We start from the raw sequence: 55,873 nt of genomic DNA, 5'->3' as shown, positions 1-55,873 counted from the left end.
ACGCTGGGCGAATGGGACACAGAGTTGAAAAAGCCGTCATTCCTGCTGCGGGCCTGGGGACGCGCTTCCTGCCGGCGACGAAGGCCATGCCGAAGGAGATGCTGCCGGTCGTCGACAAGCCGGCGATCCAGTACGTGGTCGAAGAGGCCGTCGCGGCTGGGCTCGACGATGTGCTCATGATCATCGGCCGGAACAAGAACATGATCGCGAACCACTTCGACCGCGTGGCCGAACTGGAGCACAATCTCCTCGCCAAGGGCGACGAGAAGAAGCTCGCCCGCGTCATGGAGTCGACGGACCTCGCCGACATCCACTTCCTGCGCCAGGGCGACCCGAAGGGACTCGGTCACGCCGTCCTCCGGGCGAAGAGCCACGTGGGAGACAACCCCTTCGCCGTCCTCCTCGGAGACGACCTCATCGATGAGCGCGACGAGCTCCTCACGCGCATGCTCGACGAGCAGGAGAGTCGCAACGCCACGATCATCGCGCTCCTCGAGGTCGACCCCGACTCCATCCACCTCTACGGCGCCGCCGCCGTCGAGGCGACGGACGATCCCGACGTCGTTAAGGTCACGGGACTCGTCGAGAAGCCGGCGAAGGAGGACGCTCCGTCCAACCTCGCGATCATCGGCCGCTACGTGCTGAAGCCCGAGGTGTTCGAGGTCCTCGAGAAGACCGAGCCGGGCAAGGGCAACGAGATCCAGCTCACCGACGCATTGCAGGTGCTCGCCGCGGACGACGAGATCGCCGGAGGCGTGTACGGTGTGATCTTCCGCGGCCGTCGCTACGACACGGGCGACCGCCTCGACTACATCAAGGCCATCGTGCAGCTCGCGCTCGACCGTGAGGACCTCGGCGCCGACCTCGGCCCGTGGCTCAAGGACTTCGCGGCCAACCTCGACTGAACGGCCGGCCGGGCTCCGCCCGGCGGAAGGACTGCCATGGCGGCTCCCATTCCCGTCCTTCGCGACGGTGACATCTCCCTGCGCTCGATCCGTCTGCGCGACGCGAAGGTCGTGGAACGCGAACTCATGGAGAACCGACGCTGGTTGCGGAAGTGGGAGGCGACCAACCCCTACGGGCCGCTCAGTGCCTGGGACATGCGGGGCAGCATCCGCTCGCTCCTGGTGCAGGCGCGTCAGGGCACCGGACTTCCTTTCGTCATGGAGCACCAGGGTGAGATCGCCGGTCAGTTGAACGTGTCGGGCATCGTCTACGGCTCGGTCTCGAGCGCGACTCTCGGCTACTGGGTGAGCGAACGCTTCGCGGGATACGGCATCACCCCGACGTCCGTGGCGCTCGCGACCGACCACGTGTTCTTCTCGATGGGACTCCACCGCATGGAGATCTGCATCCGCCCCGAGAACGCGCCGAGCCTCCGCGTGGTCGAGAAGCTCGGCTTCCGCTACGAGGGGCTCCGCCGGCGGTTCATCCACATCAACGGCTCGTGGGCCGATCACTTCTGCTTCGCGCTCGTGCGCGAGGAGGTGCCAGGGGGAGTGCTCGCCCGCTGGAAGGAGGGCCGGGTGCCGGCCGACGCCTGCGTGATCCCTGCGGCCGACCTCGAGGCCGCCGCCCACCCCCTCACCACCTACACCGACTGAGAGGGCTACTCCCGAGCGACGGCGCCACCTGCACCGGGCGCCCTCGGCCCCGAGCTATAGCCCTCAGTCGAGGGCCGTACGCCGCAACACACCCATGCAACCACCAGGGTTCGCGAACCTTCAACCCTTACCTTAGGGACATGGCCGGTGGTGGAGTTCTGAGTGGTGGTGTCGTCTTCGCGATAGCCGCTGCGCTCTGGATGCTCTACCTCATCCCCACGTGGCGCCGCCGCAGCGAGTTCATCGCGACCGAGCGGAACGCCGTCCGGCTGCAGCAGACGCTCCGCATCCTCGCCGAGACCTCCGAGGTGCCGCAGGAGATCCGGGTGGAAGCCACGTCGCGTTCGGTCGCCGAGCAGCAGCGTGTGCTGAAGAAGCACCGACTCGAGCAGGCCGCGATCGCGAAGGCCGAAGCCGAGGCCCTCGCACGGAAGCTCAAGGCCGAGTCCCGCCGGCTCTCCGCCGAAGCAACGGCTGCTGCGCTCGCTCGATCGCGTCGTCGCGCGCGCCTCGCAACGACGATCGTCCTCCTCGCCTCGCTCGTCGTCGCCGGTGTCGGCGGCATGCAGTTCGCCACGGCGGGTACGTGGGGAATCCTCGCCGCGGCCGCGGCATCCTCCGTCTCCTGTATCGCTCTCCTCGGACGCATGGCCCGGGTCACGCGCCGAGTCTCGCGAGTCGCCGTCTCCGCTCCTCTCTCCGCGAGCACTCCGCAGAGCTCGGCCCTCGTCGAGTACGAGGCGGATGTGGTGCCGGATTCCACGTGGACACCGGTGCCGCTGCCGCGTCCGCTCCACCTCTCCCAGGGATCTGCGGCCGCGTCTGCGATCGCCGAGGCCGAGGCGCACGAACGACTGCGTGCTGCGGCCCTCGCCGAGGCGATGGCGCAGCGTGCAGCCGAGCTCGCGCCGCCGATCGCGACGTTGCCGGCACGCGAGGCCCCTGCGGCCACCTCCGCCGCGGCGCCGGCCGCCGTCGAGGACGCTCCCGCCGTCGACTCGCGCTTCGCCCGCATGGGCGTCATCGATGAGGCGGAGATCGCCGCGAACGATCTGGTGCGTCGCCGCCGGATGGCGGGCTGACGCTCTTCCGGATCGCTCCTCGGATGAGACGGCGGGCTCGGGTTCAGTCGCGAGCACGGCTCGCAGCGGCTGTTTCGCCTTCGACAGGCGACCGGGTGGTGGACGGGGTGATTCCATGGTGAATCCCCCTCGTGGTCGCCCTCACCCCTCACATGTCCGGAACGCGGCGCGCTGTCCACGGCGCGGGGACACCGGATGGGGCACCGCAGGGCAGGTTCGGCCGGACCGCGGACGGCCGTCCGGACGGCCGTTTCGATCGTGATAGCCTGTTCAGGCACTTGGGCCTATGGCGCAGTTGGTAGCGCGCTTCGTTCGCAATGAAGAGGTCGGGGGTTCGAATCCCCCTAGGTCCACCACTGTGATGAGTTGCGAATATTCTTCGCGATGACCGCGTCGCGATACGCGCGAAGCAACGCAGAACAGCCCGGCCATCGGCCGGGCTGTTCTGCTCTCCACCTCGATGCGGCGCCGATGCGGCGCGCAGCGATTCATCGTCGGCTCAGGCCGGTGCAACTCCCCAGAACCGATCCTCGCCCACCTGGTCCTCGCTGATGAGCCAGATCTCCGCGATCCGGTCGCCCTCGACGCGGAACACGTCGACGCCGTGCTGATCGAGGTCGTCCGCTCCCTCGCGCCGGGCCGTGAAGCGCACGGTCGTGGCGACGAGGACGCCGCTCTCTGTGGCCGACTCCGTCTCCAGCGAGAAGGTGCCACGGCTGAGTTTCATGAACCGTCCGAGGTGGGCCAGGACAGCCTCGGGGCCGACCACGTCGCCCGAGAGCTGATTCGCGCCGGGCTGATGCCACACGACGTCCGCCGTCAGCGTGGCCGCCAGCGCTTCCATGTCTCCGGACGCCACAGCGGCGCCGTACTTTCCCACCACATCAATCGCCGACATATTCGTCCTCCGGTTCTCGTCGATAGCCTGAGAGTCCAGAGTGCCGAGGCAGCCGCGGTTACTTCAACGTCACCATCGAGGAGGAGCACGTGACCCCTGAATGGACGGTCTTCTCCGCGCAGTGTCCCTCGAGACAGTCCTTGGCGCGGATCGCGAACAAGTGGACGGCCATGGTCGTCATTCTCCTGCACGAGAGGCCCATGCGATTCGGCGAGCTCCATCGCGAGGTGCAGGGAATCGCGAAGAAGGTCCTGAGCGACACCCTCCGCGCGCTCGAGCGTGACGGCATGATCGGGCGATCCGCCCACGGAGACGGGCATGTCCGTTACGACCTGACCGATCTGGGTCGCACCCTCCACGAGCCGCTCAGCGCGTTGCAGAGGTGGGCGGAGTCCCACGTGGAGGACGTGCTCGATGCGCAGGATCGGTTCGACGCCGCGGCCGACGAGCAGATCCTCTCGTCCTGAGGGTGACCGGAGCGACACTCTCCGGCGCCGAACCCGGTGATGGTTGCTCCGCGCGGCCGTCCCGCGTAGAGTCATCGAACCGGTTCACTGTCGAACCGGTTCGACAGTGGTCGGGGACAGCGTTCTCAACCACGTCGGCAGGACGGTGCGACGGCGGTCAACGCGCCTGCGGTGGTGATCCACCGCTTCCTGCCGGGGGTCGCTGCAGTTCCGCGGCACCCGTCGACGGGTGAAGACACAATGCAAGGGAGCACTTGTGAGAATGAAGACCACACTGCCCGGAATCGCGATGATCGGCGCTGTGACCGCGGCGCTGCTCGTCCCCGGGCCCGCGGCGTATGCCGCGGACCACACCCTGGTCGTCGATGCCGGAGCGGTCCTGCGTCCCGTGACGCACGTCGCGGCGGGTGGCCTGTACGGCATCTCCGACGCGTCGACGCCGTCCGCGTCGATCCTGCAGCCGCTCAGCCTGCGGCAGCACACCCAGCCGCCGCCCGGGGTGCAGCAGCTCGGCAACGGCGCCACGACCCCGGCGGGAGACGCCCTCAAGGTCGCGTCGACGGTCATCGCGACGGGTGGTCAGCAGTACATCCGGATGCCCGATATCTACCCGGACTTCCCGTACCGCTGGGTGAGCTGGGACGACTGGCTCCAGAAGGTGAACAAGATGGTGGACGATCGCCTGGCGGCGACGTCGACGACGAACATCAACGGCTGGGAGATCTGGAACGAACCCGACGGGACGTGGGACACCGAGAAGGCCGGCCCCTACAACGACGGCTGGACCCGCACCTACCGGGCGATCCGCGCCAAGGACACCGTGACCCCGATCATCGGACCGGGAACCACCATCTACAACCCCACCTTCATGCGATCCTTCCTCGAGAACGCGAAGGCCACGAACACGCTTCCCGACGTCATCGTGTGGCACGAGCTGTCGCAGGGTTGGCAGAACATCGACGAGCATGTGGCGGACTACCGGGCGCTCGAGCGGAGCCTCGGCATCTCTCCGCGACCGATCTCCATCAATGAGTACGCGTGGCCGGACCAGGTCGATGTTCCGAGCGCCGCCCTCCACTACATCGCGCAGTTCGAACGCACCGGGGTCAACGATGCCGAGCGTGCGTACTGGTTCGAGGCAGGCACGATGAACGGGCTGCTGTACAACGGCCAGCCGACGGCGTCGTACTGGATGTACAAGTGGTACGGCGAGATGGCTGGCAACATGCTGCCGGTCACGGCCGACGGCGACCTGGACGGCATTGCGTCCCTCGACGGCACGAGGAAGATCGCCAACGTCGTCTTCGGCGGCGACTACGGCAACAACACCGTCCGGGTGGATCGGCTCACCGGTTTCGGGAGCACGGTCAAGGTGGTGCTCTCCTCGGTTCCCGGCTCGGGCCGTCAGACGAACGTCTCCGCTCCGACGACCCTGTCGACGCAGACGCTCCCGGTGGTGAACGGCTCCGTGACGATCCCCGTGAGCAACATGGACGCGCGCCAGAGCTATCAGGCCCTCATCACGCCGGTGAACGGTCCGACGACCGCCTACCAGCAGGTGTACGAGGCGGAGAACGCGACCGTCGTGAACGCCCAACGTCGTACCTCGACGTCGGCGTCGAACGGCGGATACGTCGGCGGCATCGACGGCTCGGCGGACATGCGCTCGCAGAGCTTCGTCGACTTCACGGTGAACGTGCCGAGCGCCGGCACGTACTCGCTGGCCATCCGGTACGCGAACGGAACGGGAGCCACCTCCACGCAGGGACTCGCCTACAACGGCGGCGCCTGGTCGACGATCTCCTACCCGCCGACCGGCGCCTGGGGACAGTTCGCCAACTCGGTGACGACCTCGGTCTCCCTGAAGGCCGGATTCAACACCATCCGGCTCGCGAAGGGCTCGCCCTTCTTCGCGGGAGGAACGGGGTTCGCCGAGATCGATTCGATCTCCGTCACGCGCTGACGGGCGCGGTCGTTCGCTAGCCGGGAGGGAGGGTCGCACGCGCGGCCCTCCCTCGTCGGCGCGGAATCCGTTCACCGCCCGTTCGCCTGCTCGCAGCAGACTGGGGGAGTGACGAGCGTCCGAGACCGATCGAGCGACACCGCCGGGGCCGCCCAGGCACCTGAGCGGCGGCCGTTCCGCGCCGACATCCAGGGCCTCCGCGCGCTCGCCGTCGTGCTCGTCGTGGTCAACCACGCCGTCGCCCCGCTCGTCCCCGGCGGCTACGTGGGCGTCGACGTGTTCTTCGTCATCTCCGGCTTCCTCATCAGCGGTCATCTCGTGGAGAGTCTCGAACGCACCGGGCGCATCTCGTTCGTCCGGTTCTATGCCGCCCGCGCTCGACGCATCCTGCCGGCGGCGCTCGTGACCATCGCCGCCACCTCGATCGCGGCGTTCGTGCTCGTCTCGCCCCTCCGGATCGTGCAGATCCTGCAGGACGCGATCGCCTCGGCCCTCTACGTGCCGAACATCGTGTTCGCGATCCGGCAGACGGACTACCTCGCCGGCACGGAGCCGTCGCCGTTCCAGCACTTCTGGTCGCTCGGTGTTGAAGAGCAGTTCTACCTCGTCTGGCCCGTACTGCTTCTCGGCGCCTTCGTGCTCGGTCGGCGGTCGATCCGTGTTCTCCTTTTCGTGATCGGCGTGATCACCGCTGCCTCCCTCCTCGCGAGCATCGTGACCACCCCGGAGTCGCCGTCGCTCGCCTTCTTCTCGCCGTGGACGCGCGCCTGGGAGTTCGGGGTCGGCGCGCTCGTGGCCGGTGGGGCCTCCCTCCTCGGCCGGGTGCCCCCGTGGATCGGACTGGTGCTCGGCTGGGCGGGACTCGGGATGATCGTGGCCGCGGCGACGACCTACACGGCGGACCTCGACTACCCGGGAGCGGCAGCACTGCTGCCGGTCGTGGGGACGGCTCTCGTCATCGCATCCGGCGGCCCTGCCGTCTCGCGCTGGAGCGCCGCACGGCTGCTCGCGCTGCGCCCGATGCAGGTCGTGGGTGCCATCTCGTACTCCCTCTACCTCGTGCACTGGCCGATCCTCGTGCTCGCCCACGAGCGCATCGGTCTCGACGAGCCCCTCCCGGTGCCGCTCGCCGTCGGTCTGGCCGTGGCGTCGGTCCCCGCGGCGTGGATCCTGTATCGCCTCGTCGAGACGCCCCTGCGGTCGACACGATCGAGCGGACGTCGCGTGATGGCCGCCTCCACAGTCGTCTCCCTCGTGCTCGTCGGCGGGCTCGTAAGCGGTAGCGCGGCAGCCGCCCAGATGCCGCTCGCCACGACTCAGACGGTGCCGCGGACCCCGGTCACGGAGATGCCGACGGGGACCGACATCGTCCCCGCGAATCTCTCACCCGACCTCCGCTCGGCCGTCGCCGACACGGGCGCGGTGTACACGGACGGGTGCCAGCAGAACCTCCGCGAGTCCGAGGTGATCTCGTGCGCGTTCGGCGACCTCGAGGCGTCTCGGACGATCGCGCTCTTCGGCGACTCCCACGCCGGCCGCTGGTTCCCGGCCCTCGAGAAGGCCGCTGAGGCCCTCGGCTACCGCCTCGAGACGTACACGAAGTCGGGCTGCCGCACCGAGGAGACGGCCGCGGCATGGTCGGGTTCGAAGAACGAATCCTGCTCCGCGTGGAGGGACGCGGCCGTCGAGGAGCTCGCCGCGAACCCGCCAGACGTGATCCTCCTCGCCAACCACCTCGGTCCCACTCCCGGGCGGGACGCCCAGATCCAGCGCGACGACTGGGTCGACGGGTTGTCCTCCCTCTACGACCGCCTGCCCGCCTCGAGCCTCGTCGTCAGCCTGGCCGATACGCCGGAGTTCGAGAGCTCGCCCGTTGTCTGTCTCTCCTCTCACCTCGACGACGCCGAGGCGTGCGCCATCCCGCGGTCGAAGGCGTTCAATCCGGCCATCCGGGAGGCGCAGCAGATCGTCGCCGACGATCGCGGGGGAGCTGTCGTCGACCTCTCCGATTACTTCTGCAACGCCTCCACCTGCCCAGCCATCATCGGTGCGACGCTCGTCTACTCGGACGAACACCACGTGACGGCCACGTTCTCCCGTTCGCTCGCCCGGGCGCTCGAGGAGCGGCTCGTCCCGGTTCTCGCCGGCGCCGGATGACGAGGGATCGCGCGCGGACGGCCAGTACCGCACTCGCGGCAGGCGTCCTGGTGCTCCTCGCGGGGTGCGCCCCTGAGCCCGCCGCGGACGTCGGAATCCCGTCGACCCGCTACGACGGAGTGCGCCTGGTCCGCGATGTCGGCGTCGGGGGATCCGACGGGGTCCTCCTCGACGTGTGTCTTCCCCAGGACGCGGAACCCGGATCGCCGACGATCCTCTCCGTCCACGGAGGCGGTTGGCGTGGCGGCGACAAAGCCCAGCCGCAGTGGCGCGACGTGTGCGAGTGGCTTGCGAGCGAGGGGTACGTGGTCTTCCAGCCGAACTACAGTCTCGCGCCCGATCACCCGTTTCCCGCGGCGCTCGACGACCTCGAGACGGTGCTCGACTGGATCTCCGGCGACGCGCAGGTGGAGCGTTTCGGGCACGATCCGTCCCGCCTCGGGGCCTTCGGTGATTCCGCGGGCGGCAACCTCGTGGCCCTCCTCGCAACGGACGGCGGGCAGGGGGCGGACGAGCCGATCGACGCCGTCGTCGAGCTGAGCGCCCCGCTCGACCTCACGCGGGAGGGCATCGCCCGGGGCGACCTCGACGCCGGTTTCCAGCGGGTGCAGCTCGACTACCTCGGCTGCGCTTCCTACGACGACTGTCCGGCGGCGCGAGCGGCCTCGCCGATGTACGAGGTGGACTCGTCCGACCCGCCCTTCTTCGTCGTCGCTGCGACGGACGACTTCATCCCCGTGGAGCAGGCCGACGACTTCGTCGGTCTCCTCACCGCCGCGACCGTCGACGTGGAGTACGTCCGGGTCGAGAGCGACGAACACGCTCTCGCGCTCCTCGACGACGACCTGCGAGAGCGGATCGTCGCGTGGCTCGACGAACATCTCGACGACTGATCTGCACCGCGTGTCGGATCAGCCCACGGGGAAGGGTGCGGCAGCGCCCGTGGGCTCCGTCACTGTGAAGCGCGAGATGTCCTCGGACGTCTCGCCGTCGATCGCGAGCTCGGCGAGCACACGACCGATCGTGGGTGTGAACTTGAAGGCGTGCCCCGCGCCGAGGGCGACGATGACGTCGGGGTGCTCGTCGAGCGGGCCGATGATGAAGCGTCGGTTCTCCGTGAGGGCGTACTGACAGGTGACGGTGCGGAGCGGCTCGCCCGCCTGCGGGATGGTCGCGGACACGAAGTCCGTCAGCTGTTCGAGGAGTGCGCGAGACGGGGTGAAGGTCCGGTCCTCCGGCGACATGAGGTTCTCCGACACGTCCCGAGCGGCCTTGATGGTGGGCTCCCCATAGGTGGGGAAGCCGTAGTAGCACTGCACGTCCTCCCAGATCCACACCGGGAACCGCGAGCGATCGAAGACGCCAGGGTCGGTCGGGGCGAAGTAGGTGACCTGCTCCTGCATGACCGTCAGCGGGATCTCCGCACCCAGGGGAGCGAGCAGACGATTGGTCCAGGCGTCGGCCGCGACGACGACCTTCCGAGCGCGCACGTCACCGGTGGAGGTGCGGACGATCACGCCGTCGTGGTCCGGGCTCAGGCTCTCCACGGTGGTGCGGTCGCGGAGGACGGCGCCGAGGGCGCGGGCATGCATCTGCAGCGTCGCCACCGTCCGTGCTGCATGGGCGATGCCCGAGTCCGCGGTGTAGATGGCGCGGACGTTCGCGGGGATCGAGAACTGCGGGAACCGCTCGTGCACCTCGGTGTTCGAGAGCATCTCGAACGGGACGCCCGTCTCGGTGAGGCTCTCGACGAAGTCGTCGATCGAATGGGGCCCGTCGTCGGGGAAGAAGACGATCCCTCCCGTGATGTCGAGGAGGCGCTCGCCGGTGGCCGCCTCAAGATCTGCCCAGTCCCGGTAGGCGGATTGGGCGAGCCGCACGTACTCGGCGGCTCCGTAGGACGTGCGGACGATGCGCGAGGTGTCGTGGGAGGCGCCGCGCACGTGTCCGAGCTCGAACTGCTCGAGACCGACGACGTGCGCCCCCTTCCGCGCGAGGTGGTAGGCGGCGGCGCTTCCGAGCGCGCCCAGGCCGACGACGGCGACGTCGAATGTCTCCATGCGGTGCTATTCCCTTTCAGATGGTGCGGTAGCGGAGCGAGGTGTCAGAGCACCTTCGCGAGGAAGGAGCGGGTGCGCTCGTGGGTCGGGGCCCCGAGGACCTGCGCCGGCGGACCCGATTCGACGACGACACCGCCGTCCATGAAGGTGACCGTGTCGGCGACCTCGCGCGCGAACCCGATCTCGTGGGTCACGACGATCATCGTCATCCCGTCGTCGGCGAGCCCGCGCATGACATCGAGCACCTCACCGACGAGCTCCGGGTCGAGCGCCGAGGTGGGCTCGTCGAAGAGCATGAGCTTCGGCCGCATGGCGAGTGCACGGGCGATGGCGACGCGCTGCTGCTGCCCGCCGGAGAGCGAGCGGGGATACGCGGCGGCCTTGTCGGCGAGGCCCACGACGGAGAGGAGATCGAGCGCCCGTTCCCTCGCCACGCGCGGAGTCTCACGGCGGACACCGACAGGCGCCTCCATGAGGTTCTGGAGGACCGTCATGTGCGGGAAGAGGTTGAACGACTGGAACACCATGCCGATGTCGGCGCGCCTGGTGGCGATCTCCGCGTCTCGCAACTCGTGGAGCCTGTCGCCCTGACGGCGGTACCCGACGAGCTCTCCCGCGACGCTGATCGTGCCGGCGTCGATCTTCTCGAGGTGGTTGATGCATCGCAGGAAGGTGCTCTTGCCGGAGCCCGACGGCCCGAGGAGGCACATCACCTCGCCGGTGCGCACGGTCATGTCGATGCCGCGCACGACACGGTTGCCGCCGTAGGACTTGTGCACCCCGATCGCCTCCACGAGGACGGGCGCCTGATCGATCGTCACGAGTCGTTCCTTCCCGCCGGCTGTGCCGCCGCTCGTGTCGCCGACAGGGTCTCCGTCGGCTCGTCCGCCGAGGGCCGCGCGGCGGCGGTGTGTCTCGGAACGAGACCACGGGATATCGCGCCGAGGAGCGTGCGGTCGGTGCGTCGTGCGTCGCCTCTCGAGAAGTGGCGTTCCAGGTAGTACTGGCCAACGCTCAGCACGGTCGTGAGGAGGAGGTACCAGAGGCTCACGGTGATGAGCAGGGGGATGACCTGGTAGGTGCGGGAGTAGATCGCCTGCGCCTGCCAGAGCAGCTCGGGGATCGCGATGACGCTCACGAGCGATGTGGTCTTGAGCATCGAGATCGTCTCGTTGCCCGTCGGCGGGATGATGACCCGCATCGCCTGCGGCAGGACGATGCGACGGAAGGTCTGCGACCTCTTCATCCCGAGTGCGTGCGCCGCGTCGGTCTGGCCGCTGTCCACCGATTGGAGTCCCGCACGGACGATCTCCGACATGTACGCCCCCTCGTTGAGTCCGAGTCCGAGCACTGCGGCCATGAATGGGGTGATGAGGACGTTCGTGCTCTCGGTGAACAGCGTGGGGCCGAACGGGATGCCGAGCGACACGACGGGGTACAACGCGGCGAGATTGAACCAGAAGATGAGCTGGACGAGAAGGGGAGTGCCACGGAAGAACGCGACGTAGCCCGACGCCGCCGTCGACACCACGACGTTCGAGGACTCGCGGGCGAGCGCCATGAGGACGCCGATGGCGACGCCGAGGACCATCGCGATGACGGTCAGCCACACCGTGGTGACGAGCCCGGCGAGGATCTGCGCGTTCAGGACGTACGAGAACACCAGCTCCCACTGGTAGCGGGGATTCGTGAGGAGTGAGACCGCCACGAGTGCCGCCGCCAGCAGGACGAGCGCCGTGGCGACCCACTGGCCGTAGCGCCGCACCGGGACGACCCGGGGAGCGAAGCTCTGAGATGCGGGCGCCGACGCGATCACCTCTCCCTCCGCGTCATCGTGCGTCATTCGTGAGGATCTCCGACGTCTCGATCGCGCCGCTCGTGACGCCCCACTTCGACAGGATCTCGCCGTAGGTACCGTCGTCGATCAGCACGTTCACGGCTGCGGCGATGGCCGCGGTGAGATCCGAACCCTGAGGGAACGTGAAGCCCCACGTGCTCGGGTCGTAGGTCTCCTGGAGGACCTCGAGCGAACCCTCGGAGCGGTCGGCGACGTAGGAGAGCGGTCCGTAGTCGGACATGCTCGCGTCGGCACGGCCGGAGGTGAGCGCGAGGGTCGCATCCGGCTGGGTCGGGAAGACCGAGATCTCGATCGGCTCCTCGCCGGCCTCCGTGCACTCGTCGTCGAACACGGGCATGTACTCGTCGGCGTAGACGGTGCCCTGTTGGACGGCGATGCGGCGTCCGCACATCGAGTCGAGATCGATCCCGAGAGGGTTGCCCGTCGGCACGATGAGCGAGGTCCCGCCGGAGAAGTACGTCACGTAGTCGACGACCGCGAGCCGTTCGTCGGTGACGCTCATCGCGCCGTTCGCCATGTCGACGCGTTCCGATTGCAGGGAGGGGATCATGGCGTCGAAACCGACGTCCTCGTGCTCCACGTCGACGCCGAGGACGTCTCCGACCGCGAGAAGGAGCTCGATGTCGTTGCCTGTGAGGGTCTCGCCATCGTCGGCGAGGAGGAAATGGGGCGCGTACCCGGGGCCGCCGGCCGCATGGATGACGCCGGCCTCGGCGATGTCGGCCGGGAGGAGGTCCGCCGCCTCCTGGTCGAAGGTCCCGGCGATGAAGTCGGAGCCGATCGTCTCGGCGGGTACCGGTGCGGCGCCGGAGTCCGATGGTGCCACCGAGCTGCACCCGGTGAGGACGACGAGGACGGCGCTGACGGCGGCGCCCACCGCCGCAGCGGACGAGCATCGGGATCGGAGCGGACGAGTGACTGGAGCGGGGACGGTCATGGAGGGTCTCCTCGAGCGAGATGGCGGTGCGACGGGGGATGTGGCGCTGTCTCTTCCGACCGGTCTCGGTTCGCCGGTGGGGTGCGGTCACTCTAGGGAGCGCGTCGTTCGAGCCTGTTACAGTCCTCGTAACCCGCAAATCAACTGCCACAGAATTGCGCGATTTCCGAGGAGGATCCGATGACGTCGTCGGTCGAAGTCGCCTTCCGCGTGCTCCGCATCGTCGCCGAGAGGACCGATCCCACCTCACCGATGGGCACGGGGGCGATCGGACGCGCTCTCGGGTGGAGCGCGAGCAGCGCGTCCCGCTCGTGCGCGGCCCTCGCTCGCGTCGGCCTGCTCGCTCCTGGTGAGGTCTACGGTTCCTACCGTCTCGGCCGCGAGGCCATCCGATTGTCGGGCCGTGCGGCCGCCCGGGTCGCTCTCCCCGTCCGCTATGCGCTGACGATCGCGGCACAGACCACGGGGGAGACGGCCTGCGTGGCCGCACGATCGGGCGACACCCTCCACGTCGTGGCCTCCGTCGGCTCCGAGTGGACGCTCCACGCCGCAGCGGACGTCGGCGAGCCGGTCGCCGATGGGAGCGCGATCGCTCGCGCGAACGCCGGCGAAGTGGGGTCGTCCGCCACCCACCCGCGCATCGTCGAGTCGCGGACGGAGCGCGTCGTCGAAGTCGCCTCAGCCGTCCTCGGTCCCGACGGCGAGTGCGTCGCCGTCGTCGCCGTCCGCCTGCCGCTCAACCGCTCGACGGGGGGTGTTCCTCGCGCCCGTCGCGCCGTCGACGCCGCACGGCGGCGTATCGAGACCATGATCGCGGAGGGCGCAGGGGAGCCTCACCCGCATCCCGTGGCCGTGGCCGTCGGGGGCACCGACGTCGAGTCGCCCACGTCGGCACTCGACGCGGCCGTGCGTGTGCTCGGACATCTGGCGGACGGCCACGACTCGCTCTCCGGAACCGCCCGGTCGGTCGGGCTTCGCACAGAGCGCGTCCAGCGCCTGGTGACCGCTCTGGAACGGGCCGGCGTCGTATCGAGGCGGCTCGAGGGTGATGGCGTGGGCGTCTGCTGGGGCGTCCACGGCTGGCACCGCGCCGCGACGGCGCCGATCCTCACATCGGCGGGACGGCGGCTGGTGGCGCAGACGGCGACGGATGCCGGCGTCTACGGCTTCATCACCGTGCTCAAGGGCATCAGGAGCTTCACCGTGGTCGAGGAGGTCGGTGAGCCGGACGGAGGACTCGTGATGATGCCGTGGCTCGGGCGACCCCACCCCGTGATCGGGTCAGACGGTGGACCGACGCTCGTGATGGAGTTCGAGCCGGCGGACCTCAGCGGTCTGCTCCGCAGGCGGCACTCGGAGCACGACCTCTCGCTCCTCATGGAGCGGATGCGCGTGGTCTCGCGAGACGGCGTCATCTCGATCGATTCTGACGACGACGCCGGTCTGCTCTCGGTGTCGGCACCCGTCCGAGACGCGAGCGGTGCCGTCGCGGCGGCAGCCTGTCTCACGGGGGCGACCGACGCGGCCCGGCCGCGACGGGCCGAGCTCGAGCTCGCGACCCGCGACCTCGCGACCCGCCTGTCGGATCTGCTCGGCGGCTGAATCTCCGGCCGTTCCTTGCCCGTGTCGGTGGACGATGGCATCGTGAGGTCATGGCGATCGAGGTGCGGCCGGCCACGGTGTTCGACGACGTGAAGACGATGGTGGGTCCGAAGCGGCCCGACGCGAACGTCTGCTGGTGCCTCAGCTATCGCATTCCATCGACACTCAACCGGACGCTCGTCGGACCGGAACGCGGCCGTCTCGTCGAGAAGCTCGTCGCCGAGGATCCTCCTCCCGGCGTCCTCGCCTACGACGGCGATGAGGTGGTCGGTTGGGCGGGCGTGCACCCGAGGGCGGACACCACGTTCGACCGCAATCGGAAGATCCCGCGCGTCGACGATCTCGACGTGTGGTCGCTCTGGTGCGTCCGTGTGCGACCGGGCCACCGGGGCCGCGGGATCGCGCATCACCTGCTGGCGGGAGCCGTCGACGTCGCCCGCTCCCACGGCGCCCCGGCGATCGAGGGCTACCCGGTGGACAACGGCGGGAAGAGGGTGGACCTGACGATGGCCTACGTGGGTACGCGAGCGCTCTTCGAAGCCGCCGGCTTCGAGAAGGCAGCCGACACGACGAGCGTCCTGAACGGCTTCCCCCGCGTGCTCATGAGGCTCGCCCTCGACTGACGGGATCCGCCATGGCGATCGATCGGAAGAGGACTCTCGACGCATATCGGGCGAGGTCCGGAGAGTTCCGCCTGCTCGACGTGCCGCCGATGACCTACCTGAGAGTGGAGGGCGCGGGCGACCCGAACACGTCAGAATCGTACGCTGCCGCGCTCGCCGCGCTGTACCCCGTGGCCTACGCCCTCAAGTTCGGCGTGCGCAGCGCCACCGGCGAGGATCACGTGGTCATGCCGCTCGAGGCCCTCTGGTGGGCCGACGACATGGCGTCCTTCACCACGGCCCGTGACAAGGCGCGATGGAACTGGGCCGCGATGATCCTCGTCCCGGACACCGTGTCGCCGACGATGTTCGCCGAAGCGGTCGCGTCCGTGGCGCGGAAGAAGGCCCCAGCGCGCATCGGTGACGTCCGACTGGCGTGCCTCGACGAGGGACAGTGCGTGCAGACCCTTCACGTCGGCTCGTACGACGACGAGGCGCCGACTCTCGCGGCGCTGCACGACCGCTTCCTGCCCGAACACGGGCTCCGACCGACCGGACGCCATCACGAGATCTATCTCAGCGATCCGAGGCGGGTCGAACCGGCGCGATTGCGTACGATCCTGCGACAACCCGTCGCCCCCGCCTGACGGACGCTCGTCAGCCCCGCGCCCACTCCACGAGACGATCCGCCGGCCACGTCGTGATGATGCGGTCGGCGGGTACGCCCACCCGCTCGGCCCGCTCGGCGCCGTAGGCGAGGTAGTCGAGCTGTCCCGGCGCGTGGGCGTCCGTGTCGATACTGAAGAGGCAGCCGGCCTCGAGTGCGAGGGCGATGAGGTCGTCAGGCGGGTCCTGGCGTTCGGGGCGCGAGTTGATCTCGACCGCCACGTCGTTCTGCGCGCACGCGGCGAAGACGGCCTCGGCGTCGAACTCGGATGGCGGTCGCGTCCCGCGGGATCCCTGCACGAGCCGCCCGGTGCAGTGGCCGAGGATGTTCGTCCGCGGCGTGCGGATCGCTCCGAGCATGCGCTCCGTCATGGTCGCGCGGTCGGCGCGCAGCTTCGAATGCACGCTCGCGACGACGATGTCGAGGCGGTCGAGCATCTCGGGCGTCTGGTCGAGCTCGCCCGATTCGAGGATGTCGACCTCGATGCCCGCGAGGAGTCGGACGGGTCCTCCGGCGGCGTTGAGCCCGTCGATCACATCGAGTTGCTCGCTCAGCCTCTCGACGCTGAGGCCGTTCGCGATCGTCAGGTTCGGCGAGTGATCGGTGAGGGCGATGTACTCGCGGCCCAGCATCGCCGCGCCGTGGAGCAGCTGCTCGATCGTGGAGCCGCCGTCGGACCACTCGCTGTGCGCGTGGAGGTCGCCACGGAGGGCCGCGAGGAGCTCGGCTCCGCCCGAGGCGAGCGGCTCGGTGTTGCGCGCGCGGAGGTCGGCGAGGTAGTCGGGGACGTCCCCGACTACGGCTTGCGTGATGACCTCGGCTGTCCGTCCGCCGATGCCCTTCATGTTCCTCAGCCGCCCGGAGGTGGCGCGGTCGGCGAGCTCCTTCTCGGAGAGCGGCCCGATGATCGCGGCGGCCTTGCGGAACGCGGCCACCTTGAACGACGGGGCCGAGGACCGCTCCAGCCAGAACCCGATCTCATTGAGGGCGTCGACGGCGAGCATGGGTCCATTGTGCCCGTCGGTCGGCTCACGTGCTCGGGGTTGTGGCGCCCTGGGGAAGACGATCCGACGGCGCACCGGGGCGGCTGCGGCCGATGTCGGTGGTCGGTTCTACCGTGGAGCCATGGACATCAGGAACTGCCCCGAATGCGGCGAGGACACGATGAGCGCGGGTCTCGCCTCCTGGCCCGGTATCGACGCACCCGTCGAGGTCACCCGCTGCGCGAGCGACGAGTGCGACTGGGTCACCATCGACGACGAACTCGAGGTCGTCGTCGCGCGCCAGCACTCGCTCGCGGCCTGACCTGCCCCAAGGGGCTCAGCCGTCGCTCACGCCGGCAGCGATGCCTCGATGAGTGCCACGATCTGAGGGTCGTCCGGCTCCGTCGAGGGGCGGAAGCGGTGCACGGTGCCATCGGCGGTCACGAGGAACTTCTCGAAGTTCCAGGTCACGCGACCAGCCTTCCCGTTCGCGTCCGGCGTCTTCTTGAGGGCGTCGTAGAGAGGGTGGGCCGAGCGGCCGTTCACCTTCACCTTGTCGAACATCGGGAACGTGACGCCCCACGTCATGGAGCAGTACTCCTTGATCTTCTCGGTGTCCGAGAGTTCCTGCAGGAACTGGTTGCTGGGGAATCCGAGCACCGTGAATCCGCGGTCACCGTAGGTCTTCTGGAGGGCTTCGAGCTTCTCGTACTGCGGAGCGAGTCCGCAGCGCGACGCCACGTTGACGATGAGCTTGACGGGAGCGAACTCCGAAAGCGTCGTGGTTGCTCCGTCGATCGTGGTGATCGGAATGGTGGACAGGTCCTCGGTCATGGTCTGCCTTTCCTGGCGTCCTGGATGAGGGTCACGCTACGCCGACGCGCTGCACGCCCGCTGCACATCGAAGGTGCGGCGGGCGTGCAGCGGGTGGTGCGACGGATCAGGAGACGAGGGACGCCTCGATCGTCGCGATGTCGTCAGCCGAGAGCTCGAGCTCGGCGGCTGCCGCACTGTCGGTGATCGATGCCGGGCGCGACGAGCCGGGGATCGGAACCACGGTGGAGGCGATCGACAGCTCCCACGCGAGCGTCACCTGCTGCGGGCTCACGCCGTGGCGGTCGGCGACCTCGGCGAACGCTGCGTGGTGGTCGGCCAGCTCGGCGGCGTTCGAGATGCCTCCGAGCGGGCTCCACGGCAGGAACGCGAGGCCGAGGGCCGCGCTGTGTTCGAGCTCGGAACGGCTCGACAGGAACCGCGGCGAGAACTGGTTCTGCACCGAGACGAGCTTCCCTCCGAGGATCGAGTGCGCCTCGTCGATCTGCTCGACGGTCGCGTTCGAGATTCCGGCCTGCTCGATGATGCCGTCGTCGAGCAGCTGCACGAGGGCTCCGATCGAGTCGGCGTAGGGCACCTCGGGGTCCGGACGGTGGAACTGGTACAGCCCGATCGCGTCGCCACCGAGGCGCGCGAGCGAGGCCTTGGCCGCCTCGACGAGGTACTCGGGGTGTCCGTTCAGCGTCCACGAGCCGTCGCCGGGCCGCAGGTGGCCGCCCTTGGTGGCGACGAGGATGTGAGAGGTGTCGCGGCCGTAGCTCGCGAGGGCCTCGGCGATGAGCTCCTCGTTGTGTCCCACCTCGCCGGCGTCGCGGTGGTAGGAGTCGGCGGTGTCGATGAAGGTGATGCCGGCGTCGATCGCCGCGTGGATCGTGGCGATGGAGCGCTCGCGGTCGGGGCGTCCCTCGATCGACATGGGCATGCCGCCGAGACCGATGGCGCTGACGGAGCGGTTGCCGATGGTACGGGTTCTCATTGTTCTCCTTCGAAGAGGTCGTGAGCCCGACGATAGCCTCGTCGACCTCGTCGTACCTGGCCCTTTACAGGGCGACGTCGGCGCGCAAGCCGTCAGATGCCGTGTCGGCTGGACGCGAGGGCTCGTCGACCGTCAGAGTAGGAGGGCGCAGAGCGACGGAGCCGATGGAACGGATCGCGTCGCCCCACTCGATCCGGAAGGACCACGATGTCTTACGTCGCCGACCACGCCCGCTACGACGGCTCGATGCAGTACCGACGGACGGGACGATCCGGTCTCGATCTGCCGCTCCTCTCCCTCGGGTTCTGGCACAACTTCGGCGACGACCGGCCCCTCGAAACGCAGCGGGCCATCGTGCGTCGGGCCTTCGACCTCGGCATCACCCACTTCGACCTGGCGAACAACTATGGTCCGCCCTACGGGTCGGCCGAGCGGAACGTCGGCCGCATCCTCGCCGAGGACTTCGCCGCCTACCGCGACGAGCTCGTCATCTCCTCGAAAGCCGGCTGGGACATGTGGCCGGGGCCCTACGGCCAGGGCGGTGGCGGACGAAAGTACATGCTCGCGTCCCTCGACCAGTCGCTCGAACGGCTGGGTCTCGACTATGTCGACATCTTCTACTCCCACCGATTCGACCCCTCGACTCCGCTCGAGGAGACGGCCGCCGCACTCGACACCGCCGTCCGGCAGGGGAAGGCACTGTACGTGGGCATCTCCTCGTACGGCGCGGAGGACACCCGCACGATCGCTGGACTGCTGCGCGAACTCGGGACGCCACTGCTCATCCACCAGCCGTCCTATTCCATGCTGAACCGCTGGATCGAGACGGAGGGGCTCCTCGACGCCGCAGCCGAGGTGGGCGCCGGTGTGATCGGGTTCACCGCGCTCGCGCAGGGGCTCCTGACGCCGAAGTACCTCGACGGCGTGCCGGAGGGCTCGCGTGCCTCGAAGGGGACGTCCTTCGACACGTCCTGGCTCACGGATGAGGTGCTCGCCAACGTGCGCGCCCTCAACGACATCGCCGAGCGTCGGGGTCAGTCGCTCTCGCAGCTCGCCCTCGCGTGGGCTCTCCGCGACGAGCGCGTCACCTCTCTCGTCATCGGGGCCTCGTCGGTCGAGCAGCTCGAGCAGAACGTCGGGGCGCTCGACAACCTGGACTTCACGAGCGACGAACTCACCGAGATCGACCGCTTCGCGACCGATGGTGGCGTGGACCTCTGGAAGGGTGCGCGCGAGGGCACTCTCGGGTCGTGACGGCTCCCGCGCACCGCGGATCCCGTCGTCGCCGTCTCGGTGAGGCGATCGCCGTCCTTCCCGCGAGACTCGTCGGGGCGGTGCTCGGTGTCCTGACTGGCGCTCTCCGCCGCCTCCGGTCTCCTCGCCCGATCCACCGGACCGGCATCGTACTGGAGGGACGGATCGAGTCGACGGGACCTGCGCATCCGGAGGTGGAGCCGAGCGGCATCGCGTGGATCGACGCGACCGCCCCCGGTCGGGTCGAGGCACGGCTGTCGCGAGGCATCGGCGTCCCCGTCCCGGTTCCGGACGTCTGGGGTCTCGCCTTCCGTCAGGCCCTCGACACCGCGCGTCTCGGTGTTCCCGCATCGGGTGACGTCCTCCTCGCGACGGTCGCGGGATCGGGCGGGCTGGGACGCTTCGTCCCCGCCGTGCGGCTCTCGCCCTGGGGTGCGTCGTTCGGCTCCGTCATGCCCTATCGATCCACGCGAGGACCGGTGCTCGTGAGTGCCCGCACCGTCTCCGGCGCCCCGGCGTCGGCGACGACGGTCGGCCAGGCTCGGGAGCTGGGTCGGACGCCGTGGATACTGCAGCTGCTCTGGGCGACGCCGCGTGGACCGTGGCGGGTCTTCGCGACCCTGACCCTCTCAGCCGCCGACGGTGCGGCCGTCGACCGCGCGGATCTGCGATTCGATCCGCTCTCGTCCCCGCCGACGGGTGCCGGAACCTTCGCCTGGACCCGCGCCCTGCGGAAGCGCTCCTACCGGGCTGCCCGTCGCGACTGACGAGTTGCGTCGGCCGTGCCTCGGGCGTCGCGCTCGCGAGCTGTGAGGTAGAGCCGGTGCGCGGTGATGACCACGGCGAGCCACGCCGCTCCGAGGATCCAGGCGGCGAGCACGTCCGTGAACCAGTGGTGTCCGAGGAACACCCGACTGATTCCGATCGTCACGACGAAGACGGCCGCGACTCCGATGGTGAGGACGCGAGCGATGACCGTGGATTGACGCAGGATCAGAAGGTACGCCACGATCCCGGCGACGACCGTCGCGTTCAGCGTGTGGCCGGAGGGGAACGACGGCGAGTACTCGTACGGCGGCACGGCGTCCACCCGGTCGGGTCGCGACCGACCGATCAGCTGCTTGCCCGCGACGGTCATGAGCAGGGATCCGGCACCCGCGGCGACGATGAGGATCACCGGGGTCCACGAACGCCGACGGATGGCCAGGAACAGGAGGAAGGCGATGGCGACGACGGGCATCCCGACCTTGCCGGCGACGTCGGTGTACGCGGTCGCGACGGCGTCGAGCCCGGGGGAGCGCAGCCCGAGGGAAGCGTCGAGGAGTGGTTGATCGAGCAGCGCGACCCCGTCCGTCTCCGTCACGGCCTCGTACACCTCGGACACGATGTAGGTGAGCGTCGACGCGATCACGGCCCCTACGACGAGGAGGAGGATGAGGGTCTTGTTGGGCCCGAGGAGATGACTGATGCGGTGGACGAACGCGGCGACGAACTGCCCGAGAGGTGTGCGCCAGTCGGTCAACTCCTGATTGCCGACGCGTCGGTCGTTCTCCAGTTCGCCGCGGGGGCCGACGTCGTCGGGGTCGGGGGGACCCAGGATCTTCTTCTCGGCCATGTGACTCCTCGGTCTCGCTCGTGCAGATCGACGCTAGCGGTCACACGCGGTCGACGCTCGTCGGTGCGCGGGGATGGCGCTCAGGCTCGAGAGAGGGTAGGCACGCGGCCGCGCATTCGTGCAGATGGTGCTCGCCGTCCGTTCTCGTACCGGAGGATGGAGGGGTGACTGACTCCACCGAACCCACCGGCCGTATCGTTCTCGTCCGCCACGGCGAGACGGAATGGAGCCGATCCGGACGGCACACGGGCACGACCGACCTCCCCCTCACGGACATCGGGGAGCAGCAGGCCGCCCTCCTGCGGAGCGCGCTCGATCCGGCGGACTTCGGCCTCGTGCTCTCGAGTCCGCTCGGTCGCGCCCGACGAACGGCAGAACTCGCCGGATTCGCCGATCCCGTGATCGAGCCCGACCTCACGGAGTGGGATTACGGCGCGTACGAGGGCCGGACCACGGCGGACATCAGTGCGGAGCTCGGCCGGCCGTGGAACCTCTGGAGCGACGGGGTCCCGGCGGGCGCCACCCCCGGGGAGAGTGCGCACGACCTGCGCGGCCGGGCGGACGCCGTGCTCCGGCGGGCCCGCGCCGCGCTGCCGGACGGTGACGTGATCCTCTTCGCGCACGGACACATGCTGCGCGCCATCGCGATCGCCTGGGTGGCCCTCCCGCCCGACGCCGGGTCGATCTTCGCCCTGTCCACATCGACCCTCAGCGAGCTGGGGTTCGAGCACGGCCGGCCGGCGATCCGGAAGTGGAACGCACCGATCGTCCATTGACGACCCGGACGATCGACGGCGGGGACGGAGAAGGACCGTGCGGGGGATCAGGTTCCACACGGTCCGTTTCTCGTCAGAGGATCAGGCGCGTCCCTGCTCGCGACGCATCCGGAACCGGAGGGTGAGCGCGAGCGCGCCGAGTGCCGTCAGGGCGGCGGCCCAGATGGCCATACCGGTCATGCCGGGGTGCGCCCCCGAGTAGGCCAGTCCGTCACCCGGGTTGTCCGAGCCGTCACCGGGGCCGCCGGTACCGTCGCCGGGCGTGCCGGGCGTGCCGGGCGTTCCCGGGGTCGAGGGGCTCGGGCTGGGCGACGGGGATTCGGCGACCGGAACGATCGAGATCTCGTACTCGACCGTGACGTCCGGCTCCTCGCCGTTCGAGACGATCACCTCGAAGGTGTAGTCGCCCGGGGTGGTGGGGGTGCCGGAGATCGTGCCGTCTTCGTCGAGGACGAGGCCGGGCGGGAGGGTCCCGTCGGAGACGACGACGGTGGGGGTCGGTTCACCGTCTGCCGGGACCGTGAACTCGTAGGGGGTACCCACCGTGCCGTCCGGCGGGGTGTCGTCGCCGACGGTCGGGCTCGGGCTCGTGCCGACCTCGCCGTCCTCTCCGCACTCGTCCGGGATGACGATGTCGTTGCTCTGCAGCGTCACCGCGCCGACGCGGGCGAGGAGCCGGCCGTCGATGTCCGCCCCGGTGGTGACCGAGATCGACTGATCGGCGAGGATCGTTCCGACGAAGTCCGAGTCGGTGCCGAGCGTCGCCGAGCTGCCGACCTTCCAGAAGACGTTGCACGAGCTCGCGTCGCCGTTGAAGACGATGTTGCTGGCAGTCGAGGTGATGAGCGTCTCGTCCGACTGGAAGACCCACACGGAGTCGGCGCCGCCCTCGAGGGTCAGGGTTCCCGTCAGGGACAGATTGACGCCGGAGTACACGCCGGGGACGAGCGACTGTCCACCGAGGTTGCCGAGCCCGATGCGGTTCGGGGAGAGTCCGGCGGCCGTGTTGTACGCCGTCGTGAGATCCTGTCGTGCCGTGGCGGCTGCCTCGTTGGCGACGTTGAGTGCTCCCGTGTAGCTTCCGCCGGTGGGGGGACCGGTGAAACCGGTGACCGCACTGCCGGGGCTCAGCCCCACGTCGCCACCGACAGTGGTCGGCCCGGTGTTCGTGATCGTGCTCGAGCCGAGGACGCCGTAGGACGCGGCCGTGCCGAGTCCGATCGGGCCGTCGATCGTCGTGGCCGCGTTCGCCGATGCGGCCGGCACGAGGGCGAGGCCGATGGCCGCGATCCCGAGTGCAGCCGTGAGGCGGAGCGAGCGAGTGGTCGTGGTCGTCGGCATGGCCGTCCTCACAGAAGAGGCGCCCATGGATACCGAGGTGAGATCGCAGAGTGCTGCTCTGATGCTTGTCTATCAGCCAAACCGGCTGCGTCCTATGATTCGGCCGAACGGGGGGTCGACGTCGGGTCGACACGGCCTCCCACGCGCGCACGATAACGTGTCCATGTGAATGGGATGCTCGATCGTATCGGTGAGATCGCAGAGCTCTTCACGTGGCTCGGCCTGCTCATGGGTGTTCTCGTGCTCCTCGTGGCACTCGTCGTGCGACTCCTCGAGGGCCACTGGCTCACGGCGGATGCCGATACGGCCGAGATCGACGGCGACCTCCAGCTGACCTGGATCGCCGACGACGGTGAGGTGTACCGGCGTTTCCTCGAGCCCGACGAACGCGAGACGGTGGGCGCCGCGTCCCGCGTCACGGTGCACTACCGGAAGGGGCGGCCTCTCCGGGCGCATCTCGACAAGCGCACGCACGCATCCCGTGTGTTGCTGCTGCTCGGGACGATCCTCACGGGTGTCGGTGTGATCGCTCTCGTGGTCCAGCTCGTTGTCGTGGTCGGACAGGGCTGAGGGTCGAGTCGTCACAGCGCCTCGCGCGCCATCGCGCAACCCGTCGCGGGAATATCACACACGGGGGCAGAGTTGTCCATCATGACGGCCGACAGAGCGACGGCCGTCCAGGACGGGCCGGAACGTGCCCGCCCGGCACGTCGCGGGGCAGCGCAGCCCGAAGCACCATCGCTGAACCCGGAGAGGAGTGCGCCATGGGGAGAACCATCATTGAATTCGAAGACGAGCACGGAGTCGTGACTCGCTACCGTCGCCACGAGAACGGCAGGGGAAACGTCGCCACGTCGGCGAAGGTGGACCCGTCGACCCTCGTCGAGCCGACGGCCTACGTCGAGTCGGGAGCCCGGGTCGGACGCAGTGTCGTGGTGAGCGGCGGAAGCTGGATCGATCGCGACGCCGTGGTGCTCGACCACGCCATGATCGGCGCGGGCGTGCACGTGGGCGAGGGGGCCGTCATCGGTCGCGGAGCCGAGATCGGGAGCTTCTCGCGCATCGGTGCGGGAGCGACCATCGGCGACTTCGCGCGCCTCGCCAACGACTCCAAGGTGCCGGACGGCTCTGACGTGCCCGCCGGGCGTATCCCGCGGATGCTGCCACGGGCGCGATCCGCCGCCTGAGCGGACTGATCGCCACCCTCGTCGACAGGGCCGTCACGGAATCGTGACGGCCCTGTCGACGTGTTCGAAGACCATGCTCGTCCGCGTGGAGGCGACGAACGGGTGCGCCGACAGGTGCTCGAGCACGAAGTCGCGCACGTGCGCGCTGTCGCGAGCGGCGATGTGCAGGATGAAGTCCTCGGAACCTCCGAGGAAGAACAACTGGAGCACATCGGGCATCCGGCGCATCTCCGCGCTGAACTCCGCCATCCGGTGACGTGCACCCGATCGGACGCTCACACTGATGAGGGCCTGGAGACCGAGACCGAGGGCGGCCGGGTCGACTCGCGCCTCGAAGCCGGTGATGACCCCGCGGTCCACGAGGGACCGGACGCGGGCGAGGCACGTCGACGGTGCGATTCCTGCCAGCTCCGCCAACTGATTGTTGGGCGTCCGCGCATCGCGCTGCAGCTGGCGGACGATGACGGTATCCGTCTCGTCGAGCGGCCACGGCTCTCGGACGCGAACATTGTTCGTCGCCATTGCCCGTCCTCTCCCTCGCGCCGCATCGAGTTCGGCCGCAGTGGCCGACCATGACCGGATGTTCTGAGTTTACGTCCATCGATCGAATCTGTCGGCACAATTGCACGAAACGTGCGAACACCTTCGCCGAGACGAGGAGACACCCATGCGGGTCGGAGTGCCGACGGAGATCAAGAACAACGAGAACCGCGTAGCCGTCACACCGGCCGGGGTTCACGAATTCGTGCGACGGGGGCACGAGGTCCTCGTCCAGGCGGGAGCGGGCGTCGGCTCCTCCCTGTCGGACCAGGACTTCTCGGACGCCGGCGCAACGATCGTGCCCGCCGCTTCCGACGTCTGGGGCCAGGCGGATCTCCTCCTCAAAGTGAAGGAGCCGATCGAGGCCGAGTACGCGTCGATGCGTGCGGACCAGGTGCTCTTCACCTATCTCCACCTCGCGGCGTCGCGGCCGTGCACCGAGGCGATCATCGCGGCACGGACCACCGCGATCGCGTACGAGACCGTGCAGCTCCCGGATCGCAGCCTCCCGCTGCTCTCGCCCATGAGCGAGGTCGCCGGGCGCCTGTCCGCCCTCGTCGGCGCTTATCACCTCATGCGCTCGGCCGGTGGCCGCGGCACGCTCCTCGGAGGCGTGCCCGGCACCCCGAAGGCCTCGGTCGTCGTGATCGGCGGGGGAGTAGCCGGTGAGCACGCCGCCGCCAATGCTCTCGGCATGGGGGCGGACGTCACGATTGTCGACCTCTCGATCCCGCGGCTCCGTGATCTCGAACGACGGTTCCAGGGGGCCGTGCGTACGGCTGTCTCCTCGCACTACGAGATCGCGCGGCTCGTGAGGGACGCGGACCTCGTCGTCGGATCCGTCCTCATTCCGGGCGCCCAGGCACCCAAGCTCGTGACGGACGAGATGGTCGCGTCCATGAAGCCGGGCTCGGTGCTCGTCGACATCGCGATCGACCAGGGCGGATGCTTCGAGGGATCGAGGCCGACGACCCACGATGAGCCCACGTACCGCGTGCACGATTCCATCTACTACTGCGTCGCGAACATGCCGGGGGCCGTGCCGGAGACGTCGACCCGCGCCCTCACGAACGCGACGCTGCCGTATGCGCTGGCGCTCGCCGACAAGGGATGGCGGCGCGCCCTGGCCGAGGACGTCTCGCTCCGACGGGGCCTCAACGCCCACGACGGAGTGGTGACCAACTCCGGGGTCGCCGCCGCTCTCGGTCTCGACGACGTGTCCATCGAGACGATCCTCGACGGTGTCTCCCCGACGCCGGTTCTCGCCTAGCGGGGCGAGGCGGGTTCGGTCACGGCGGGCTCGGTCACGGAGCGGCGGGCTCCTCGGCCGATTCCTGCTCGGACTCGGCGAGGCGACGGCGCACGTCGTCCATGTCGAGGTCCTCGATCGCCGTGACGAGCTGCTCGAGCGCTGCCGGCGGGAGGGCCCCGGCTTGTGAGAAGACGAGGATGCCGTCGCGGAAGCCCATGAGGGTGGGGATCGAGCTGATCCCGGCCGCACCGGCCAAGCGCTGCTCCGCCTCCGTGTCGACCTTGCCGAAGACGACCTCCGGGTGTTTCTCCGACGCAGCCGTGAATGTGGGGGCGAACTGGCGACACGGGCCGCACCAGGCCGCCCAGAAGTCGACGAGAACGATCCCGTTCTCCTCGACGGTCGCGCCGAACGTCTCCTCGGTCAGGTCGATTGTCGCCATGTCTACTCTCCTCGTCCTCCGGATCGTCCGGTCGCCGTCGTGGGTGCCGCCCTCGGCGGCCGGGCGCCGAGCCGACGCGCGGATGTCCCGGCGTGCCGAAGCCGTCGAAAGGAGGAACAGCGGAGGGCCGCCAAGGATTCCCGGCACGCAGCGCCGGGTCTTCACAGGCTATGCGCCGAATGCCGACGTAGGCTGGAACCCGGTGCAAGGGACGTCGCACCAGGACCCGAAACGCGCGAAGGAGGCGATCCCACGGTGTACGACCTGCTGCCCGGCGGCCAGACCGTGTGGTTCCTCTTCATCGCTCTCATGCTGGCGATCCTCGTCGCCCTGTTCGGGCGGAGCCTCTGGCGGAGCTTCTCGAAGGAGGGTTCCGCACGCTTCGACATCACGGAGATCCCCGCCGACCTCCCGGGGAGCCGCGAGTTCATCGTGCGCGACGACAAGACGGGTTCCCTCCTGCAGTTCCTCATCGTTCAGGGACACGGCCGCATCGTGAGCGTCGAGGTCCCCGGGCGGCATCGGGGCACGGGCGTCGAACTCGAACTCTTCGAGGCGGGCATCGCGGTGGTTCCCGAGATCGCGTGGTGGACGTGGCCGCCGACCACGCCGGAAGGATCGGTCGCTCTCGTGGAACTCGCGCACCGCCGCCCCGAACTCACGTTCTGGGACGCGTCCGGCGCTCGCATCGTCTGACCGCTGTCGGCCGTGGCGGAGCCAGCGGACCTCCCGTCCGTCCGGCTAGGATGGACCCATGATGTTCGCGATCTCGCTCCTGTTGTTCCTGGCCGGAATGTACCTGTTCGCGCTCGCGTTCGTCGTGACGAGCTTCCAGGGCCTCATCTTCGTCGCCGGCATCCTCGTCATCAGCCTCGCGGTGTTCATTCCCGTACACATCCTGCGCAAGAGCTGACGGCGCGCGCTCTTCACGAGCGCCCATGCCCCGGACGACAGGCCGCCTCGGTGTCGTCGTCGTTCCGACGACGATCACACACCCCGGGGAGGTATCCTGAGCGCGTGATCGCCGACATCAAGAAACGCGCCCTGCACCGCATCCGCATCCTCGAGGGGCAGATGCGCGGCCTCGAGAAGATGGTCGAGAACGAGGACTACTGCATGGACATCATCACGCAGTCCCTCGCCATCCAAAAGTCGCTCGGGTCGCTCAACAAACTCCTTGTCGAGAATCATCTGCGCACTCACGTGACGTCGATGTTCGAGCAGGGGGGCGACGAGCGCGAGGCGGCGGTGGAGGAACTGCTCAAGGTGTTCGAGCTGTCGAACAACCGGGGCTCCTGACATCGGAAGACGTCAGGACGACGTGACACCCGGAGCACCGAGGATCGCCGTCGCCACCGTGGAGTGTGCCGACTCGGGGTCGGACGGATGGAACATCCCCGCCAGCACGTCACGGTAGAGCCGACTGAGCTCGTTGCTCGAGAAGTAGCTCGAGCCTCCGGACACGCGGATCGCCTGATCGACGACCGACCGGGCCGTCTCGGTGGCGCGCGTCTTGAGCCCGACGAGCGCGCGAAACCACTGCGAACCACGATCGACGCCGTCCTCGACGTCGCGGGCGACCGATTCGATCTGCGGCCAGAGCGCGTCGTGGGCGATGGCCGCATCGGCGATGCGCCACCGGATGTCGGGGTCGTCGGACAGGGGAGCGCCGGTGCGCTTCGATCGTCTCGCGGCCGCCGCCTCGGCCGCGAGCTCGAGTGCCCTCGCCCCGACGCCCGTGTAGACGGCGGCGACGAGCGTCTCGAAGCACGCGAAGATTCCGAACACGAGGGGGTCGGCGTTCGGGCCGGCATCGAGCCGTCTCAGCACGGCGCCGACCGGCGCGTGGGCTTCCTCGAGGACGGTCGTACGGCTCTGGCTCGCGCGCATTCCGAGCGTGTCCCAGTCGTCCTTCGTCGTGACGCCGTCGCGTCCGACGAACGCGTACACGACCTTCGGCGCGTCCGGTGAGACGGTGTCGAGGCCGGTGACGCCGAGACTCGTCCACGCGGGCGCGAGCGACGTGAAGATCTTGGTGCCGGAGAACGTGTAGCCGCCGTGCCCGTCCGGTGTCGCGACGGTGTCCGAGCCGAAGAGCACGAGGTCGTTGCCGGCCTCGCTGATGCCGAACGCGAGGATCTCCCCGGCGGACGCGCGTCGCTCGACCTCGTCGAGACCGAGGTCACCGCGCCGCCGGAGGAGTCGTGCGACGCCCGTCCACACGAGGTGCATGTTCACCGCGAGAGCGGTCGCCGGAGCCGCGGCTGCGAGACGTGACTGTGCTCGTGCGACGTCGAGGAGAGTCGCGTCGCGACCGCCCTGGTCCTCCGGCAGGAACGCGCGCAGGTAGCCGGCCGCGGCGAGCTCCTCGAGATCCTCCGCGAAGAACGCATTCTCCCGGTCGTAGCCGGCCGCGCGCTCGTGGATGCGGGCGAGCAGATCGTCGCTGAGCAGGTCGGTCATTCGTCGTCCTTCGTCGGGGTCGTCGGGGTAGAGGGGGTCGACGGTGTGGAGGGGGTCGAACGGGGACGCGGGGTCGACCCGGTCGAACGAGGAGCTGCCCGCTTCTTCGCAGGCGGCTTCCCGGCGGGCTTCGCTTCCGTCGTCGCTGTCTGCGTCGGTGTCTGCGTCGTCACTGGCACCGGCACCGGCTCCGGCTCCGCCGCCGCCGGCTCGGTCGGTGCGTCGATCGTCGCCGTCCGGGCCCTCGGGAGGGGAGGCCGCGGGGGTACGGCCGGAGCCGCCGGACCGACGGCGGCCGCGGCCGCGACCGGGACGGACGGAGCGGGGGCGAGGTCGGTGCGCGGCTGCGGGGTCGGCGTGGACGTTCCGGGCTGCGGCTGAGACGGATGTGCTGCGGGCCCGGGACCGCCGGCGCCCGTCCGCGGTGGACGGGGGCCGCCGGTGGAGCGCCGCCGCCGCGTCAGCCACCACACGACAGCCGCGATGAGGCCGAGGAGGACGAGCCAGGGGAGGAGAACCCCGAAGACGACCAGGAGGCCGGAGACGAAGGCGCCGAGGGAGGCGAACCCGAGCGCGAGTCCGCCCCAGAAGTCCCCAGGACCGGCCTCGCCGACCGCGCCGGGTACGCCGATCTGGACGGTGACGGTCGAGTACTCCACCTGGTCGGCGAGCGACTCCTGCTGGGCGGCGAGGCTGTCGCGCTCGGCCTGCCTGGTGGTCAGCTCCGACTCGATGGTGATGAGGTCGCTCGTCGAGGCGGCGTCGCCGAGGAGCGCCAGCAGCCGGTCGATCGACGCGTCCAACGCGCCGATGCGCGCGGTGATGTCCGTGACGGTGCCCGTGACGTCCCGTCGGTCGACGCTCGACCACACCACCGTCGCGAGCTCGGAGACGTCGGCGACGGCGCCGTCCAGCTCGTCGCTCGGGATCCGGAGCACGAGCTCGGCGGAGGCGGTGCCCGATCCGCTCGCGGGCGTGTCGTTGCGACGATCCACGCGGCCACCACTCGCTTCCGCGAGTTCCTGGACCTCGTCTGCGATCTCGATTGGATCGGCGTCGCTCAGCGAGATCGAGGCGGTCACGATCACGGATCGATCGACGTCCGCCGGGTCGCCACCATCGACGGAGCCGCCCGATCCCTCCTGCGTGAGCGGTTCGCCGGGGAGAGGCTGTCCCGGGGCGGGTTGGCCGGCGAGGCCGCCGGCGTCCGAAGCTCCCCCCTCGTTGGACGCGCACGAGGTGAGGGCCAGCGCCAGGGCGAGTGCCGCGACGATCGTCGCGGGGGTCCGGGATCGCATCATGCTGTCACTCTACGAGCGGGCGGCGGCGCGGGACCTCACGTCTTGCTCACGATCGTGTTCACCGCACCGCTCCGAAGAATCGTCGGTCAGGAGGGGCATGGAGAGCGTGGATCATCCGTCCGTTTCGTCGAAGGTCTCTGGAACCGAATGATTAGCGATCCTTCGATTCGACACCGGTGATTTCGCTGATCGTGCGAGTCCCCTACCGCTTGGCCCCAGTTCGGGAGTATCGTCGCCATACCGATTCGAGGGCCCCGAAACCCGAGGTCGGCTCCGTTTCGCCGGTTCCCCCGGACCGCGCGAAGCGCACAACAGGTCACACGCGTTCCCCGGACGCGTGACGCCCTGTCCCAGTTGTGGAGTCGCACCCTCCGCACCTGTTGAACCCGGACGACAGATGCCCTCAGGAGGCTAGTGCATGCCCATTTCCATTGATCGCGCCCACGGCGAACCCCTCAGACTCATGGTGATCGTCGGGAGCGTTCGCCCCGGCAGAGCCGGTCTCCCCGTCTCCCTCTGGGTGCACGACCGTGTCTCAGAGGTCGGCGGCTTCGACATCGATTTCGTGGATCTCGCGGAACTCGAACTGCCCTTCATGAACGAGCCGAACGACCCCAAGCTCGGCCAGTACCGCTACCGCCACACGCAGTCCTGGAGCCGCCGCGTCGAGGAGGCCGATGCCTTCGTCTTCGTGTCGCCCGAGTACAACCACTCGTACTCTCCCGCCCTCAAGAACGCCATCGACTACCTGTACCACGAGTGGTCGCGGAAGCCCGTGGGGTTCGTGAGCTACGGAGGAGTCGCAGGAGGAACGCGCGGTGTCGCGGGTCTTCTGCCGGTCCTCCACGGCCTCGGCCTCGTCCCGACGTCCGCCTCGGTGGAGATCCCCTTCACCCGGCGTCAGATCGACGACGGCTTCTTCACGCCGAGCGACCGCCAGTCGGCCGCCCTCGATTCGATGCTCATCGAGCTGAAGGATCTCGACCAGTCGCTCGCGCTCGTGCGGCGCGACGCGGTCATGATGCGCTGATCCGAATCGGATCGGCTGCATCGCAGCGGAACGGGAGGGGTCGCCGACATGGCGGCCCCTCCCGTTCGCCGTTCCCACCGGGCGACTCCGGCGCCGACGGACGGCGGAGCCGGTCGGACCCCGTCAGGAGGGCTGTACGGGCACCGGTTCGGTGTCGGCGAGGGGGCTCGCGTCGCGGCCGCGAAGGTCGGGATGCCACCGCTTGCCGACCGCCGGCACGAGGAAGCCCACGAAGGCGAGAGCGATGGCGGCCCAGAAGGCTCCGCTCGGGCCGTTCTCGTCGATGAGGAAGCCGGCGGCGGCCGACCCGAGCGCCGCCCCGATGAGCTGCCCCGTGCCGACCCACCCGTAGGCCTCGGCCGTGTCGCTGAACTTCACGCTCGAGGAGACGATGGCGAACAGCACGGCGAGAGCCGGAGCGATGCCGATCCCGGCGATGAAGAGGGTGACGGAGAGCCACCACTCGTTGAGGAAGAGGGAGGCGAGCGCCACCCCGGCGAAGACGATGAACATGCGGCGGGCGAGCGCCCACGGTCCGATCGGGACGTGTCCGAGCGCGAGGCCGCCTGCGAGGCTGCCGACGGAGAAGACGGCGAGCACGATTCCCGCCTCCAGGCCGTCGTGACCGAAGGTCGCGACGACGCCGGCCTCGATCGCCGAGCATGCGCCGATCAGGAGGAAGCCGACGATGGTCGCGAGGAGCACGGGCGGCTTCGCGAGCACCTTCCCGAGCTTCCGTCTGCTGCGCGGGATGCGCACGCGACCGACCTCGGGGGAGGCGATGAACCAGATGCCGCCGCCCACCATGATCGTGACCGCGAGCATGATGCCCCAGACGGTGCCGACCTGTGTGGAGACGAACGTCGTGATGACAGGACCGAGCACCCAGATGATCTCCTGTGCCGAGGCGTCGAGCGAGAAGAGGGGCGTGAGCTGCGACGAGGTCACCATCTTCGGATAGATCGTCCGAACGGCCGGCTGGATCGGGGGAGTGCTGATCCCCGCGAGGAAGCCCAGGACCATGTACAGGGGCACGGGGAGCGTGGCGAGGGCGATGGTGGTCACGACGACGACCGACACGCACAGGGTCGTGACGAGCACCTTGCGCATGCCCCACGAGCCCATCCAGCGGCTCGTGAGAGGTCCGGCGATGCCCTGCCCGATGCTCGTGGCGGCGAGCACGAGTCCGGCGGCACCGTACGAGCCGGTCACCTGCTCGATGTGGAGGAGGAAGGCCAGCGACAGCATGCCGAACGGGAAGCGCGCGACGAGTTGCGCACTGATGATCCGGGCGACGCCGGGGGCCGAGAGGAGGCTGCGGTAGCTGGACACAGGACACCAGTGTATGGGTCCGCGACACGCCGATGTCGTGGCTGCGCACGGTGGAATGTCGGTGGCTCGGAATACGTTTGATCCTGTGGAGAGAGGCCTCTCTCCGACCCCCGATTTTTCGCGCGGAATCGGCTCTTTTTCCCGTTCGGGGGACACACGACGATCGGTGGACAAATGCGTGGATAACTCGCGATTCCGGTGGATAACCCAGTGGAAAACTACACGCGTGTAACTACTAGCCCTTGGGGTGCAGACGTGGCCGCCTCACTAGATGTAGTATCGGAAGCCCGGTAGGAAACACCACATGATGTGGGCGGGACACGGCGGGAATCCATACGGAGAACCGCCCATTCCCCACACCGGCAGCCAACTTTTCACACGATCCGCTTTCGAGGAGAAAGGTCCCCATCATGGCGATCACCGTTTACACGAAGCCCTCCTGCGTCCAGTGCACGGCCACGTACCGCGCTCTCGACAGCAAGGGCATCGAATACGAGGTCTTGGACCTCTCCGCCGACGAGAACGCCCTCGAGGCCGTTAAGTCGCTCGGCTACCTGCAGGCCCCCGTCGTCATCGCCGACGAGGACCACTGGTCGGGCTTCCGTCCCGACAAGATCGAAGAGCTCGCTCAGCGTCTCGCGTAAGCGTCGTCCCGTATGAGCAGCGCCATCCGCGAAGCGGTGCCGCGTGATCTCACGGGGGGCGCCGCGACCACACGGCTCGTCTACTTCTCGAGCATCTCCGGCAACACCAAGCGGTTCATGGACAAGCTGGCCCTGCCGGCGAAACGGATCCCCCTCTTCGCGAAGGATCCGGCACTCACGGTGAACGAACCATACGTCCTCATCCTCCCGACCTACGGCGGGGGGATCGAGGGCGGGGCCGTCCCCAAGCAGGTCATCCGTTTCCTCAACGACCCACACAACCGTTCCCTCATCCGCGGGGTCATCGCGGCGGGGAACACCAATTTCGGCGAGGCCTACGGTCTGGCCGGAGACATCATCTCGGCCAAATGCCATGTGCCGAACCTCTATCGATTCGAAGTCTTCGGGACACCTGACGACGTCGAGAACGTCCACGACGGATTGGAAAAGTTTTGGAACAGACAATGACGGAGATCCCGGCGGTCCAGGGGATGGACTACCACTCCCTCAACGCGATGCTCAATCTCTACGGCCCGAACGGCGAGATCCAGTTCGACAAGGACCGCGAGGCGGCGAGGGAGTACTTCCTCCAGCACGTCAACCAGAACACGGTCTTCTTCCACACGCTCAAGGAGCGGCTCGACTACCTCGTGGAGAAGCAGTACTACGAGAAGGAGGTGCTCGACAAGTACCCCTTCGCGTTCATCGAGCAGCTCAACGATCTCGCGTACTCGAAGAAGTTCCGCTTCCAGACCTTCCTCGGCGCATTCAAGTACTACACGTCGTACACGCTCAAGACGTTCGACGGAAAGCGTTACCTCGAGCGCTTCGAGGACCGTGTGGTCATGACGGCCCTCGGCCTCGCCGACGGCGACCAGAAGCTCGCGACGAACCTCGTCGAGGAGATCATCTCGGGCCGTTTCCAGCCGGCCACCCCCACCTTCCTCAACTCGGGCAAGGCGCAGCGCGGCGAGCTCGTCAGCTGCTTCCTCCTCCGCATCGAGGACAACATGGAGTCGATCGCCCGTGGCATCAACTCGGCGCTGCAGCTCTCGAAGCGCGGCGGCGGCGTGGCCCTGTCGCTCTCCAACATCCGCGAGTCCGGCGCCCCGATCAAGCAGATCGAGAACCAGTCGTCCGGCATCATCCCCGTCATGAAGCTCCTCGAGGACTCCTTCAGCTACGCGAACCAGCTCGGTGCGCGTCAGGGCGCCGGCGCCGTCTACCTCTCGGCCCACCACCCCGACATCCTCCGCTTCCTCGACACCAAGCGCGAGAACGCCGACGAGAAGATCCGCATCAAGACCCTCTCGCTCGGTGTCGTCATCCCCGACATCACGTTCGAGCTCGCCAAGAAGGGCGAGGACATGTACCTCTTCTCGCCCTACGACGTCGAGCGCGTCTACGGCGTGCCCTTCGGTGACATCTCCGTCACGGAGAAGTACCAGGAGATGGTGGACGACGCCCGCATCAAGAAGACCAAGATCAAGGCCCGCGACTTCTTCCAGACCCTCGCGGAGATCCAGTTCGAGTCCGGCTACCCGTACATCGTGTACGAGGACACCGTGAACGGTGCGAACCCCATCAAGGGCCGTATCAACATGTCGAACCTCTGCTCGGAGATCCTGCAGGTCAACACGCCGACGACCTACAACGAGGACCTCTCGTACAAGGAGGTCGGCAAGGACATCTCCTGCAACCTCGGCTCGCTCAACATCGCGCTCACGATGGACTCGCCCGACTTCGGTCGCACCATCAACACCGCGATCCGCGGCCTCACCTCGGTCTCCGACCAGAGCCACATCACGTCCGTGCGCTCGATCGAGGACGGCAACGACAAGTCGCACGCCATCGGCCTCGGCCAGATGAACCTGCACGGCTACCTCGCTCGTGAGCGCATCCACTACGGCAGCGAAGAGGGCATCGACTTCACGAACATCTACTTCTACTCGGTGCTGTTCCACGCCCTGCGCGCGTCGAACGAGATCGCCATCGAGCGAGGGACGACGTTCGAGGGCTTCGAGGACTCCACGTATGCGTCCGGTGCGTTCTTCGACAAGTACATCGACCGTGCGTGGGAGCCGGAGACCGAGCGCGTCCGCGAGCTCTTCGCAACGGCCGGCGTCGCCGTGCCCACGCAGCAGGACTGGGTCGAGCTCAAGGCCTCCATCCAGGCCCACGGCATCTACAACCAGAACCTGCAGGCCGTGCCGCCCACTGGCTCCATCTCGTACATCAACAACTCGACGTCGTCGATCCACCCGATCGCGTCGAAGATCGAGATCCGCAAGGAAGGCAAGCTCGGTCGCGTGTACTACCCGGCGCCGTTCATGACGAACGACAACCTGGACTACTACACCGACGCCTACGAGATCGGTGCGGAGAAGATCATCGACACGTACGCGGCGGCGACGCAGCACGTGGACCAGGGCCTCTCGCTCACGCTGTTCTTCAAGGACACCGCGACGACGCGCGACATCAACAAGGCGCAGATCTACGCATGGCGCAAGGGCATCAAGACCATCTACTACATCCGTCTGCGCCAGCTCGCCCTCGAAGGCACCGAGGTCGAGGGCTGCGTCAGCTGCATGCTGTAGTCCCGACGCCGTCCATCCACCATCACCACCGAACTCCCGGAAAGAAGACCCCCCGTGGTTGACAAGCTCAAGCTCATCGATTCGGTCCAGGCCATCAACTGGAACCGCATCGAGGACGAGAAGGACGTCGAGGTGTGGAACCGCCTCGTGAACAACTTCTGGCTGCCCGAGAAGGTGCCGCTGTCGAACGACGTGCAGTCGTGGAACACGCTCACGCCGGACGAGCAGCAGTTGACGATGCGCGTGTTCACGGGGCTCACGCTCCTCGACACGCTGCAGGGCACCGTGGGTGCCGTGTCGCTCATCCCCGATGCGATCACGCCTCACGAGGAGGCCGTCTACACGAACATCGCGTTCATGGAGTCGGTGCACGCGAAGAGCTACTCCTCGATCTTCTCGACGCTCGCGTCGACGCGCGAGATCGACGACGCGTTCCGCTGGTCGACCGAGAATCCCAACCTTCAGAAGAAGGCCTCGATCGTCATGGAGTACTACCGCGGCGACGAGCCCCTCAAGCGGAAGGCCGCCTCGACACTGCTCGAGTCGTTCCTCTTCTACTCGGGCTTCTACCTGCCGATGTACTGGTCGAGCCGCGCCAAGCTCACCAACACGGCCGACATGATCCGCCTCATCATCCGTGACGAGGCCGTGCACGGCTACTACATCGGCTACAAGTTCCAGAAGGGGCTCGAGAAGCTCACGGAGTCGGAGCGACAGGACATCAAGGACTACACGTTCAGCCTCCTGTACGAGCTCTACGACAACGAGATCCAGTACACGCAGGACCTGTACGACGGCGTCGGCCTCACCGAGGACGTCAAGAAGTTCCTGCACTACAACGCGAACAAGGCCCTCATGAACCTCGGCTACGAGCCGATGTTCCCGAAAACCGTCACCGACGTGAACCCGGCGATCCTGTCGGCGCTCTCGCCCAACGCGGATGAGAACCACGACTTCTTCTCGGGGTCGGGTTCCTCCTACGTGATCGGCAAGGCCGTCAACACGGAAGACGAGGACTGGGACTTCTAGAACACGAAGGACCTCCGTATGCGCCGCGCGGTGCGGGCCGGCGTCTCCCTTCCCCCCGGAAGAGAGACCAGGGCCCGCACCGCGCGGCGTTTCATCGTGCGGCGCGGCAGGGAGCGCCCGCACGGATGAGGTGGCGGCAACGATAGGCACCCCCACCTCATATCGACTGATTCGGACCGGTCGGGGGCGCAGATTGCTCGCGCGCGACGCCCGGACGCAGTACTCTTCCTCCACCACGACCGTGGCGCACTGCTCTTTCACCGTCGAAACGAGCCGTCATGAAGATGTCACCCGTCCCACCAGCCTCTCCGCGCGTCAGCCTTCTGCGACGAGCATCGGAGACCCTGTTGTCGAGTCCGGGCGTCGACCCGCCGGAGGACAAGGCGAACATCGCCCTCGTGGTCGTGCACGGGATGGGTCGACAACGACGCGGCGAGACGCTCATGGAGTGGGCTGAGCCGCTCCTGCTCCGAATCGACCATCTCGTTCGTCGCGGACACGAGGACGACCCCGAATACGGCGTGGTCCTGACCCACGTGAGCATCACGGGCGATGGCGACTCGATGGTCCGTGCCCGGGTGACGTCGGATCGGGCGGGCGCGAAGACCACACGCTCGCTCAGGATCACCGAGGCACGGTGGTCGGAGTCCTTCCTCGCGATGAAGAACGCCGACGTCTTCAACTGGGGCGCGGGATTCGTCTGGAAGGCCCTCTGGCGGATGGCCCTCCACTTCTCGCGGACCGTCTTCCTCGCGCCCGTCACGGAGCTCGTGTCGAACACTCGCGCGCACGTTCCACCGGAGGACACGCGCAGCCACCGCCCCCTCGTCCTCCGCATCGCGAGTGCGCTCGCTCTCGTACCCGTCGTGCCGCTCACCGGTGCCATCGTGATCGCGATGGCCGTCGCCCTCGTCGTCGTCGGCCTCGTCGTGATGCTGGTCCTGCCCTTCCTCGGAGTGCTCCTCCTGATCCCGGCACTATCCGGGGTGTTGAAGCCCGTCGTCGAGATCCTCGTGGAGTTCGTCGGGGACGTCGGCGTCTGGCGGGAGAAGCCCGTGCGTGCCGCCGCGATGCGCGAGGTGGTGCACACCGAGATCGACGGCGCACGACGGGCCGTGCAGGGAATGGACGAGCCCGTCCTCGCCGTCCTCGCGCATTCGCAGGGTGCCGCCGTGACCGCACGGGTGCTGTTCGGCGAGTACGACCACTCGACCGCACCTCACGTGACCTCCTTCAGCACCGTCGGAGCCGCCGTCATGCTCCTGGGCAACACCCGATGGTCGAGCCGCTCGTCGAGCTCGTTCGTCCCGGTCACGGAGTGGTTGTCCCTCCCGATCCCTTTGACCTGGAACAACTATTGGGCGATCTGGGATCCGTTCTCCGCCGGTCCGATCGCCGACAGTGCCGCTGGGCGATTCGCTCGATGGCGTCAGACCTACGGCGAACCCCGAGACACGTCGGATCGCCCGAGGGGGCCGGCTGAACACCCGGTGCATTCGACGGCTCAGCCGCTCACGGACCATCAGAGCTACGCCGACAACGTCCTGCAGGTGGTCGACCCGATCGCACGAGAGCTGATCGGTGTCCCGGGGGAGGAGCCTCCGGAGCGACAGGCGTCGCTCAACAGGCGGCACGTCATGTCGGTCAAGTCGAAAGGGGTCATGACGCTGGCCGGCGTGGTGCTCGCCCTGACAGTAGCGCTCGCCCCCCTTGCTCAGCGCGGGGCTGCGCGAGCCGTCATCGCGATCGATGGTTGGATCTCCGGCGTCGTTGCGGGGGCTGCGGGGCTCGTCGGTCGTCCCGTGACGGCGGATCTGCCGCGAGAGATCCTCATCGCGGGCGGGCAACTCACCCCGCTCGGCGATCTCTCCGTCGCGGCGGCGATCGTGGCGGTCGTGACGCTCGTGGCCGAGCGTCTCCGCCGGAAGGTGAAGAAGGCGCTCGAATGGCAGGATGCGCCGGCTGCAGCCACGGAGTGGATCTGGATCGAGGGCGTCCTCCGATTCGGGCTCCTCGCCGCCACGGCCTCCCTCATCATCGCGCAACTCGTCGCCGTAGCGGGTGGAGGAGGCTGGGCGCTCGTTCTCGAGATCGCCGTGGCCGTGGCCGCGACCGCCGCGTTCATCTCCCCGTACGTCGCGCGCGTCCCGCGGGTGATCCCGGAGGAACGAGGCGACAGGACCGAGCCCAGAGTCTGAGCGGGCGGGCGGGCGGAGCCTGGACGGGTGAACGCCGGCGTGCGTGCAGCGGCCGTGGTGGTCGTCGCACCCATCCCCCCGGAAGGTGACGACGACCACCACGCCCGCCCACGCGCGTCAGCCGGCGGCGAGCACCACGTTCGGGTCGTGGCGCAGCCCCTCCCTGCTGACGAGTGAGTCGAAGTACCGGCGCTCCGCGGCGGTCGCGATCCGATCGGGCACGTAGACCACGCCGACAGCCCGGGGACCACCCGTGCGTCGTACGCTGTTCCACACCCGATTCAGTAGGCGATCCACGACACGCTCCGTCCTTCTCCGCATCCCCCTCGGATGCTCTCTCACTAGAGGAGATGCATCGAGGGGCGGATCATGACGGCGGTCCGTAGAACTTTTTCCGGGGCAGGCGCGACGAGTGATCGGCCGCGCTCAGGAGCCCTTCCGTCCGGCGGGAGCGGTGTTCAGGAGTCGAGGGCGGAGTGCTCGCCGAGGGAGTGCCACGTGCGGTTGTGATAGACGAGCGGCGCTCCGTGCTCCCGAGTGTCCGGTGCGGCGGAGGACTGGCTCGTCTCGAGCGCGTGCACCGCGATGATCGTGGAGTTGCCGGCCTCCATACGGTTGATGACACGACCGCGGATCCAGGTGCTGACACCGGAGAACACGGGCTCGCCCGTGGGAAGGCGCGACCAGGAGGAGGCGTCGGCGAAGCGGTCGACGCCGCTCGTCGCACCGAGTTTGGCGAGATCGAGACGGTCGGCATCCAGGATGTGCACGACGAGAGTCTCGGCGCTCGTGATCACGGGCGCCGCGGACGACGACGAGGAGATCGAGAAGACGAAGATGGGCGGCTCGGCGCTGACGGAGAACACCGACGTGGCCGTGAGGGCGGCGGGACCCGTGCCGGCGTCGGCCGTGATGAGCGACACCCCGGCGGCGTGGTGACGGAAGATGGCCTTGAACTCGTCGGGTCCGACGCCGTCGAAGGCGTGCCGGACGGCCGTCCTGTCGACCGCTGTCGGGTCGTGGCTCGGGGTTGCTGCGGGGTTCGTGACGGTCACCGTGGTTCCTCGGATCTCTGCTCTGCGTGGGACAACGCCCGGGGGCGCCGTCGCATTCCACCCTCGTCCCTTCTTCCGCCACGAGCAAGCGGGTTACCGACTGTGACGGACGTCCCCCCACCTAGTCTGGGGTGATGACGGTTCTCATCCAGGCACAGGAACTGCTCGCGATGCGGGAGTCGGGTGTCCCCGTCCGCCTGCTCGACGTGAGATGGCGGCTCGACCGACCGGACGGGCGCCGCGACTTCGAGTCCGGCCATCTCCCGGGAGCGGTCTTCGTGGACCTCGAGACGCAGCTCGCCGGGCACGGCGCCCCGACCGACGGACGTCATCCGCTTCCCGACCGCACGTCCCTCCAGGAGTCGGCGCGCTCATGGGGCCTCGACGACGGTGACACGGTCGTCGTCTACGACGACCTCGGGGGCATGTCGGCGGCGCGCGCGTGGTGGCTCCTGCGCCACCACGGCGTCTCGGACGTACGCATCCTGGACGGGGCGCTCGCGGCGTGGCGAGATGCCGGACTTCCGCTCGAGACCGGCCCGTCCGCACCGCCTCGCGGCACGATCGCACTGATGACCGGCGATACGGACGACGTGCTGCACATCGACGATGCGGCGGCTCTGGCCTCGTCCGGCGTCCTGCTCGATGCGCGGGCGGGGGAGCGGTACGCGGGAGACGTCGAACCTGTGGATCCGCGGGCCGGTCACATCCCGGGTGCTGTGAGCGCGCCGACCGCCGGGAACCTCGCGGCCGACGGGAGATTCCGCACACCGGAGGAGCTCCGCGAGCGCTTCGCCTCCCTCGGAGCGGGACAGGGCGCACCCGTCGGCGTCTACTGCGGCTCCGGCGTCACCGCCGCCCACACCGTCGCAGCGCTCGCGGTCGCGGGCATCGACGCGCGCCTCTTCCCGGGTTCCTGGAGCGCCTGGTCGAACCACCCGGACCGCCCCGTCGCCATCGGCGCCATGCCCTGACGCGTCGCACGCCTGACGCGTCGCACGCCTGACGCGTCGCACCCGTTCAGCCGGCGAGGACCTTGGTGATCCGCTGGAGCGAGACCGATTCCGACGTGCCGAGCTGGGTCGCGAACAGGCTCACGCGGTATTCCTCGAGCATCCACCGGGCGTGGACGAGCTTCTCGGGCCCGTGGGGATCGATCGGTATCGTGCCGCCCGCTGCCGTGAACCGCTCGAACGCGGTCTGGTACTCCGTCATCCATGCGCGATCGCGATGCGGATTGTCCGCGAGCTTCTCCGCTCGGGCGCGCACGCCGCCGATGTAACGGGGGAGATGCTGCAGGCGCGCGAGTCCCGTCGTCCCGACGAAGCCAGGGCCCGTGAGGGAGTCGAGCTGCGCGCGGGCGTCGGCCACCTGCGCGATCACGGCCATTCCCGTCGCATCCTTGAGGGCCTTGTCGGCCGCGCGGACCGCCAGGAGGATCCGGGCAACGAGCGAGACGGTGTCGAACATCGTGTTCATGACGGCGGCCGACACTCGGTCGCGGATCGCCTCGTACTGCCCCCGCAGGAACACCGTCCCGTCGGGGCTCACCCGGTAGAGCACGTCGTCGATGCAGGCCATGAGGCAGTCGTCGAAGAGCGCGTTCGTGGAGGGGTAGCGACTCGTGGCGAGTGCGAGCTTCTCGTTCTGCGTGAGGTGCTGCTGCACGTACGAGGCCGGGGAGGGGACGGCGAGCCGAAGCAGCCGGCGGACCCCCGCCGGCAGGGTGCGCGCCTGTTCCTCGGGCGTCGCCACGATCGCGATGGAGACGGAGTCGCCGTCGTCGCGCAGCGTGGGATAGCCGCGGACCACCCCGCCGCCCTGCTTCACGTCGATGAAACGGGGCAGCTCGTCGATGTCCCACGTGGTGAGCCCGCGTCGCTCGATCGCGTGCGGGCTCGACTCCGCGACGGTGGCGACGGAGCGGCTCGAGCGCGACGCCAGTCGCTCCTGGAGCCGGGCGAGGTCACGGCCCGTCGCGACCTCCCGGCCGCGTTCGTCGACGACCCGGAAGTTCATCTTCAGGTGGTCGGGAACGCGCGCCACGTCGAAGTCGCTCGGCTCGATCGCCATGTATGACAACCGCTTGATCGACATCGCGAGACGAGCGGCGAGGGTGTCGGCGTTGGTGGTGGGCGCGGCGTCCGGGTGGTCGGGGAGGTCGGCGAGCAGCTTCTCGGCCCAGTCCGCCGCGGGGACGACGTTGCGTCGGATCGCCTTCGGGAGCGACTTGATCATCGCCGTGACGAGGTCTTTCCGGAACCCTGCGACCTGCCAGTCGAAACCGGCGGGGGAGAGCCTCGGGAGGAGCGCGAGCGGCACCTGCACGGTCACGCCGTCGTCGTCGGACCCCGGATCGAAGCGGTACCGCAGGCGGAGCTTCTGGTCGCCCTGTCGCCACGTGGGCGGGAACAGGGACTCGTCGACCTCGGCGACCTCCTCTTCGGGGAGGAGATCCGCCCGGGTCATGGTGAGCAGATCCGGAGTCTTCGCCCGTGTCTGCCGCCACCAGCCCTCGAAATCGCGCGTCGATGCGACGTCGGCAGGGATGCGGGCGTCGTAGAAGTCGAAGACGGCCTCGTCGTCGACGAGGATGTCGCGGCGACGGGTGCGCTCCTCGAGCTGCTCGAGCTCGCGGCGGAGTGCCTTGTTCGCGCGGTCGAACGACTGCGGCGACTCCCACTCGCCCTCGACGAGCGCGTGACGGATGAAGAGCTCACGGCTGAGCTCCGGGTCGATCCGCTTGTACTGCACGCGTCGCTTGGGCACGATCGGCACTCCGTAGAGGGTCACCTTCTCGTAGGCGACGACGGCGCCCTGCTTCTTCTCCCAGTGCGGCTCGGAGTAGCTGCGCTTGCAGAGGTCGCCGGCTATCTGCTCGGCCCACGCCGGGTCGATCGACGCGTTGTTGCGGGCGAACAGCCGAGAGGTCTCGACGAGCTCGGCGCTCATGACGGCGTTCGGCTGCTTCTTGGCGAGGGTCGAGCCGGGGAAGATGACGAAGCGCATGCCGCGTGCGCCGACGTAGTCGCCCTTCTTGGGCGGTCCCGGCGTCTTGCGGTCGCGGTTGCCCGACGGCTTCGTCGCCGCGGCGGCGGCCTGGTCCTTGACGCCGATGTGGGAGAGGAGCCCGGAAAGGAGGGAACGGTGGATGCCGTCCGGGTTGACGGCGGGTTCGCCGACCGTGAGGCGGAGGGGCTTCGCGAGCCGCTTGAGCTGGCGGTAGACGTCCTGCCACTCGCGCACCCGCATGTAGTTGAGGAACTCCGAGCGGCACAAGCGCCGGAAAGCACTCGACGACAGTTCGTGCTGCTTCTCCTCCAGGTGGTTCCAGAGGTTCAGGAGGGTGAGGAAGTCGCTCGTGGGGTCGGCGAACCGGGCGTGCAGTTCGTCGGCGCGACCGCGCTGCTCGAGCGGTCGCTCCCGCGGGTCCTGGATGGTGAGCGCTGCGACGATCGCGAGGACCTCGCGTGTCGTGTTCCAGCGGCGCGACTCCACGATCATCCGGGCGAATCGGGGATCGATGGGGAGCCGTGCGAGGTCGCGACCCGTGCGGGTGAGGGCCGGCGACGACGAGCGCGGGTCCTTCAGCGCGCCGAGTTCGGCGAGGAGGTCGAGACCGTCGCGGACGCCCCGGGTGTCCGGCGGCTGGAGGAAGGGGAATTCCTGGATGTCGCCCAGACCGAGCGACACCATCTGCAGGATGACGGCTGCGAGCCCGGTCCGGAGGATCTCGGGTTCGGTGTACTCGGGGCGGCGCTCGAAGTCCTCCTCCGAGTAGAGGCGGATCGCGATTCCCGCGCTCGTGCGACCGGCGCGGCCCGAGCGCTGCCGCGCCGACGCCTGCGAGATCGCCTCGATCGGGAGACGCTGCACCTTCGACCGCGTGCTGTAGCGCGAGATGCGCGCAGTCCCCGCATCGATGACGTAGCGGATGCCGGGAACGGTGAGGCTCGTCTCCGCGACGTTCGTGGCGAGCACGACGCGACGCCGCACCCCCGCGACGGTGGACGGGCGGAACACGCGATGCTGCTCGTCGGAACTCAGACGTCCGTAGAGGGGCAGGATCTCGGTGACGCCGCCACGTTCTCCGGTGTACTTCGCGCGGAGGGCGTCAGCGGCGTCGCGGATCTCGGCCTCGCCGGAGAGGAACACGAGCACGTCGCCCGAGCTCTCGCGGGCCAGCTCGTCGAGCGCGTCGGAGATGCCCTCGATGTAGTTGCGGTCGTCCGTCGGGGCGTCGTCGTCCTCGTCGTCCGTGTCTGCGCCCGTCTCGGCGACGAGGGGGCGGTATCGCACCTCGACGGGATAGGTTCGGCCGGAGACCTCCACGATGGGGGCGTCGCCGAAGTGCTTCGAGAAGCTCTGCGGATCGATCGTCGCCGACGTGATGACGATCTTGAGGTCGGGGCGCTGGGGGAGGAGCTGCTTGAGGTAGCCGAGGAGGAAGTCGATCGTGAGGCTGCGTTCGTGCGCCTCGTCGATGATGATCGTGTCGTAGCGGCGCAGGAGCCGGTCGCGCTGCATCTCGGCGAGCAGGATGCCGTCCGTCATGAGCTTGATCTTCGTGTCGGACGACACGGTGTCGGTGAAGCGCACCTGGTACCCGACGAGACCGCCGAGCTCCGTGCCGAGCTCGTCCGAGATGCGCTCGGCGATCGTGCGGGCGGCGATGCGTCGTGGCTGCGTGTGGCCGATGCTCTCCCGGCCGAGTTCGAGGCAGATCTTCGGCAGCTGCGTCGTCTTCCCCGAGCCCGTCTCGCCGGCGACGATGACGACCTGGTTGTCCCGGATCGCCGCCGCGATGTCGTCGCGCATGGCGCTGACGGGCAGCTCGGGGGGATAGACGATCGCGGGAAGCATAGCCCTCCATCGTACGGCCAGTGACGGGAGGGACGGCCGCCGGTCGACGTCCACAAACTCATTGACTGAGCAGAGTGGTTTGCGATACAAAGTAAACATGACAGATCGACACGACCCAGCAGCCGCGTCACCAGACCATGACGACGACGCGCCGATGACCCCGGCGGAGATGCTCGCCCTCTCGCGTCGCCAGGAGGACCGCGTCGAGGACTTCTTCCAGATGCCGACGACGATCATCGTGCTCACCTGGGGAGTCGCATGGACCGTGGGTTTCCTCGCCCTCTGGTCGGCGTCGGATGCCAGCCCGATCGCAGTGCCGGCGGGACCGGCCGGCGCGGTCTTCGTGATCCTGATGGTCGCCGGAATCATCATCTCGGGGGTCGTCGGTATGCGGACCGGCGCTGGAGTGAAGGGGCCGCAACAGGTGCAGGCGAGGATCTACGGGATCACCTGGGCGCTCGGCTGCCTGGCTGTCCCGATGCTCGCCGGTGCACTGTTCCGTGCCGGCATGTCGGCTGAGGTGGCCGCGCTCTACTTCCCGGCGGGTTACTGCATCGTCGTCGGCATCCTGTACCTCTTCGGCGCAGCCCTCTTCTCCGACCGCTCGATGATCGTCGTCGGAGGGTGGATCCTGTCCATCGGGATCGTCGCACCCTATTTCGGCACGCCGGGCAACTACCTCGTCATGGCGCTCGCGGGGGGAGGGGCGTTCCTGGTCTACGGAATCGTGCTCCTCGTGGCTCGCGCCCGGCGGTCTGCGGGAGCGCGGAACCGTGGCTGAGCTCGACCCCGTCATCCACGCCCAGGCCCGATTGCGCATCATGTCGACGCTCGCGGCCCTCGGTGCGGAGGCCCAGGTGAGCTTCCCGCGGCTCCAGCAGCTCCTCGACATGACCGCAGGCAATCTCTCCACCCACCTCCGCAAGCTCGAGGACGCGGGATACGTGACCGTCACCAAGACTCACAACGACCGAACGCCCGCCACGTATGCGGCGCTCAGTGCTCCCGGCCGTCGAGCGTTCGAGGACTACATGACGGCGCTTCGCGCGCTGCTGGGAGAAGGATCGTGACCATCGCAGACACACCACCGCTCGCACGGCTCACGGACGTCACTCGCAGGTTCGGAGAGGTCACGGCCCTCGACCACGTCTCGCTCGATATCGCGCCCGGGTCGATCGTCGGTCTTCTGGGGCCGAACGGCGCCGGCAAGTCGACGCTCCTCTCGCTGCTCGACGGGACGCGCCGGCCCACGACCGGCACCGTCGAGCTCTTCGGGCGCGCCCCCGGCGACCCTCGCGCCCGGCAGCGACTCGGATGCACACCGCAGGAGACCGGTCTCCCGGACACTCTGCGCGTCGGGGAGGTGCTCGACTTCGTCGCGGCCCATTTCGACGACGCGGCCGATCGCACGACGATCGCGGCCGAGTTCGGGCTCGACCCGTTGCTCCGCATGCAGACCGGGGCTCTCTCGGGCGGTCAGAAGCGCAGACTCGCGGTGGCTCTCGCGTTCATCGGCAATCCTCGACTCGTCCTCCTCGACGAACCGACGACCGGTCTCGACGTCGAGGCCCGCCACACGCTGTGGGACGCCCTCCGTCGGCAGCATGAGCGCGGGGCGACGATCGTCGTGACGAGCCATTACCTCGAGGAGATCGAGGCGCTCGCCGAGCGGGTCATCGTGATCGGTCGGGGACGTGTACTCGCGGACGACGACCTCGCCGGGGTCCTCGGACGCGTCGGGCTCCGGTGCGTCACCCTCGATGGTGTCGATGCGGCCGTCGTCGAACGCATGGACGGCGTGGTGCGCATCGATGTCGATGGCAGGGGTCTCACGGCATGGGTGCGCGACTCCGACGCGTTCGTGCGCTCCCTGGTCGCCTCAGCCGCCCCGTTCGACGGACTGGCCGTCCGCCGCGCGAGCCTCGAGGAGGCCTTCACGACCCTCACGGCCGACGACGAACGGATGAGCGCATGACCACCATCTCTCCTCGGGCCGTCGACTCGGCGCGGAAGCCCGACGGACTCCGGGCGCCGGTGTCGCTCCGGCGCACCGTACGGCTCTCCCTCGTGCACGCGCGCTTCAACCTCCTCGAGACGATCCGCGTACCGATCGCCGTGATCGGATCGCTCGTCTTCCCCGCCCTCGCGCTCCTCTTCTTCGTCGTTCCGCAGCGCGCGGTGGCCGACGACCCGCTCTTCGCGACCCAGGCCATCATCTCCCTGGCGGTCTTCGCCGTCATGTCGAACGGTCTCTTCGGGTTCGGCATCAGCATCGCCGAGAACCGCGAGAAGCCCTGGGATCCGTACCTCCGCACCCTGCCGGCGCCGGGCATCGTCCGGGTCGCCGGGCTCGTGCTCGCCACGGGAACCCTCGGTCTGGTGGCGATCGTGCCGCTCGTCGTCATCGGAGCGCTTCTCACGGCGGCCGAGGCATCGATCGGTCACATCGTCCTGGGATTCGTCATGCTCGCCGTCTCGGGGCTGCCGTCGATGTTCCTCGGGATGGCCATCGGTCTGTCCTTCCCGTCGAAAGCGGCGATCGCCGTGGTGCAGGTCGCGATGTTCGCCCTCGCCTTCGGTGGAGGACTGTTCCTGCCACCCGTGATGTTCCCGGGGTGGCTCGACACCGTGACGCGGTTCCTTCCGACGCGTCAGGCGCGTGAACTCGTCATCTGGGCCGTTCAGGGTGGCGCTCTCGAATGGTGGGCGCCCGTCGGTGCGATCGTCTCCGCGGGCGTCCTCCTCGCGCTCGTGCTCCTCCTCCTGCGGCGTGACCAGGGACGTCGGTTCCGCTGACGGCCACGAACTTTCAGCGCTCGGCGAAACGGAGCGCAACCCGTCCAGTGTTGTCGGCGGCGGTCAGTAGCGTTGAGGTCATGACTGTTCCCACCATCCAGCTCAATTCCGGCTACTCCATCCCGCAGCTCGGCTTCGGCGTCTTCAAGGTCGACCCGGCCGAGACGGAGCGCATCGTCACCGACGCCCTCGAGGCCGGCTACCGCCACATCGACACCGCCGCCATCTACGGCAACGAGGAGGGCGTGGGTCGCGCCATCGCCAAGAGCGGCATCCCGCGCGACGAGCTCTTCATCACGACGAAGCTGTGGAACGACGACCAGGGCACCGAGTCCGCGCACGCCGCGATCGACCGCAGCCTCGAGAAGCTCGGACTCGACAGCGTCGACCTCTACCTCATCCACTGGCCCACGCCGAAGAAGGACCGCTACGTGGAGTCCTGGCACGCGCTCGAGCAGATCGCCGCCGATGGCAAGACCCGCTCGATCGGTGTCTCGAACTTCCTCGTGCCGCACCTCGAGCGCATCATCGCCGAGGGGGGCACCGTGCCGGCCGTGAACCAGATCGAGCTGCACCCCGCATACCAGCAGCGCGACGTCACCGTGTTCAGCCGGGCCAATGGCATCCACATCGAGGCATGGGGCCCGCTCGGCCAGGGCAAGTACCCCCTCTTCGACGAGGAGCCCGTTGCGGCCGCAGCGGCGGCGCACGGTGTCACGCCGGCGCAGGCCGTGCTCAAGTGGCACCTGCAGATCGGCAACATCGTGTTCCCGAAGTCGAACTCGGCCGAGCGGATCCGCGAGAACCTCGACCTCTTCGGGTTCGAGCTCACGGCTGACGAGATCAACGCGATCTCGGGTCTCGAGCGCGGCGGTCGCGTCAGCGCCCACCCGGACGAGGTCAACTGAGCCGAGAGCCCACGACACGACGAGCGGAGCAGACGATGAGCGGAACGGCGACGGCCACGGTGTGGGACGAGAACGACGACACGTCCGGTGAGAGCCGTGTCGACGCGTTCGAACGCGCCTGGAACGCGTGGCACCGGGCGCGCCTGCGGGCCACTCTGTCTCCACTCGGCATCGCGTCTCTCACCGCCACTCACTGGCTCACCGGGGAGCCGCAGCGGCTCCCCGGTGTCCCCGGCGAGTGGTGGGCGGACATCGACAGTGTCGTCGGGCAGGGGAACGAGCTCGACGGACTGCCCGTGTTGCGTGACGGCGATGAGGTCGGTGTGGTCACGGGCGACACCGTGCGATTGTCGGCGGGTGGCGAGGTGGCGGCCGGCGAGCGCCGGTTGCGCTTCTTCGATCGAGACGGCTCGCTCGCCCTCCGTGTCATCGATCCGGATGCACCCGTGCGGCTGTCGACGGCCGACATCGGGTACTTCGCCCCCGACGAGCGCTGGGTCGTCGACGGCCGCTTCACTCCGGCGGATCCAGCCGCCACGTTCTCCGTCACGGCGATCGACGGGTACGTCGGCGAGGAACGCCTCGCCGGTACCGTCGAGTTCGCTCTCGGTGACGAGCCCGTCTCCCTCACCGTCACGGGTGGGCCGTCCGGGCTCCGCGCCGTGATCGCCGACGGCACGAGTGGGACGGAGAGCTACAGGTTCCGATTCCTCGGCATGCCGGCTCCTGGCGCCGACGGTGTCGTCCGCGTCGACTTCAACCGTGCGTACCTCCCGCCGTGCGCCTTCAGTGACGAGTACGTCTGCCCGCTGCCTCCGCCGAACAACCGCTTCGCGACACCGGTGCGGGCGGGGGAGACGGCGCTCGTACCCGTGTCGGCCGACGGCTCGGCCGACGATTCCGGCGTACCGGCGGCGGGCGCCTGAGCGTGCCCTCGCGCCTCGCGGACACCGTGAGTCCTTACCTTCTCGCCCATGCCGACAACCCCGTCGACTGGTGGCCGTGGGGTGAGGAGGCCTTCGCGGAGGCGAGGAGGCGCGACGTACCCGTCTTCATCTCGATCGGGTACGCCACGTGCCACTGGTGTCACGTCATGGCGCGCGAGAGCTTCTCCGATCCCGAGATAGCGCAGCTCCTTGGAGACGCCGTCGTCAGCATCAAGGTCGACCGGGAGGAGCACCCGGGAGTCGACGCCGCATTCCTGGCGAGCGCGAGCGCCTTCACCCCGAACCTCGGCTGGCCGCTCTCCGTCTTCGCCACTCCCGACGGCGAGGTCTTCTTCGCCGGCACCTACTTCCCACCCGTCGACGTCCAGGGGCATCCGGCCTTCCGGCGCGTGGTCGCCGCGGTCGTCGACGCATGGACCCATCGACGCGACCAGGCGCTCGCGACCGGCGCGGCTGTCGCCAGCGCCGTCAGGTCATCGCTTCCCGCGGTCGACGGACCGGCCGCCCCTCCGGGTCGATCCGCGATCCACGACGCCGTCGAGACGCTCCGAGCGGGCGAGGACCGCGAGCACGGGGGCTTCGGCGGGGCGCCGAAGTTCCCGGTCGCTCCGTCCCTCCAGTTCCTCCTCGACGCCGGCGCCGACGACCTCGCAGCGCGCACGCTCCGTCGCATGGCCACGTCCGACCTCCGCGATCCGGTGGAGGGTGGCTTCTTCCGTTATGCGACCAACGCCGACTGGTCGGTGCCCCACTACGAGCGGATGCTTTACGACAACGCGCTCCTCCTCGATGCGTACACGACGGCGTGGACTCACGACCGGTCGCGTGCCTGGGCTGCGGAGACCGCCGCCGGAATCGTCCGGTTCCTCCTCGAGACCCTGCGTATTCCGGGCGGCTTCGCGAGCGCCCAGGATTCGGAGAGCACGGTGCGCGGAGAACGCTCCGAAGGGGGCTACTACGCGCTGGACGCCGCCGGGCGGGCCCAGGAGAACCCACCGGCGCTCGACCGCAAGGTGCTGACCGGCTGGAACGGCCTCGCGATCGCGGCCCTCGCCCGTGCCGGTGTGGCGTTCGGTGTCGACGCGTGGATCGAGGCCGCCGTCGACGTGAGCGACACCATTCTCGACGCCCACGTCCGGTCCGACGGGTCGCTCGTCAGGGCCTCGCTCGACGGGCGCGCGTCCACCGCCGTCGCCGCGCTCGAAGACCACGGGATGCTGGCCTCCGCGCTCCTGGCCACGGGGTTCGCCGCTGACCGACCGGATCTCGTCATGGCGGGCCGCTCCGTGCTCGATGCGGTCCTCGTCGAGGACGGAGAATTCCGCGAACCCGGGGGAGGCGACCCGGTGCTCGTCGCCCGAGGACTCGCGCTCGCCGGAGACCCGTCGGAGGGGGCATACCCCTCCGGCCGGAGCGCCTGCGCCGAGGCTGCTTTCGACCTCCACCTGCTCACGGGGGAGCGGCGCTATCGCGAGGCTGCGGAGCGCGCCGCCTCTGCGGTCGCCGCTCTCGCCTCGGCATCGCCCGTCTCGTTCGGCAGCTCGCTCCGTCTGGCAGGGAGGCTCGCCGACGAGACTGTGCAACTCGTCGTCGTGCGTCCCGACGGCGTCGATCGTCGAGCCGACCCGATGTCGCAGCCGACCGTCGTCGGCGGGAGACCTGCGTTGTCAGTCGCCGTGTCGGTCTCGGCGAGCACGGCCCGCGAACTCGCGGAAGGCGGTTTCGACCTCTTCGCGGCGCGCGAGGCCGTGGGAGGAGCGTCCACCGCGTACGTCTGCCGCGACTTCGTCTGCCGCCTGCCCATCACGGATCCTCAGCGGCTCGAGGCCGCGCTCGCCGACGGGGATTCGCTCGACCACGCGTGATCGATCAGGGGTCCAGGGTGAATCCCGACGTGAAAGATCCTCGCCCGCGTTCGCGACCGCTCGGGAGCGGAACCGGCAACTGCCTGATCACGAACGGTTTCGACATGAATACGCTCCGGGCGACCTGCGGCAGAGGTCGACGGACAGCCTAGGTTTGCGTCCAGAGTCCCGGCCCGGTCCGCACCACGAGGCCGAGTCTCGACCACCCGGAAAGGACAGCTCATCGTGACCCGACACGACAGCGCCACTCACGTCGACATCTCCGCCCCGCCCGGCGATGCTGACGACGATCGCCCTCGAATGAACGGGATGTCCCGCCGCAGCGTCGCTGCCGCCGCCGTCTGGAGCGTCCCGGTGATCGCGGTCGCCGTCGCCTCGCCGGCCCACGCGACCTCGATCCAATCCACGCTCACGGTAGACATCGTGAAGGCCGAGCTCGTCGCCGGCGGCGTCGGGCTCTCGAACGTGAGCGACGTCGTCGTCACCGTGCTCGATTCGCAGGGGCGACCGTGGGCGGGTCAGCCGGTCACCCTCACCGTCACGCCGATCGGTGCCGCTCTGGGGGCGACGGCGGGCGTCACGGGCTCGGACGGACGGTTCACGACCACCCTGACGGCGTCTGCTCTCGTGGCTCTCGGAGTCGTGACGGTCGTCGCGACGAGCGATGTCCTGACCGCGAGCGATACGGCGACGATCGTCGAGCCGACCCCCGCGAGCCTCCGGTTCACGCAGGTGACGGTGGCACCGACCGCCGGGTGGACCGGGCCGGATTCGTCCGGTCGCATGATCACGGCCCCCGGTCGGAACATGGCCGTGCGGCTCGCCGTCAACAACAGGGGAGGGACGGCGCAGACGGGGTACATCGTGTCGGTGACCCTGACGCACGCGACGCTCGCGGCGCGACCCGTCCCCACCTCCACTGCGGCGACGTTCACCTTCACGGGTTCGACCGACTCGGTCTCCGGCGGGCAGAATCGACGGACCTACACGTACAGCACCTCGCAGGTCCTCGGTCCGAATGAGACCCACACCGTCGACCTCGCCTGGAGGAACGCGAACAACGCGGCCATCCGCGCTCTGCCGCTCATCAACGCGACGGACTTCGCCACGAGCGGCTCCGCGACGCTGAGGTACCCGGACAGCACGCTCGTCGGGACGAACACCCTCCGCACCGGAGGGACGGGTTCCGACCCGGTGAACTGGATCATCCGGACGACCGCCTGACGTCGAGCTCCCCGGATACGCCGCCACCGACCGGTCGAGCCTTATAGGCTCGACGGGGAGGTGGCACGTGACCACGAGGGGATATGCGCGGGATGACGGAGCGCTCACGCTCGCGTTCGTGCGCGGTGTTCTGCCCGGCAAATGGCAGCGCACCTGGGACGAACGTCACCCCTCGTCACCCCTCCAGCTCGTGAAGACGGAGCAGGAACGGCAGCTCGATCCCCTCGCATCGGGTGAGGCCGACGTCGCCCTCGTGCGGCTGCCGATCGACGTCGATCCGGACACCTTCCACATCATCCCGTTGTACGAGGAGCTGGCGGTCGTCCTCATGTCGGCCGACCACGACCTGACGGCGGCCGACGAGTTGTCGCTGGCCGACCTCGACGGCGAGTTGGTGCATCCGACGGACGGCATGCTCCTCGATACGACGGAGGTCGTGCGCGCCGGGGTCGGCGTGCTCGTCCTGCCGCAGTCCGTGGCCCGCGCTGCAGGAGGCAAGGGGCTCGAATGGCGGATCCTCCGCGACGGACCGACGAGTCGGGTAGCGCTCGTCTGGCCGCGGCCATCGGACGACGCCGATCCCGCCCTCCTCGACGACCTCGAGGACTTCGTCGGCGTGGTCCGGGGCCGTCGAGCGAACAGCTCTCGTGGCCGGCAGCCCGAGCCTGAGGCGCCTCCCGCGAAGAAGCGGGCGGAACCACGGAAGCCGGCGAAAGGGACACCACCTCGCCCCCGCACTCCGCGTGGGAAGCGCCCGAAGCGACGATGACGGTCGCGAACTCCGACCGACGTCGTCGGCGCGGGCATCCGGGGGCGGCCGTCGCCGCGGCGGTGCTCCTCACGACGGTGCTCCTCGCCGGCTGCGGGTCGCCGGAGAGCCCGGTCGATGACCTCAGCAGCACCCACGAACCGGATACGAGCGCAACCCCGAACGCGTTCCCGGTGGGGGCCGGAGTGGATTACCAGCTCGGCGGTGCCTACCCGCCGCCGGACGGCGTCGGGATCGTCGCACGCGACAGCACCGAGCAGCCCGCAGACGGCATCTGGTCGATCTGCTACGTGAACGGTTTCCAGACCCAGCCGGGGGAGTCGGAGGAGTGGCTCACGGACCGGCCCGACCTCGTCGTGCACGTCGACGGCGAACCTCTGGCCGACCCCAACTGGCCGGACGAGTACGTGCTCGATACGTCGACCCCCGCGAAACGGCTCGCGATCATGGGCGTGATCGGTCCCGTCATCGACGCCTGCTCCGACGCCGGGTTCGCCGCCGTCGAGATCGACAACCTCGACAGCTTCTCGCGATCAGCCGGTCAGCTGACTGCAGAGCACAACACGGCCCTCGCCGAGCTCTTCGCCGAGCGGGCGCACGCCGACGGGCTCGCCATCGGGCAGAAGAACGCAGCCGAGATGTCGGAGGAGATGCGGACGTCGGTCGGCTTCGACTTCGCGGTGGCCGAGGAATGCCACCGCTTCGATGAGTGCAGGGCGTACACGGAGGTGTACGGGCAGTCGGTCATCGACATCGAATACGCTGACGACCTCCGCGGGTCCTTCGCCGACGTCTGCGCCGACCCGGATACCCCGCGATCGGTGGTCCTGCGCGACCGGGATCTCGTCTCGCAGGGAGATCCGGGCTACGTGTTCGAGCTCTGCTGAGCTGGACCGGTCCTACATCCCGCCGAGGCTCGACACGACCTTGGCGACGCGTCGCGCCCGCGTCTCCGCGACCGTCGTTCCGGTCACGGACGTGACATGCGCCTTCTTCGCGCTCGGTGAGAGCGCATCGAACGCGTCCCGGACGCCGGCGGTGGCGAGAGCCTCGGCGAGGTCTTCTGGTACCTCGACGGTGCGGGGAGCGGTGTCGAGTTCGAGCGTGACCGCGATGCTGTCGCCGGCCGTCAGGCCGGCGGCCTCCCGGTGCTCCGCGGCCACCGGGATGAGGAAGCGACCCCCCATCGACGCGACCGTGCTGCGGTAGGAGTACTCGCCGAGCGTCACCGTCACGGCTGCGCGCTTCCCGCCACCGAGGGCGTCGACGACCTCCGGGGGAACCTCGATGCCCGTCGCGGTCTTCCGAGCCTGTTCGAGCGTGGTGGTGAAGGTCTCGGCCATGATCGGTCCTCCGTGACGCGACGCGAGCGGGTGCTGCCGCGAGTCTAGCGAAGCTGCTTCCGTGCGGAGATCTGGCCGGTATCGAAGCCGAGGAGATGCAGTCCGCCGTGGAATCGGGCGTGCTCGACTTTGATGCAGCGGTCCATCACGACGGTGAGACCCCGCGCCTCGGCGTCGTACGCGGCCTCCTGGTTCCAGATGCCGAGCTGCACCCAGATGGTCTTGGCGCCGATCGCGAGGACGTCGTCCACGACGGAGGGGATGTCGCTCGGCTTGCGGAACACGTCGACGATGTCGGGCACCTCGGGGAGCGACGCGAGATCGGGGTAGGCCTTCGCGCCGAGGATCTCGTCGGCGTTCGGGTTGACGAAGTACACGCGGTAGTCGGAGGACTGCTGGAGGTAGGTGCCCA

At 68.7% G+C, this 55,873-nt stretch carries 57 protein-coding genes and 1 tRNA gene (1 of these 58 running past the window's edge); 38 read left to right on the top strand and 20 right to left on the bottom strand.

Annotated features, from left to right (window positions below; all coding sequences use genetic code 11):
- The first annotated feature begins 11 nt into the window (after positions 1-11).
- The 4 genes from galU (at position 12) to CLV49_RS00490 (ending at position 3,042) form a co-directional block, all read left to right on the top strand.
- A complete protein-coding gene (gene galU, locus CLV49_RS00505) occupies positions 12-905 on the top strand; it encodes a UTP--glucose-1-phosphate uridylyltransferase GalU (protein ID WP_106561777.1) in 894 nt (297 codons plus the stop codon).
- Positions 906-941: 36 nt separating this feature from the next.
- A complete protein-coding gene (locus tag CLV49_RS00500) occupies positions 942-1,604 on the top strand; it encodes a GNAT family N-acetyltransferase (RefSeq protein WP_106561776.1) in 663 nt (220 codons plus the stop codon).
- Positions 1,605-1,744: 140 nt separating this feature from the next.
- Positions 1,745-2,686 (top strand): hypothetical protein, encoded by a 942-nt coding sequence (locus tag CLV49_RS00495; protein WP_106561775.1) that lies wholly within the window; start codon positions 1,745-1,747, stop codon positions 2,684-2,686.
- Positions 2,687-2,966: 280 nt separating this feature from the next.
- A tRNA-Ala gene (locus tag CLV49_RS00490) sits at positions 2,967-3,042 on the top strand.
- 143 nt (positions 3,043-3,185) lie between these two features.
- Here the strand turns inward: CLV49_RS00490 and CLV49_RS00485 are convergent.
- Positions 3,186-3,584, bottom strand: a complete 399-nt coding sequence (locus CLV49_RS00485; RefSeq protein ID WP_106561774.1) for a nuclear transport factor 2 family protein — start codon at positions 3,582-3,584, stop codon at positions 3,186-3,188.
- Between the two features lie 89 nt (positions 3,585-3,673).
- Here CLV49_RS00485 and CLV49_RS00480 point away from each other — a divergent pair, with 89 nt between their 5' ends.
- The 4 genes from CLV49_RS00480 to CLV49_RS18230 all read left to right on the top strand — a co-directional run bounded on the left by CLV49_RS00480 (position 3,674) and on the right by CLV49_RS18230 (position 9,064).
- A complete protein-coding gene (locus CLV49_RS00480) occupies positions 3,674-4,051 on the top strand; it encodes a winged helix-turn-helix transcriptional regulator (protein WP_106561773.1) in 378 nt (125 codons plus the stop codon).
- A gap of 262 nt (positions 4,052-4,313) precedes the next feature.
- Entirely contained in the window at positions 4,314-6,014 is a 1,701-nt protein-coding gene (locus CLV49_RS00475) for a CBM35 domain-containing protein (RefSeq protein ID WP_243696490.1), read from the top strand.
- A 108-nt stretch (positions 6,015-6,122) separates the two neighbouring features.
- Positions 6,123-8,171, top strand: coding sequence for an acyltransferase family protein (locus CLV49_RS00470; protein ID WP_106561772.1), 2,049 nt, complete (start codon positions 6,123-6,125; stop codon positions 8,169-8,171).
- Positions 8,168-9,064: an alpha/beta hydrolase gene (locus CLV49_RS18230; protein WP_158261870.1), complete on the top strand. Its 897-nt coding sequence runs from the start codon at positions 8,168-8,170 to the stop codon at positions 9,062-9,064. The genes CLV49_RS00470 and CLV49_RS18230 overlap by 4 nt, the downstream gene beginning before the upstream one ends.
- Before the next feature lie 18 nt (positions 9,065-9,082).
- Here CLV49_RS18230 and solA read toward each other — a convergent pair whose 3' ends face one another.
- From solA to CLV49_RS00445, 4 genes are read right to left on the bottom strand one after another with little or no spacing between them, the layout of a single operon-like run.
- The gene (solA, locus tag CLV49_RS00460) at positions 9,083-10,231 is read right to left on the bottom strand and encodes an N-methyl-L-tryptophan oxidase (protein WP_106561771.1); all 1,149 of its coding nucleotides are present in this window, start codon (positions 10,229-10,231) and stop codon (positions 9,083-9,085) included.
- A 44-nt stretch (positions 10,232-10,275) separates the two neighbouring features.
- Complete coding sequence (locus CLV49_RS00455; protein ID WP_424977960.1) at positions 10,276-11,052, bottom strand: amino acid ABC transporter ATP-binding protein; 777 nt, start codon at positions 11,050-11,052, stop codon at positions 10,276-10,278.
- On the bottom strand, positions 11,049-12,074 hold the full coding sequence (locus tag CLV49_RS00450; protein ID WP_106561770.1) for an amino acid ABC transporter permease: 1,026 nt from the start codon (positions 12,072-12,074) through the stop codon (positions 11,049-11,051). The genes CLV49_RS00455 and CLV49_RS00450 overlap by 4 nt, the downstream gene beginning before the upstream one ends.
- Complete coding sequence (locus tag CLV49_RS00445; RefSeq protein WP_158261869.1) at positions 12,061-12,966, bottom strand: ABC transporter substrate-binding protein; 906 nt, start codon at positions 12,964-12,966, stop codon at positions 12,061-12,063. The genes CLV49_RS00450 and CLV49_RS00445 overlap by 14 nt, the downstream gene beginning before the upstream one ends.
- A gap of 240 nt (positions 12,967-13,206) precedes the next feature.
- Between CLV49_RS00445 and CLV49_RS00440 the strand changes: the two genes are divergently transcribed.
- From CLV49_RS00440 to CLV49_RS00430, 3 genes are read left to right on the top strand one after another with little or no spacing between them, the layout of a single operon-like run.
- Positions 13,207-14,628 carry a helix-turn-helix domain-containing protein gene (locus tag CLV49_RS00440; RefSeq protein WP_106561768.1) on the top strand — a complete coding sequence of 474 codons (1,422 nt, stop codon included), beginning with the start codon at positions 13,207-13,209 and terminating at the stop codon, positions 14,626-14,628.
- A gap of 50 nt (positions 14,629-14,678) precedes the next feature.
- Entirely contained in the window at positions 14,679-15,251 is a 573-nt protein-coding gene (locus tag CLV49_RS00435; RefSeq protein ID WP_106561767.1) for a GNAT family N-acetyltransferase, read from the top strand.
- An 11-nt stretch (positions 15,252-15,262) separates the two neighbouring features.
- Positions 15,263-15,877 (top strand): GyrI-like domain-containing protein, encoded by a 615-nt coding sequence (locus CLV49_RS00430; RefSeq protein WP_106561766.1) that lies wholly within the window; start codon positions 15,263-15,265, stop codon positions 15,875-15,877.
- Positions 15,878-15,887: 10 nt separating this feature from the next.
- Here the strand turns inward: CLV49_RS00430 and CLV49_RS00425 are convergent, their stop codons facing one another.
- Complete coding sequence (locus CLV49_RS00425; protein WP_106561765.1) at positions 15,888-16,901, bottom strand: PHP domain-containing protein; 1,014 nt, start codon at positions 16,899-16,901, stop codon at positions 15,888-15,890.
- Between the two features lie 121 nt (positions 16,902-17,022).
- Here CLV49_RS00425 and CLV49_RS00420 point away from each other — a divergent pair, with 121 nt between their 5' ends.
- Complete coding sequence (locus CLV49_RS00420; protein ID WP_106561764.1) at positions 17,023-17,202, top strand: hypothetical protein; 180 nt, start codon at positions 17,023-17,025, stop codon at positions 17,200-17,202.
- Positions 17,203-17,228: 26 nt separating this feature from the next.
- Here the strand turns inward: CLV49_RS00420 and CLV49_RS00415 are convergent, their stop codons facing one another.
- Complete coding sequence (locus CLV49_RS00415) at positions 17,229-17,714, bottom strand: glutathione peroxidase (RefSeq protein WP_106561763.1); 486 nt, start codon at positions 17,712-17,714, stop codon at positions 17,229-17,231.
- 106 nt (positions 17,715-17,820) lie between these two features.
- On the bottom strand, positions 17,821-18,690 hold the full coding sequence (locus tag CLV49_RS00410) for an aldo/keto reductase (protein WP_106561762.1): 870 nt from the start codon (positions 18,688-18,690) through the stop codon (positions 17,821-17,823).
- Between the two features lie 207 nt (positions 18,691-18,897).
- On the opposite strand from CLV49_RS00410, the gene mgrA reads away from it, so the two are divergent.
- Both mgrA and CLV49_RS00400 read left to right on the top strand, forming a co-directional pair.
- Positions 18,898-19,944 carry an L-glyceraldehyde 3-phosphate reductase gene (gene mgrA, locus CLV49_RS00405; protein ID WP_106561761.1) on the top strand — a complete coding sequence of 349 codons (1,047 nt, stop codon included), beginning with the start codon at positions 18,898-18,900 and terminating at the stop codon, positions 19,942-19,944.
- A complete protein-coding gene (locus CLV49_RS00400; RefSeq protein ID WP_243696491.1) occupies positions 19,941-20,711 on the top strand; it encodes a hypothetical protein in 771 nt (256 codons plus the stop codon). Before mgrA ends, CLV49_RS00400 begins: the two co-directional genes overlap by 4 nt.
- Here the strand turns inward: CLV49_RS00400 and CLV49_RS00395 are convergent.
- Positions 20,687-21,559 (bottom strand): phosphatase PAP2 family protein, encoded by an 873-nt coding sequence (locus CLV49_RS00395; protein WP_106561760.1) that lies wholly within the window; start codon positions 21,557-21,559, stop codon positions 20,687-20,689. The two genes, CLV49_RS00400 and CLV49_RS00395, sit on opposite strands and share 25 nt — an antisense overlap.
- A gap of 164 nt (positions 21,560-21,723) precedes the next feature.
- On the opposite strand from CLV49_RS00395, the gene CLV49_RS00390 reads away from it, so the two are divergent.
- Positions 21,724-22,335 (top strand): histidine phosphatase family protein, encoded by a 612-nt coding sequence (locus CLV49_RS00390; protein WP_106561759.1) that lies wholly within the window; start codon positions 21,724-21,726, stop codon positions 22,333-22,335.
- Between the two features lie 81 nt (positions 22,336-22,416).
- Here the strand turns inward: CLV49_RS00390 and CLV49_RS00385 are convergent, their stop codons facing one another.
- Complete coding sequence (locus CLV49_RS00385; protein ID WP_158261868.1) at positions 22,417-23,676, bottom strand: ice-binding family protein; 1,260 nt, start codon at positions 23,674-23,676, stop codon at positions 22,417-22,419.
- A 174-nt stretch (positions 23,677-23,850) separates the two neighbouring features.
- Here CLV49_RS00385 and CLV49_RS00380 point away from each other — a divergent pair, with 174 nt between their 5' ends.
- Together CLV49_RS00380 and CLV49_RS00375 are read left to right on the top strand one after the other, a co-directional pair.
- Positions 23,851-24,246 carry a hypothetical protein gene (locus CLV49_RS00380; RefSeq protein WP_106561757.1) on the top strand — a complete coding sequence of 132 codons (396 nt, stop codon included), beginning with the start codon at positions 23,851-23,853 and terminating at the stop codon, positions 24,244-24,246.
- Positions 24,247-24,440: 194 nt separating this feature from the next.
- Positions 24,441-24,863, top strand: a complete 423-nt coding sequence (locus CLV49_RS00375) for a transferase (protein WP_106561756.1) — start codon at positions 24,441-24,443, stop codon at positions 24,861-24,863.
- A gap of 33 nt (positions 24,864-24,896) precedes the next feature.
- Here CLV49_RS00375 and CLV49_RS00370 read toward each other — a convergent pair whose 3' ends face one another.
- Positions 24,897-25,385, bottom strand: a complete 489-nt coding sequence (locus CLV49_RS00370; protein WP_106561755.1) for an Lrp/AsnC family transcriptional regulator — start codon at positions 25,383-25,385, stop codon at positions 24,897-24,899.
- 145 nt (positions 25,386-25,530) lie between these two features.
- Between CLV49_RS00370 and ald the strand changes: the two genes are divergently transcribed.
- A complete protein-coding gene (ald, locus tag CLV49_RS00365; protein ID WP_106561754.1) occupies positions 25,531-26,673 on the top strand; it encodes an alanine dehydrogenase in 1,143 nt (380 codons plus the stop codon).
- A 34-nt stretch (positions 26,674-26,707) separates the two neighbouring features.
- Here ald and CLV49_RS00360 read toward each other — a convergent pair whose 3' ends face one another.
- Positions 26,708-27,097, bottom strand: coding sequence for a thioredoxin family protein (locus tag CLV49_RS00360; RefSeq protein ID WP_106561753.1), 390 nt, complete (start codon positions 27,095-27,097; stop codon positions 26,708-26,710).
- 255 nt (positions 27,098-27,352) lie between these two features.
- Here CLV49_RS00360 and CLV49_RS00355 point away from each other — a divergent pair, with 255 nt between their 5' ends.
- The 3 genes from CLV49_RS00355 to CLV49_RS00350 all read left to right on the top strand — a co-directional run bounded on the left by CLV49_RS00355 (position 27,353) and on the right by CLV49_RS00350 (position 28,396).
- Positions 27,353-27,793, top strand: a complete 441-nt coding sequence (locus tag CLV49_RS00355; protein ID WP_106561752.1) for a hypothetical protein — start codon at positions 27,353-27,355, stop codon at positions 27,791-27,793.
- 58 nt (positions 27,794-27,851) lie between these two features.
- Positions 27,852-28,010: a hypothetical protein gene (locus CLV49_RS18225; RefSeq protein ID WP_158261867.1), complete on the top strand. Its 159-nt coding sequence runs from the start codon at positions 27,852-27,854 to the stop codon at positions 28,008-28,010.
- Between the two features lie 104 nt (positions 28,011-28,114).
- Positions 28,115-28,396 (top strand): metal-sensitive transcriptional regulator, encoded by a 282-nt coding sequence (locus CLV49_RS00350; RefSeq protein WP_106561751.1) that lies wholly within the window; start codon positions 28,115-28,117, stop codon positions 28,394-28,396.
- Between the two features lie 12 nt (positions 28,397-28,408).
- On the opposite strand, the gene CLV49_RS00345 is transcribed toward CLV49_RS00350, so the two are convergent.
- Positions 28,409-29,560 carry an acyl-CoA dehydrogenase family protein gene (locus tag CLV49_RS00345; protein ID WP_106561750.1) on the bottom strand — a complete coding sequence of 384 codons (1,152 nt, stop codon included), beginning with the start codon at positions 29,558-29,560 and terminating at the stop codon, positions 28,409-28,411.
- Positions 29,557-30,861, bottom strand: coding sequence for a DUF4349 domain-containing protein (locus CLV49_RS00340; protein WP_106561749.1), 1,305 nt, complete (start codon positions 30,859-30,861; stop codon positions 29,557-29,559). Before CLV49_RS00340 ends, CLV49_RS00345 begins: the two co-directional genes overlap by 4 nt.
- Positions 30,862-31,279: 418 nt before the next feature.
- On the opposite strand from CLV49_RS00340, the gene CLV49_RS00335 reads away from it, so the two are divergent.
- Entirely contained in the window at positions 31,280-31,891 is a 612-nt protein-coding gene (locus tag CLV49_RS00335) for an NADPH-dependent FMN reductase (protein WP_106561748.1), read from the top strand.
- Positions 31,892-32,014: 123 nt separating this feature from the next.
- Here CLV49_RS00335 and CLV49_RS00330 read toward each other — a convergent pair whose 3' ends face one another.
- Positions 32,015-33,223 (bottom strand): MFS transporter, encoded by a 1,209-nt coding sequence (locus tag CLV49_RS00330; protein ID WP_106561747.1) that lies wholly within the window; start codon positions 33,221-33,223, stop codon positions 32,015-32,017.
- A gap of 410 nt (positions 33,224-33,633) precedes the next feature.
- Here CLV49_RS00330 and nrdH point away from each other — a divergent pair, with 410 nt between their 5' ends.
- From nrdH to CLV49_RS00305, 5 genes are all read left to right on the top strand, one after another.
- Positions 33,634-33,867, top strand: coding sequence for a glutaredoxin-like protein NrdH (gene nrdH / locus CLV49_RS00325; protein ID WP_106561746.1), 234 nt, complete (start codon positions 33,634-33,636; stop codon positions 33,865-33,867).
- A gap of 12 nt (positions 33,868-33,879) precedes the next feature.
- Positions 33,880-34,335, top strand: coding sequence for a class Ib ribonucleoside-diphosphate reductase assembly flavoprotein NrdI (nrdI, locus tag CLV49_RS00320; protein WP_106561745.1), 456 nt, complete (start codon positions 33,880-33,882; stop codon positions 34,333-34,335).
- Positions 34,332-36,464 (top strand): class 1b ribonucleoside-diphosphate reductase subunit alpha, encoded by a 2,133-nt coding sequence (gene nrdE / locus CLV49_RS00315; RefSeq protein ID WP_106561744.1) that lies wholly within the window; start codon positions 34,332-34,334, stop codon positions 36,462-36,464. Before nrdI ends, nrdE begins: the two co-directional genes overlap by 4 nt.
- 54 nt (positions 36,465-36,518) lie before the next feature.
- Complete coding sequence (gene nrdF, locus CLV49_RS00310; protein ID WP_106561743.1) at positions 36,519-37,493, top strand: class 1b ribonucleoside-diphosphate reductase subunit beta; 975 nt, start codon at positions 36,519-36,521, stop codon at positions 37,491-37,493.
- Positions 37,494-37,771: 278 nt separating this feature from the next.
- Positions 37,772-39,691, top strand: coding sequence for a hypothetical protein (locus CLV49_RS00305; protein WP_127054199.1), 1,920 nt, complete (start codon positions 37,772-37,774; stop codon positions 39,689-39,691).
- Positions 39,692-39,808: 117 nt separating this feature from the next.
- Here CLV49_RS00305 and CLV49_RS18090 read toward each other — a convergent pair whose 3' ends face one another.
- Positions 39,809-39,988: a hypothetical protein gene (locus CLV49_RS18090; RefSeq protein WP_127054201.1), complete on the bottom strand. Its 180-nt coding sequence runs from the start codon at positions 39,986-39,988 to the stop codon at positions 39,809-39,811.
- 161 nt (positions 39,989-40,149) lie between these two features.
- Positions 40,150-40,746 (bottom strand): flavin reductase family protein, encoded by a 597-nt coding sequence (locus CLV49_RS00300; protein ID WP_106561741.1) that lies wholly within the window; start codon positions 40,744-40,746, stop codon positions 40,150-40,152.
- Positions 40,747-40,880: 134 nt separating this feature from the next.
- Here CLV49_RS00300 and CLV49_RS00295 point away from each other — a divergent pair, with 134 nt between their 5' ends.
- Positions 40,881-41,720, top strand: a complete 840-nt coding sequence (locus tag CLV49_RS00295) for a sulfurtransferase (RefSeq protein ID WP_106561740.1) — start codon at positions 40,881-40,883, stop codon at positions 41,718-41,720.
- 46 nt (positions 41,721-41,766) lie between these two features.
- Here the strand turns inward: CLV49_RS00295 and hrpA are convergent, their stop codons facing one another.
- A complete protein-coding gene (gene hrpA, locus CLV49_RS00290; protein WP_106561739.1) occupies positions 41,767-45,609 on the bottom strand; it encodes an ATP-dependent RNA helicase HrpA in 3,843 nt (1,280 codons plus the stop codon).
- A gap of 97 nt (positions 45,610-45,706) precedes the next feature.
- Between hrpA and CLV49_RS00285 the strand changes: the two genes are divergently transcribed.
- The 10 genes from CLV49_RS00285 to CLV49_RS00240 all read left to right on the top strand — a co-directional run bounded on the left by CLV49_RS00285 (position 45,707) and on the right by CLV49_RS00240 (position 55,005).
- A complete protein-coding gene (locus tag CLV49_RS00285; protein WP_127054203.1) occupies positions 45,707-46,390 on the top strand; it encodes a hypothetical protein in 684 nt (227 codons plus the stop codon).
- Positions 46,383-46,679, top strand: a complete 297-nt coding sequence (locus CLV49_RS00280; RefSeq protein ID WP_106561737.1) for a transcriptional regulator — start codon at positions 46,383-46,385, stop codon at positions 46,677-46,679. The genes CLV49_RS00285 and CLV49_RS00280 overlap by 8 nt, the downstream gene beginning before the upstream one ends.
- Positions 46,676-47,584, top strand: coding sequence for an ABC transporter ATP-binding protein (locus CLV49_RS00275; protein WP_424977973.1), 909 nt, complete (start codon positions 46,676-46,678; stop codon positions 47,582-47,584). The genes CLV49_RS00280 and CLV49_RS00275 overlap by 4 nt, the downstream gene beginning before the upstream one ends.
- The gene (locus CLV49_RS00270; protein ID WP_106561736.1) at positions 47,581-48,405 is read left to right on the top strand and encodes an ABC transporter permease; all 825 of its coding nucleotides are present in this window, start codon (positions 47,581-47,583) and stop codon (positions 48,403-48,405) included. Before CLV49_RS00275 ends, CLV49_RS00270 begins: the two co-directional genes overlap by 4 nt.
- Before the next feature lie 80 nt (positions 48,406-48,485).
- The gene (locus CLV49_RS00265) at positions 48,486-49,313 is read left to right on the top strand and encodes an aldo/keto reductase (protein WP_106561735.1); all 828 of its coding nucleotides are present in this window, start codon (positions 48,486-48,488) and stop codon (positions 49,311-49,313) included.
- Between the two features lie 35 nt (positions 49,314-49,348).
- The gene (locus CLV49_RS00260; protein ID WP_106561734.1) at positions 49,349-50,239 is read left to right on the top strand and encodes a DUF1684 domain-containing protein; all 891 of its coding nucleotides are present in this window, start codon (positions 49,349-49,351) and stop codon (positions 50,237-50,239) included.
- Positions 50,240-50,241: 2 nt separating this feature from the next.
- Positions 50,242-52,125 (top strand): thioredoxin domain-containing protein, encoded by a 1,884-nt coding sequence (locus CLV49_RS00255; protein WP_106561733.1) that lies wholly within the window; start codon positions 50,242-50,244, stop codon positions 52,123-52,125.
- Between the two features lie 309 nt (positions 52,126-52,434).
- Positions 52,435-53,349 carry an Ig-like domain-containing protein gene (locus CLV49_RS00250; RefSeq protein WP_127054205.1) on the top strand — a complete coding sequence of 305 codons (915 nt, stop codon included), beginning with the start codon at positions 52,435-52,437 and terminating at the stop codon, positions 53,347-53,349.
- A 67-nt stretch (positions 53,350-53,416) separates the two neighbouring features.
- The gene (locus tag CLV49_RS00245) at positions 53,417-54,118 is read left to right on the top strand and encodes a LysR family transcriptional regulator substrate-binding protein (protein WP_106561731.1); all 702 of its coding nucleotides are present in this window, start codon (positions 53,417-53,419) and stop codon (positions 54,116-54,118) included.
- Positions 54,115-55,005, top strand: a complete 891-nt coding sequence (locus CLV49_RS00240; protein ID WP_106561730.1) for an endo alpha-1,4 polygalactosaminidase — start codon at positions 54,115-54,117, stop codon at positions 55,003-55,005. The genes CLV49_RS00245 and CLV49_RS00240 overlap by 4 nt, the downstream gene beginning before the upstream one ends.
- Before the next feature lie 12 nt (positions 55,006-55,017).
- Here CLV49_RS00240 and CLV49_RS00235 read toward each other — a convergent pair whose 3' ends face one another.
- Both CLV49_RS00235 and CLV49_RS00230 read right to left on the bottom strand, forming a co-directional pair.
- Positions 55,018-55,461 carry a YdeI/OmpD-associated family protein gene (locus CLV49_RS00235; protein WP_106561729.1) on the bottom strand — a complete coding sequence of 148 codons (444 nt, stop codon included), beginning with the start codon at positions 55,459-55,461 and terminating at the stop codon, positions 55,018-55,020.
- A gap of 44 nt (positions 55,462-55,505) precedes the next feature.
- Positions 55,506-55,873 carry the 3' portion of a CoA-binding protein gene (locus tag CLV49_RS00230; RefSeq protein WP_166426840.1) on the bottom strand. The gene runs 199 nt beyond the window's last position, so 368 of the gene's 567 nt are visible here — the last part of the coding sequence; its start codon lies off the right edge, out of view; it ends in the stop codon at positions 55,506-55,508.

Source organism: Labedella gwakjiensis (assembly GCF_003014675.1).
In the GTDB taxonomy this organism is placed as follows: Bacteria; Actinomycetota; Actinomycetes; order Actinomycetales; family Microbacteriaceae; genus Labedella; species Labedella gwakjiensis.
The sequence above is the reverse complement of the archived record's forward strand: the minus strand, read 5'-3'. Positions and strand labels throughout refer to the sequence as shown.

Excerpts from the sequence above, each read along its gene's own strand:
- CLV49_RS18225 (WP_158261867.1), top strand. The coding sequence starts at position 27,852 with ATGATGTTCGCGATCTCGCTCCTGTTGTTCCTGGCCGGAATGTACCTG.
- CLV49_RS00415 (WP_106561763.1), bottom strand. The coding sequence starts at position 17,714 with ATGACCGAGGACCTGTCCACCATTCCGATCACCACGATCGACGGAGCA.
- CLV49_RS00435 (WP_106561767.1), top strand. The coding sequence starts at position 14,679 with ATGGCGATCGAGGTGCGGCCGGCCACGGTGTTCGACGACGTGAAGACG.
- CLV49_RS00340 (WP_106561749.1), bottom strand. The coding sequence starts at position 30,861 with ATGATGCGATCCCGGACCCCCGCGACGATCGTCGCGGCACTCGCCCTG.
- CLV49_RS00360 (WP_106561753.1), bottom strand. The coding sequence starts at position 27,097 with ATGGCGACAATCGACCTGACCGAGGAGACGTTCGGCGCGACCGTCGAG.
- nrdH (WP_106561746.1), top strand. The coding sequence starts at position 33,634 with ATGGCGATCACCGTTTACACGAAGCCCTCCTGCGTCCAGTGCACGGCC.
- CLV49_RS00295 (WP_106561740.1), top strand. The coding sequence starts at position 40,881 with ATGACGGTTCTCATCCAGGCACAGGAACTGCTCGCGATGCGGGAGTCG.
- solA (WP_106561771.1), bottom strand. The coding sequence starts at position 10,231 with ATGGAGACATTCGACGTCGCCGTCGTCGGCCTGGGCGCGCTCGGAAGC.
- nrdE (WP_106561744.1), top strand. The coding sequence starts at position 34,332 with ATGACGGAGATCCCGGCGGTCCAGGGGATGGACTACCACTCCCTCAAC.
- CLV49_RS00430 (WP_106561766.1), top strand. The coding sequence starts at position 15,263 with ATGGCGATCGATCGGAAGAGGACTCTCGACGCATATCGGGCGAGGTCC.
- ald (WP_106561754.1), top strand. The coding sequence starts at position 25,531 with ATGCGGGTCGGAGTGCCGACGGAGATCAAGAACAACGAGAACCGCGTA.
- CLV49_RS00420 (WP_106561764.1), top strand. The coding sequence starts at position 17,023 with ATGGACATCAGGAACTGCCCCGAATGCGGCGAGGACACGATGAGCGCG.
- CLV49_RS00250 (WP_127054205.1), top strand. The coding sequence starts at position 52,435 with ATGTCCCGCCGCAGCGTCGCTGCCGCCGCCGTCTGGAGCGTCCCGGTG.
- CLV49_RS00380 (WP_106561757.1), top strand. The coding sequence starts at position 23,851 with ATGCTCGATCGTATCGGTGAGATCGCAGAGCTCTTCACGTGGCTCGGC.
- CLV49_RS00500 (WP_106561776.1), top strand. The coding sequence starts at position 942 with ATGGCGGCTCCCATTCCCGTCCTTCGCGACGGTGACATCTCCCTGCGC.
- CLV49_RS00450 (WP_106561770.1), bottom strand. The coding sequence starts at position 12,074 with ATGACGCACGATGACGCGGAGGGAGAGGTGATCGCGTCGGCGCCCGCA.
- CLV49_RS00425 (WP_106561765.1), bottom strand. The coding sequence starts at position 16,901 with ATGCTCGCCGTCGACGCCCTCAATGAGATCGGGTTCTGGCTGGAGCGG.
- galU (WP_106561777.1), top strand. The coding sequence starts at position 12 with ATGGGACACAGAGTTGAAAAAGCCGTCATTCCTGCTGCGGGCCTGGGG.
- CLV49_RS00260 (WP_106561734.1), top strand. The coding sequence starts at position 49,349 with ATGAGCGGAACGGCGACGGCCACGGTGTGGGACGAGAACGACGACACG.
- CLV49_RS00240 (WP_106561730.1), top strand. The coding sequence starts at position 54,115 with ATGACGGTCGCGAACTCCGACCGACGTCGTCGGCGCGGGCATCCGGGG.
- CLV49_RS00335 (WP_106561748.1), top strand. The coding sequence starts at position 31,280 with ATGCCCATTTCCATTGATCGCGCCCACGGCGAACCCCTCAGACTCATG.
- CLV49_RS00385 (WP_158261868.1), bottom strand. The coding sequence starts at position 23,676 with ATGCCGACGACCACGACCACTCGCTCGCTCCGCCTCACGGCTGCACTC.
- CLV49_RS18230 (WP_158261870.1), top strand. The coding sequence starts at position 8,168 with ATGACGAGGGATCGCGCGCGGACGGCCAGTACCGCACTCGCGGCAGGC.
- CLV49_RS00235 (WP_106561729.1), bottom strand. The coding sequence starts at position 55,461 with ATGGCCGAGACCTTCACCACCACGCTCGAACAGGCTCGGAAGACCGCG.
- CLV49_RS00375 (WP_106561756.1), top strand. The coding sequence starts at position 24,441 with ATGGGGAGAACCATCATTGAATTCGAAGACGAGCACGGAGTCGTGACT.
- CLV49_RS00265 (WP_106561735.1), top strand. The coding sequence starts at position 48,486 with ATGACTGTTCCCACCATCCAGCTCAATTCCGGCTACTCCATCCCGCAG.
- nrdI (WP_106561745.1), top strand. The coding sequence starts at position 33,880 with ATGAGCAGCGCCATCCGCGAAGCGGTGCCGCGTGATCTCACGGGGGGC.
- CLV49_RS00370 (WP_106561755.1), bottom strand. The coding sequence starts at position 25,385 with ATGGCGACGAACAATGTTCGCGTCCGAGAGCCGTGGCCGCTCGACGAG.
- CLV49_RS00305 (WP_127054199.1), top strand. The coding sequence starts at position 37,772 with ATGAAGATGTCACCCGTCCCACCAGCCTCTCCGCGCGTCAGCCTTCTG.
- hrpA (WP_106561739.1), bottom strand. The coding sequence starts at position 45,609 with ATGCTTCCCGCGATCGTCTATCCCCCCGAGCTGCCCGTCAGCGCCATG.
- CLV49_RS00395 (WP_106561760.1), bottom strand. The coding sequence starts at position 21,559 with ATGGCCGAGAAGAAGATCCTGGGTCCCCCCGACCCCGACGACGTCGGC.
- CLV49_RS00485 (WP_106561774.1), bottom strand. The coding sequence starts at position 3,584 with ATGTCGGCGATTGATGTGGTGGGAAAGTACGGCGCCGCTGTGGCGTCC.
- mgrA (WP_106561761.1), top strand. The coding sequence starts at position 18,898 with ATGTCTTACGTCGCCGACCACGCCCGCTACGACGGCTCGATGCAGTAC.
- CLV49_RS00440 (WP_106561768.1), top strand. The coding sequence starts at position 13,207 with ATGACGTCGTCGGTCGAAGTCGCCTTCCGCGTGCTCCGCATCGTCGCC.
- CLV49_RS00345 (WP_106561750.1), bottom strand. The coding sequence starts at position 29,560 with ATGACCGACCTGCTCAGCGACGATCTGCTCGCCCGCATCCACGAGCGC.
- CLV49_RS00270 (WP_106561736.1), top strand. The coding sequence starts at position 47,581 with ATGACCACCATCTCTCCTCGGGCCGTCGACTCGGCGCGGAAGCCCGAC.
- CLV49_RS00475 (WP_243696490.1), top strand. The coding sequence starts at position 4,314 with ATGAAGACCACACTGCCCGGAATCGCGATGATCGGCGCTGTGACCGCG.
- CLV49_RS00410 (WP_106561762.1), bottom strand. The coding sequence starts at position 18,690 with ATGAGAACCCGTACCATCGGCAACCGCTCCGTCAGCGCCATCGGTCTC.
- CLV49_RS00495 (WP_106561775.1), top strand. The coding sequence starts at position 1,745 with ATGGCCGGTGGTGGAGTTCTGAGTGGTGGTGTCGTCTTCGCGATAGCC.
- CLV49_RS00285 (WP_127054203.1), top strand. The coding sequence starts at position 45,707 with ATGACAGATCGACACGACCCAGCAGCCGCGTCACCAGACCATGACGAC.